The organism is Pseudomonas sp. AK-TSAG1-1, assembly GCF_056821665.1.
Map to the genome: position 1 here is coordinate 4,260,001 of NZ_CM165965.1, position 57,671 is coordinate 4,317,671.

Here is a 57,671-nt window from a genome sequence, read left to right on the forward strand (position 1 = left end):
TGAGACAGCGCTCCAGCCGCTCGCGATCCTGCTCACCTCTCCCACCCAGTCGCTCCAGGCTCTGACACAGTTCGCGTTCGACGATTGCCGTGAATAACGCGTCTTTCGATGAGAAGTGGCTATAGAAAGCCGCCCCACTCAGGCCGATGGCTTTCATCAATCCATCGACTCCGACAGTCGAAAATCCAGCGCGCTTTGCCGACAGCGCACTGCTGTTCAGCAGCTTTTCCCGGGTTTCCAGCTTATGACCGGCGGAATACCGCATGTGCTTACCCTCGTGATCGACCGCCTTGACGTTGTCCGAATCCTAGCATAACGTTCGTTCACTTAACGATCGTTTACTAAAGGGAAACACCGATGAATAACAACAAGGTCGTACTAGTGGTCGGTGCTGGCGATGCTACCGGCGGAGCCATCGCCAAGCGTTTTGCCAAAGAAGGTTTTGTCGCCTGCGTTACCCGACGCAGTGCTGACAAATTGCAGCCGCTGGTCGAGGCCATTCAGGCCGAGGGTGGAGAAGCACATGGCTTCGCCTGCGATGCACGCAAGGAAGAAGACGTCATTGCGCTGATTGAAGAGATTGAAACCCGCCTCGGCCCGATCGAAGCGTTTGTTTTCAACATCGGCGCCAACGTGCCTTGCAGCATTCTTGAAGAAACTGCGCGCAAATACTTCAAGATCTGGGAGATGGCCTGTTTCTCGGGTTTTCTTAATGCCCGCGAAGTGGCCAAGCGCATGGTCACCCGCAAGCGCGGCACCATTCTGTTTACCGGGGCCACCGCCGGGCTTCGCGGCGCCGCCGGTTTTGCCGCATTTGCCGGCGCCAAACACGGTATTCGTGCGCTGGCGCAAAGCATGGCGCGCGAGTTGGGGCCGATGAACATCCACGTCGCCCACGTGGTGGTTGATGGCGCCATCGATACCGACTTCATCCGAAACAGCTTTCCGGAGAAGTACGCGACCAAGGATGAGGACGGTATTCTCAATCCCGAGCACATCGCCGAAAACTACTGGTACCTGCACAGTCAGCCACGGGATGCCTGGACGTTCGAACTGGATCTGCGTCCATGGAACGAACGATGGTAATCCCCCTCCTCCATAACAATAAATAGAGAGCAGCGAATATGGCGAAAACCGTGGAGTTCTATTTCGACCTCGGCAGCCCTGCCACTTATCTGGCCTACACCCAGTTACCGAAAATCTGTGCCGACACCCATAGCGAATTGATCTACATCCCGATGCTGCTGGGCGGTGTATTCAAGGCGACCGGCAATGCCTCACCGGCGATGATCCCGGCCAAGGGCCGCTACATGTTTCAGGATCTGGACCGCTACGCCAAACGATATGGCGTGCCACTGAAGTTCAATCCGCATTTCCCGATCAACACACTGATGCTGATGCGCGCCGTCACCGGCATACAACTGCGCCAGCCGGAACGCTTTCAGGCGTTTATCGATTGCCTGTTCAAGGCACTGTGGGTGGAGGGACGTCCTCTCGATGAGCCGGCCACTGTCGCAGCGGTGTTGAGCGAACACGGCTTCGATCCCAATGAAGTCCTGGCCCTGACCAACGACGAGGCGGTCAAGGCAGCACTCAAGGACAACACCGAGACAGCCATTAAACGCGGGGTGTTTGGTGCGCCAAGCATGTTCATCGGCAATCAGTTGTTCTTCGGTCAGGACCGCCTCGACTTTGTCGAAGAAGCCCTGCGTCAGGCTTAGAAGGAGAACAGACCCGGGCGCCACACAGCCCCCGGGTTGATGCCATCAGATAGCCGCTGTCCGCGTGTTCAGCCACGCCAGTGCAGCGCCCTCCAGCAACGGACTCAAGCGCTCACGCACTTCGGCGTGATAGGCGTTGAACCACTGCTTCTCCTCCTGCGTCAGCAAAGACGGCTCCAGGCAGCGTGTGTCGATCGGGCACAGAGTCAAGGTTTCAAACTTGAGGAACTCGCCAAACTCGCTGCTGCCCGCCTCGCGATTCATGGCCAGGTTCTCGATTCGCACACCCCAACGGCCCGGACGGTAAGTGCCCGGCTCGATCGATGTGATCATCCCCGGCTGCATTGCCGTTTGCGGAGCCGCTGCGGCCTGATACGCGATCACCTGCGGGCCTTCGTGAACATTGAGGAAATAGCCGACCCCATGACCGGTGCCGTGGCCATAATCCACGCTCTCAGCCCAGATCGGCGCACGGGCGATGGCATCCAGCAGCGGCGACAGAATGCCTTTCGGGAACTGTGCCCGCGACAGTGCGATCACCCCTTTGAGCACGCGCGTGCAGTCACGCTTCTGCTCATCCGTTGGCGTACCGACCGGCACCATGCGCGTGATGTCGGTCGTGCCGCCCAGGTACTGGCCGCCCGAGTCGATCAGCAGCAAGCCATCACCCTCGATCACCGCGTGTTCTTCTTCGGTGGCGTGATAGTGCGGCATCGCGCCATTGGCGTTAAACGCGGCAATCGTGTTGAAGCTTAGTGACACGTAATCCGGACGGCGTTCGCGGGCGGCGGTGAGCTTCTCGTCGATGGTCAGTTCGGTAATGCGCTCGCGACCCCAGGCAGACTCCAGCCAGGCGAAAAATTCGCACAATGCCGCACCGTCCTGCTCCATGGCCTGGCGAATGTGCTGCGCATCGGCTTCGCTTTTCTGCGACTTGGCGAGGGTTGTCGGATTCAGGCCTTCGACCAGTTTCACTCCGCTTTCCAGGTTATCCAGCAAACCGCTGGTCACCCGCGCCGGATCCACCAACAGGGTTGCGCCGCCTGGCACAGCGCGCAAGGCGTCGGCCACTTCATGGTAATCACGCAGAGTCACTCCGTCCCGCTCCAGCACCGCACGCAATTCGGCATCGACCTTGCTCAGAGCCACAAACAGTGTCGCTTGCTGTTGATTGATCAACGCAAAAGAAACGAACACCGGGTTGAACGACACATCGCCGCCACGCAGATTGAACAGCCAGGCGATGTCATCAAGGGTGGCGATGAAGTGCCAATCGGCACCACGTTCCTGCAAGGTCTCACGCAGTCTGGCGAGTTTTTCGCCGCGACTGACCGTCGCTTGCGGCGGCAAATGCTGATAGATCGGTGCGTTCGGCAGGCCAGGACGATCGGCCCAGACTTCATTCAGCAAATCGATGTCAGTGCGCAGACGCGCACCACGGGCTTCAAGCTTGCTGCTCAAGGTACGCGCCGAGGCCACGGCCATCACCGCGCCATCAACCGCCACCACGCCACCTTCCGGAGTCTGCTCGGCCAGCCAGTCCAGTGGGCTCGGTTGCCCCGGTTGCAGCTTGACCAGTTCGATGCCGCTGCCTTTGAGTTCCTTGGTCGCCTGTTCCCAATAACGACTGTCGGCCCAGACTCCGGCGAAATCAGCGGTGACAATCAGCGTGCCAACCGAACCATGGAACCCCGACAGCCATTGCCGCCCTTGCCAGTATCCCGGCAGGTATTCCGACAGGTGCGGGTCGGCCGACGGCACCAGCAACGCATGAATGCCTTCACGGCGCATAAGTTCACGGGTGTGCGCCAGGCGCTGGGGAACCGTTCCTTCGGTCAAAGTCTGGGTACTCATCATGTCTCCTGCCAATCACTTCATCGTTATTGTTCGTAGCCGTGGAAGTCGGCTGGTTAAAGCCCTGTCGCCCAGAATGCCGGAGCACTGGCGCAGGCGCCTTTGATCAGTTCTACCGCCTGATCGATATCGTCGGTGGTGGTGAAGCGGCCGAGGCTCAGGCGAATGGTGCGAGCAGCCAGCCGGGCGTCATGCCCCAGTGCCAGCAGCACGTGGGAAGGCGCATTGCTCGCCGAGTTGCAGGCCGAAGTCGCGGAAAACGCGATCGAATGGCTCAAGGCTGCACTGTTGAACTCACCTTCGCTGAACGTCAGGCTCAAGGTGTGCGCAATACGCTGACTGGCGCTGCCGTTGAGGCGCACGCCCGGCAGGCTCAGCAACGGTTCGAGCAAGCGATCACGCAGCGCCACGATGGACTTTTTCTCCTCATCGAACATCGCAGTGGCCAAGGCGAATGCCGCGCCCATACCCGCAATCTGATGGGTCGCGAGAGTCCCGGAACGCAAGCCGCCTTCGTGCCCGCCACCATGAATCTGCGCCTGCAAACGCTGCTGCGCCCGCGGCCCGACATACAGCGCACCAATGCCTTTGGGGCCGTAGAGCTTGTGCGCCGAAAACGACATCAGGTCCACCGGCCATTGCTGCAGATCGATCGCCACTTTACCGGCGCCCTGCGCCGCATCGACATGGAACAGCGCTCCACGGCTGCGCACGACCTCACCGATGGCCGGGATGTCATTGAGCGTGCCGAGTTCATTGTTGACCAGCATCAGCGAGACCAGAAAGGTGTCGTCGCGCATCGCTTCGCTGACTGCCTGCGGGGTGATCAGGCCCTCGGCATCCGGCACCAGGTAGGTCACCGCAACGCCCGCGTCCTGCAGTTGCCGGGCGGTATCGAGGATGGCTTTGTGTTCGATCTGGCTGGTAATGATGTGGCCACCGGCAACGCCGCGTGCCTGGGCCACGCCTTTGAGGGCGAGGTTGTTGGATTCGGTGGCACCGGAGGTCCAGACGATCTGCGTGGCCTCGGCACCGACCAGTTCGGCGACTTGCCGGCGGGCGTGCTCGACTGTTTGCCGGGCCTGCTGACCGAATGCGTGAGAACTGGACGCCGGATTGCCGAAGTTGGCGTGAAAGCCCAGACAGTCGATCATCACCTGGATGACCCGATCGTCCACCGGAGTGGTGGCGGCATAATCGAAATACAACGGACGTTTATTCATAAAAGACTCGCAGAGCGTGTTCCGGGATCAGGAGGCTCGTGTCTGCAAACGGCACAGCGCAGCCTTGTGAGCTGCGCGTCGGTTCGAGAGCGTCATCAATACCTGATCGGATGCCGTTAAAGAAGAACAACTTCATTTAAAAGTGCGTAGGAACGCTCCTGAAGCCGAGCTTAACAGGCATCGGGCCGGCGGTTGAAGCAATGCGTCAGTGAAAGCTTTCGAGAAGTAACGGGTACAGCGAAATCACCAACAACGCGGCCATGCCCCAGTTGAATACGCGCAACCAGCGTGGGTCCTTCAGCACGTTGCGCAACAACGTGCCGCACGCCGCCCAGACGCCGACACTGGGCAGGTTGATGATGGCGAACACCGCAGCGATCACCACAACATTGGTGAAATACCCCTGCATTGGCGTGTAGGTGCTGATCGCGCCGATGGCCATGATCCAGGCCTTGGGATTGACCCACTGAAACGCGGCGGCGCCCAGATAACTGATCGGTTTGCCCTCGCCTTCAGCGCCTTCGCCCACCGGTCCCGAATGAGCGATCTTCCACGCCAGGTACAACAGATACGCGGCGCCTATATAGCGCAGCACCGTGTAGAGCAGTGGATATGTCTGGAACACCGCGCCCAGCCCAAAGCCCACCGCGACCACCAACACGAAGAAACCGCAGGTGATGCCGAGCATATGGGGAATGGTGCGGTTGAAACCGAAGTTCACCCCCGACGCCAGCAACATGGTGTTGTTCGGCCCCGGTGTAATCGAGGTGACAAGGGCAAACAGGGCAAAGCCCAGCAGCAGATCAAGCGAGAGGGTCATGTAGGCATTCCGTCGGGGGGCATTCAGGTGTTGACCCTATCGCACGGCAGCCCGCAAACCCACGGACAGTTGGCTAAAACTTCGAGCAGTACAGTTTGCGATCAGCTTGGACGACCGTGCAGCTGTATGGCACGTCCGGCACTCATTTCAGCTTTCTTGTCGAACGACGATTGACCCAGCAGCGCCGCTTTTTTCGCGTGGTATTCGTCGAAGGACAAGCCGCTGCGATTCAGCGCTTCCATCGCCAGTTCGCGGGTCTCTTCGGCGGTGTAGGGCCGTTGTTCGGGGGAAACGTGGGTGGCGCATCCGGCGAGCACGGAAACAGCGAGCAGCAGCGAAACAGTCAGTAAACGATTCATGGGGGCGTCCTGGCGAGCGGTGTTAGTCGATGGACAAAGGCTACGCCCGCGCTCGCCCGGGCAAAAATCAACGCGCTCAATAGTGGCTATCAGGATTTCAGCTTGATCGTCCTCATATCTCTTAAAGATCTATAAATATCGATTAACGTTCTTTTACGGAATAACAAGCAACCGCTATAAATCCCTCCATACGGCGAACAACTGTTGCTCCAGCAACTGTTGCCCAGGCAACAGCAGTTCAACAAACCCGCCTGATATCTGCACAACTCAATGGCGCCAGAACGCTATAGCCCCCGCGAACCGGGCTTCTCAGGAATTGGTACAGCGCTTGCTCAAGCCTTGGCACTTACTCACTGCTCGCTGAGCAACTGTTGATAAAAAGGAACTCATCATGTCGCGTCCCCTGAAAGTCGTTGCCCTGTCCGGCGGCACCTGGCGCCCGTCCCGCACCCTGGTGCTGACTCAGGCTTTATTGGCCGAACTGGGCGAGCACCTGCCGCTCGACAGTCACCTGATCGAACTCGGTGACATCGCCCGGCCACTCGGTGCTGCGCTGTCGCGTCAGGAACTGAGCGCAGAGGTCGAGGCCGAGCTGCAGGCCATCGAACAGGCCGACCTGCTGATCGTTGCAGCGCCGGTGTATCGAGGCTCCTACCCGGGCCTGCTCAAGCATCTGTTTGACCTGATCGACCTCAATGCACTGATCGACACCCCGGTGTTGCTGGCCGCCACCGGTGGCAGCGAGCGTCATGCGCTGGTGCTCGATCACCAGTTGCGTCCGCTGCTCAGTTTCTTCCAGGCCGTGACCCTGCCGATTGGCGTTTACGCCACCGAGGCCGATTTCGCCGACTACCAGATCACCAGCGAACAGCTGAAAGCGCGCATCCGCCTCGCCGCTGAACGCGCCGCGCCGCTGTTCGGCACGCAAATCAAACCGTTGCTGAAAATCGCTTAAGGAGCTGTTCATGGATGTTTTCTGGTTCCTGCCGACCCACGGCGACGGCCATTATCTGGGCACCACGCAAGGCGCGCGCCCGGTCACACTCAATTACCTCAAACAAGTGGCGCAAGCCGCCGACAGCCTTGGCTACCACGGCGTATTGATCCCCACCGGGCGCTCCTGCGAAGACTCGTGGGTGATCGCCTCGGCGCTGGTGCCGTTGACCGAACGCCTGCGTTATCTGGTGGCGATCCGTCCGGGGATCATCTCGCCGACCGTATCGGCGCGCATGGCGGCGACTCTGGATCGCCTGTCCAACGGTCGCCTGCTGATCAACGTGGTGACCGGCGGCGACCCCGACGAAAACCGTGGCGACGGCAGTTTCCTCAGCCACAGCGAGCGCTACCAAGTCACCGACGAATTCCTCAGGATCTGGCGGCGAGTGCTGCAAGGCGAGGCGGTGGACTTCGAGGGCAAACACCTCAAAGTGCAGAACGCCAAAGCTCTGTATCCACCGGTGCAGAAGCCGTATCCGCCGCTGTATTTCGGCGGTTCCTCCGACGCTGCCCATGACCTGGCCGCCGAGCAAGTAGACGTGTACCTGACCTGGGGCGAACCACCCGCCGCCGTCGCCGAAAAACTTGCCGATGTGCGCGAACGTGCGGCTCGGCACGGGCGCAAGGTGAAGTTCGGAATTCGCCTGCACGTGATCGTCCGCGAGACCGCCGAAGAAGCCTGGAAAGCTGCGGACAAACTGATCGAGCACATCAGCGACGAGACCATCGAGGCGGCGCAGAAATCCTTCTCGCGCTTCGACTCCGAAGGGCAGCGACGCATGGCGGCGTTGCACGATGGTCGACGCGACAACCTGGAAATCGCCCCCAACCTGTGGGCCGGTGTCGGCTTGGTACGCGGCGGCGCCGGAACCGCGCTGGTCGGCGATCCGCAGCAAGTGGCGGCGCGAATCAAGGAGTACGCCGACCTCGGTATCGAGAGCTTCATCTTTTCCGGTTATCCGCACCTTGAAGAAGCCTACCGCTTTGCCGAACTGGTGTTCCCGCTGCTGCCGGAACCCTACGCGAGCCTGGCCGGGCGCGGCGTGACCAATCTGACCGGGCCGTTTGGCGAAATGATTGCCAACGATGTGTTGCCCACAAAAGCCACTGCCTGAACCGAAACCCTTGTGGGAGCGAGCCTGCTCGCGAATGCAGTGGTCATCTACAGGAATGGTGACTGATACGACCCCTTCGCGAGCAGGCTCGCTCCCACAGGGGACTGCGTTGACTCTTTGAGGAACACCGTGTGACCGCCAAACCACAAAGTACCCTGCTCTCCTCGCTGCAGACCGCCCGCCAACTGGCCACCGAATTTGCCCTCACCGCCGTCGAGCGTGACGAGCGCGGCGGTACGCCGAAGGCCGAACGCGATGCCCTGCGTGACAGCGGCCTGCTGGCCCTGAGCATTCCCACGCGCTACGGCGGCCTCGGCGCGCGCTGGAGCGAAACCCTGCAGATCGTGCGCGAGTTCGCCAAGGTCGACAGCTCAATCGCCCACGTCTTCGGCTTTCATCACCTGATGCTCGCCACCGTGCGCCTGTTCTCGCGCCCGGAACAATGGCAGCCGTGGTTCGAACAGACCGCACGGCAGAACTGGTTCTGGGGCAACGCCCTCAACCCGCTCGACACCCGCACCGTGGTCAAGGACTGCGGCGGCTGGCGCGAATTCTCCGGCAAGAAAAGTTTCTGCTCCGGCGCCAGCGACTCGCAGATGCTGATCGCTTCGGCGGTGGACGAAAGCGCCGGCGGCAAATTGCTGATCGCGGCGATCCCCAGTGGGCGCAGCGGCATCACCCTGCACGATGACTGGAACAACATCGGCCAGCGCCAGACCGACAGCGGCAGCGCCACGTTCGAACGAGTGCGCGTCGAAGAGTCCGAACTGCTGCTCGATCCCGGGCCGTTGAGCACACCGTTTGCCTGCCTGCGTCCGCTGATCGCGCAACTGACGTTCACCCACCTGTTTCTTGGCATCGCCGAAGGCGCTTTTGCCGAAGCCCGCCAATACACGCTGAGCGAAACCCGGCTCTGGCACAAATCCGTGGCCCGTGATGTGCGCGAAGACCCGTACGTGCTCGCGCATTACGGCGAGTTCTGGGTGGCGCTGGAAGGCATTCGCCTGCTGGTCGAACGGGCCGCCTCGCTGCTCGACGACGCCTGGGCCAAAGGCCCGAATCTGACTGCCGAGGAGCGTGGGCATCTGGCCACCGCGATTGCCACGGCCAAGGTCGCCGCCAGTCGTCAGGGGCTGGAGATTTGCAGCCGCTTGTTCGAAGTCACCGGCGCGCGTTCGACCCACGCTTCGCTGCGCCTGGACCGGCACTGGCGCAACCTGCGCACCCAGACCCTGCACGACCCGCTCGACTACAAGCTCCATGAGCTGGGCGACTGGGCGCTGAATCAGGCGCTGCCGGTGCCGACGTTCTATTCCTGATCTTTCCTTTAATGGAGCGAGCCATGCAACTGCTGACCCTTCCGCCCTCACCCACCCTGGCGACATCGATCCGCGCCACCGCGCAAGTCTTCGAAGACCCGAAATCCCAGGCCCTGCTCGCGCATCTGCAGCAAGTTGCACCGAGCGAAGCCAGCGTGCTGATCATCGGCGAAACCGGCACCGGCAAGGAGCTGGTGGCGCGGCATATCCACAACCTGAGCAATCGCCGCCATCAGCCGTTTGTCGCGGTCAACTGCGGCGCGTTCTCCGAATCGCTGGTGGAAGCCGAACTGTTCGGCCATGAAAAAGGGGCCTTCACCGGCGCCCTCAGCGCCAAGGCCGGCTGGTTCGAGGAGGCGGACGGCGGCACCTTGTTCCTCGACGAAATCGGCGATTTGCCGATGGCGATTCAGGTCAAGTTGCTGCGGGTGTTACAAGAGCGCGAAGTGGTGCGCCTGGGCTCGCGCAAGAGCATTCCCATCGATGTGCGGGTGCTGGCCGCGACCAACGTGCAACTGGAAAAAGCCATCAATGCCGGCAACTTCCGCGAAGACCTGTTCTATCGCCTGAACGTGGTCAATCTGGAGCTCAGCCCACTGCGCGATCGGCCCGGTGACATCCTGCCGCTGACTCGGCACTTCATCGAAGCCTACAGCCAGCGCCTGGGTTACGGGCGGGTCAGCATCAGCCCCGGCGCCGAGCACAAACTGCGCGGCTACAGTTGGCCGGGCAACATCCGCGAACTGGAAAACGTCATCCATCACACCCTGTTGATCTGCCGCAACGGTGTGATCGAGCGCGATGATTTGCGCCTGTCGAACCTGCGCATCGAGCGCCCGGACGATCAGCAGTCGAGCGCCGACGACTCACCGCAAGCGCTGCTTGAGCGAGCCTTTCAAAAGCTCTTCGAACAACAGGCCGGCGCTCTCCACGAAAAGGTCGAAGACGCCCTGCTGCGCGCCGCGTATCGGTTCTGCCATTACAACCAGGTGCACACCGCTGCCCTGCTCGGCCTGAGCCGCAATGTCACTCGCACGCGGCTGATCAAGATCGGCGAACTGGCGGTTAACAAGCGGCGATTCACGGAGAACCTGCAAGGCGAACGCCTGATCCAGTTGTCGATCTAGCCCACCAGGTTGCAGTGCAGCGCATCGTCATGACTGCGGGCGATGCTGCTCAATACCTGGAACGAATTGAAGGTCACGGTTTTCGCCTGATGGGCACGGATCAGTTGCCAGAAATCCTGCTCGCCACTTTCAAAACGGCTGAACGCTGCTTCCCCGGCCTCGCGGGTCTGCCATTGCAGCAGGCTCAGCACCCGCCGACCGTCGTCACTGACCTGCACGCTGGCGCTGACAAAGCCTGCGTAGCACTGCGCCAGATGCTCGGTCTGCTGCGCCAGTGCCGACACCAGCGCCGGTTGCTGGCGCGGTTCGATCTCGAATTCGATCAATTGGGTAAAACTGCGATTTTTCGCTGACGTTTGCATGACAAGTCCCCATTCACCGTAAGACGAGCCTTGCGACTCGAAGGCCTGCAGGGTAAAACCTCTAGTTAAGTAAAGGTCAAGAGTCATTTTGCCAATGATCACCAAAGAAACCCTGCACAAGCAGCTCACCGTGGGCGAAGTCGCCGCGCGCAGCGGCGTGGCAGTCACCGCCCTGCACTTTTACGAAGCCAAGGGCCTGATCAAGAGCCAGCGCAATGCCGGCAATCAACGCCGCTATCCACGGGAAGTCTTGCGTCGAGTGGCGCTGATCAAGGTCGCGCAACGGCTGGGCATTCCGCTGGCGGAGATTGGCGAGGCGTTGAAGATGCTCCCGGACGATCGCGCGCCGACCGCGGCGGACTGGAAAGTCCTGTCCGAGCAGTGGCGACGCGAACTCGATGAGCGGATCAATCAATTGACCCTGTTGCGCGATCGGCTCACCGGTTGCATCGGCTGCGGCTGCCTGTCGATGGAGGCCTGCCCGTTGCGCAATCAGGGCGATGTGCTCGGTGAACAGGGGCCAGGCGCGCATTTCCTCGGCTGACTGCTCGTCGGGCAAAAATCCTCGTTGCGCAGACAGTTCTATAGTGAATCTTCCACAAATCCGGTGGAGCCCCACACCTCGCAAAACAAAGAACAGGGAGAACGTCATGAGCGTCAAACCCATTCCCGAGGGGTATCACAGCATTACCCCGTACCTCGGCATCCTCAAGGCCGCCGAAGCCATCGAATTCTATAAAAAAGCCTTCGGCGCCACGGTCGTCATGCGCCTCGACATGCCGGACGGCCGCATCGGCCACGCCGAACTGCGCATTGGCGACAGCGCAATCATGCTCGGCACGCCCTGCGACCAGGGGCCGTTGAGCGGTCCGGACAACGCCGTGTCGGTCGGTCTGCATTTGTATGTCACCGATGTCGACAAGTCCTTTCAACGGGCGCTGGATGCCGGGGCCAAGGCGGTGTCCGAGGTCAAGGATCAGTTTTATGGTGACCGCAGCGGGACGCTGAAGGATCCGTATGGGCACCTGTGGTTCCTGGCTACGCGCAAGGAGGACCTGACCGAAGAGCAGATCAAGCAGCGGGCGATCGAGATGTTCAGTCAGGGTTGAGACCTTCAGTGTCTTGACCGGCCTCTTCGCGAGCAAGCCCGCTCCCACAGGGATCTCTGGTGTGAACACTATCGTGGTCAAACAGCAGAACACTGTGGGAGCGGGCTTGCTCGCGAAGGGGCCAGTGCGGCCACATCACACTTCATGAACCACCACACCACGCTGCGCCTGTTGCTCCCGAACGCAAACACTTTCAGCATGCCGACAACGACTGAAAAAAGGATCAGCCCGATGTTTGCCGGATTTTGCAAAGACCAGCGCCACGTCAACGGCGTCGACATCGCCTACCGCCTCGGCGGCAGCGGCCCGGGCCTGTTGCTGTTGCACGGGCACCCGCAGACCCACGTGATCTGGCACAAGCTTGCCGAGCAACTGGCCGGGCACTTCACCGTGGTCGCCGCCGACCTGCGCGGTTATGGCGACAGCAGCCGGCCCGCCGCCGATGAGCAGCACCGCAACCACTCAAAACGTGAAATGGCCAGGGACAACGTCGAGCTGATGCATGCGCTGGGTTTCGCGCAGTTCTCGGTGCTGGCCCACGACCGTGGCGCCCGGGTCGCCCATCGCCTGGCCCTCGACCACCCAACTGCCGTGCAGCGGATGATGCTGCTCGACATCGCCCCGACTCTGTCGATGTACACGCAGACCAACGAAGCCTTCGCCCGTGCCTATTGGCACTGGTTCTTCCTGATCCGCCCGGCGCCATTGCCGGAAACCTTGATCGAGGCCGATCCCGAAGCCTATCTGCGCAGCGTCATGGGCAGCCGCAGCGCCGGGCTCACACCGTTCACCGAGCCCGCGTTCAGCGAATACCTGCGCTGCCTGCGACGTCCCGGCAGCGCCCGGGGCATTTGCGAAGACTACCGCGCCAGCGCCGCCATCGACCTTGAACATGACCGCGCCGACATCGCCGCCGGCCATCAGCTGCATCTGCCGCTGCGCGTGCTGTGGGGTGCCGAAGGCACGGTCGGACGTTGCTTCGAACCGCTGCGCGAATGGCAGCAAGTGGCAACCGATGTCAGCGGTAAAGCACTGCCCGCCGGGCATTATCTGGCCGAGGAAGTGCCTGATCTGCTGCTCGCCGAAGCCCTGGATTTCCTGCGCTGAATCGAGCCTTGCCTGCCGATGCTATGCTGGCGGCTTGTGCCGCCAGTGCTCGTGCCAACATGTCCCAGAACCAAGAACCCGTGCCCCTGCCCGAAGACCTGCGCGTGCTGTTGACGGTGATCCGCAAGAACGGTTTCGCGGCCGCCGCCGACGAGTTGGGCCTGTCCCCGGCCTACGTCAGCAAACGCATCCAGATTCTCGAATCGACCCTCGGCACCCGCCTGCTGCACCGCACCAGTCGCCGCGTGTCTTTGACCGAGGACGGTGAGCGGGTGCAGCGCTGGGCCTTGCGCATCCTCGATGACTTTCAGCAACTGCGCGATGACCTCGCCGACGCCCACGACAGCCCGCGCGGGCGCCTGCACATCTGCAGCAGTTTCGGCTTTGGCCGCAACCACGTGGCGCCCGCCGTTTCGCTGCTGGCCGAACGTCACCCGCAATTGCAGATTCGCCTCGACCTGTTCGACCGCGCGGTGGACATCGTCAACGAAGGCTTCGATCTGGAAATCCGCGTCGGCGATGACCTGCCCGGCCAGCACATCGGCCGACAACTGGTGAGCAACCGCCGGGTCCTGTGCGCAGCGCCCGAATACCTGCAACGCCACGGTACGCCGCAGACGCTGGACGACTTGCAACAGCATGACTGCCTGGTGATCAAGGAGCGCGACAACGCATTCGGCATCTGGCACCTGGATCGCGACGGCGCGCAGGAAAGCGTGCGGGTCAGCGGGCCGCTGTCGTCCAACAACGGTGAGATCGTCCTGCAATGGGCGCTCGACGGACGTGGCGTGTTGCTGCGCTCATTGTGGGATGTGAAGCCGTTGCTGGAACAAGGCCGATTGGTGCCGGTGCTGGCCGATTACAGTCAGAGCGCCAACGTCTGGGCGGTGTACCCGACGCGGCTGGCCAACTCCGGAAAGCTGCGGGCGTGTGTGGAGTTTTTGCAGGGGCATTTCAAGGATCTTTCACTGTAGCCCTTGTAGGCCTTCGCCTGCTCGCGATAGCGGTCGTTCAGCCAATGATGATGTTCACTGACACGACGCTATCGCGAGCAGGCGAAGGCCTACACAGGTTGGTACTGTGTCAGGCAAGCCATGGGTTGTTGGTCAGGTGTTCGCGCTCGAACGCCTTGATCTGTTCACGCCGCTGCAAGGTACTGCCAATCGCATCCAGCCCCAGCAACAGGGCGGTTTTGCGCAAGCCCTCCATCTGGAAATCCAGCACTTCGCCGTCCGCCAGACGGATCTGCTGCGCCTCCAGATCAATACTGAGCCGCGCACTTTCCGGCTGACTCACCCTCCGGCCAATGCGCTGCACCTGCGCCTCGTCGAGGGTAATCAGCAACACACCGTTGCGCTGGCAATTGTCGTAAAAGATCCCGGCGAAACGGCTGCCGATCAGCGCGCGAATCCCCAACTGCTGCAGCCCCCACACCGCGTGTTCACGGCTGGAGCCGCAGCCGAAATTCGGCCCGACCACCAGAAAGCTCGCACCCTGCCAGGCCGGCTGGTTCAACACGAACTCAGGGTTGGGCGTACCGTCGGCAAAAAAACGCAGATCGAAAAACACCCCGCGATCCAGTCCCTGACGATCAATGCCCTTGAGAAACTGCTTGGGCATGATCACGTCGGTGTCGACGTTGGCCGCCAGCAGCGGCGCGGCCTGGCCGCTGACCTGAGTGAAGGGTTGCAGGCTCATGGGCGTTCTCCAAAGTGACGAATGTCGGTGAGGTGGCCGCTGATCGCGGCGGCGGCGACCATCGCCGGACTCATCAGGTGAGTGCGCGCTCCGGCACCCTGCCGGCCTTCGAAATTGCGGTTGGTGCTGGAGGCGCAGCGGTCGCCGGGCGCGAGCACGTCATCGTTCATCGCCAGGCACATCGAGCAGCCGGACTGGCGCCATTCAAACCCGGCGTCGATGAAGATCTGCGCCAGACCTTCGACCTCGGCCTGAGCGCGGACTTCGCTGGAGCCGGGCACGATCATTGCCCGCACATGTTCGGCCACTCTCCGCCCGCGCACGACAGCGGCGGCGTCGCGCAAATCCTCGATCCGCGCGTTGGTGCAGGAACCAATGAACGCATGGCTGATGACGATATCGCGCAGCGCCATCCCCGGTTCCAGGCCCATGTAATGCAGGGCCCGGCGCATGTCCTGACGCAGGATCGGATCGTCGATGCTTTGCGGGTCCGGCACTTGCGCGCCGATGGCTACCGCCTGATCCGGGCTGGTGCCCCAGGTGACCATCGGTTCCAGCAGGCTCGCGTCGAGGTGTACTTCGCGGTCGAACACGGCGCCGGGATCGCTGCGCAGTTCACGCCACTTCTGCAACCCGCGTTCCCAGAGTTCACCCTGCGGTGCTCGGGGTTTGCCCTTGAGATAGGCAAACACTTTTTCGTCCGGCGCCATGAACGCACCGCGCGCACCGGCCTCGACCGCCATGTTGCAAATGGTCATGCGCGCTTCGACGCTCAGGGCATCGATGGTCGAACCGCTGAACTCGATGGCGTAGCCGCTGGCACCGGAGGCACCGATGCGGCCGATCAGCGCCATGATCACGTCCTTGGAGGTCAGGCCCGGCGCCAGCGCGCCATCGACGGTTACGCGCATGCTTTTCAGGCGTTTGTAGACCAGGGTCTGCGAGGCCAGCAGGTGTTCGATCTCCGAGGTGCCGATGCCGAAACCGAACGCCCCCAGCGCACCGTAGGTGGTGGTGTGGCTGTCGCCGGCGGCGATGACCATCCCCGGCAGAATGAAGCCTTGCTCTGGGGCGATCACATGCTCGATGCCTTGGCGCTTGTCGAGGATGTCCAGCAGTTCGATGCCGAAGTCCCGGCAGTTTTCCGCCAGATACGACACCTGCCGCGCACCGCCCGCATCAGGCATCGCCGCGACCCGCAACGGTGTGGTCGGGTTGACGTGATCAACCACCGCCAGCGCCGTGCCCGGCCGCCAGACCTGACGCCCGGCTGCACGCAAACCGCTGAAGGCCTGGGGGCTGGTGTATTCGTTGATCACCTGACGGTCGATATACAGCAGGACATGGCCCTGCTCATCGAGGCGGCACACGGCGTGCGAGTCGATGTGTTTGTCGTAGAGGGTTCTGGGGCTCATCAAGGCGCTCGCTCAGGGGAATCCGGTGATTTCCATCATAGGGAGCGGTTGGCGGCCATCAATTGGCAGGAAGTGAGAGCGGCGTTCATGAATCGTGTTCGATCCCCTGGCCACCGAACGCCCCCTGTAGGAGGGTTGGTGGTGTCTGGGGGAAGTGCGAAACATTTACTTTCATATAAGCCATCGGGATTTACCCGGCTCATCCGTCCTATAGAGATGCAGGCCGTTCGCGTAGGCAACAGCCACGACCGCGCCTTTCAGGGTCACCCTTGCTGCGAAGCCCGTAGCCGCGTGCCCTTTCATCGCAATCAAGACGCGCAATCATGTCAAAGAAATCCCGTTCCAAACTGTGGTTCCTGGTGCATAGCTGGCTCGCGCTGCCGATCTGGTTTTTTGTCCTGATCGTCTGTGTCACCGGCACACTGGCGGTGGTCAGCCAGGAGATCGTCTGGCTGGCCAACCCGCAGATGCGCGCCAGCCAACCGGCGGACGACGCTCCGCTGCTCAGTTACGATCAAGTGCTGGCCGCAATCAAGAAAGCCGAACCGCAAACACTGGTCGAAAGCATCAGCCGCCCCGACGAGTCGCATTTCGCCCTCGACGTCGAGGTCAGCTACCCCGACGGCCGCGCGCAGACGGTGTACGTCAACCCGTACACCGGCGCGATCCAGGGCCCGGCGCCGGACTTCAACTTCAAGGCATTCACCCGTGCCCTGCACGGCTGGTGGCTGGTGCCGTTCACCAACGGCTATAGCTGGGGCTGGTACCTGGTGTCGTTTCTCGGCCTGCCGATGCTCGCCTCGCTGGTCACCGGGCTGGTGGTCTACAAGCGTTTCTGGAAAGGCTTTTTCAAGCCTACGCTGCGTTTTCGCCACGGCGCCCGGATCTTCTGGGGGGACTTCCATCGACTGAGCGGCATCTGGTCGATCTGGTTCATCGCCGTGATTTCCATCACCGGCACCTGGTTTCTGATTCAGGCGTTTTTGTTCGATAACCAGGTGTCCATCACTACCGAGCCGATCATCCCGGCGATGGCCCGCGAAGACGTGCCGATGTCGGCCGACGCCGGGCCACCGCCACGGATCAGCCTGGATCGCGCGGTGCAGATCGCCGAACAGCAAATCCCCGGGCTGGAAGTCAGCTTCATCAGCCTGCCGGGCAACGCCTACAGCCATCTGAGTGTCGGCGGTCGCGGCTGGTATCCGCTGATGTTCCAGACCGCCACGCTCAACCCTTACAACGGCGACATGGCTGCCTCGCGGCTGATCTCCGACCGCTCCTCGCTGGAGTTCGTCACCGAGTCGATGCGACCGTTGCACACCGGTGATTTCGGCGGCCTGTGGATCAAGCTGATCTGGTTCTTCTTCGGCCTGTTGCTGAGCATGATGGTGCTCAGCGGCCTGTTGATCTGGACCAAACGCACCGCGCTGGCCACCGCCAACGCGCTCAAGCGCGAGAGTAAAAAAACCCGCAGCACCAGCGTCAGTCGTGAACCAGCGGAGGTCAGCCTGTGAGCCAGTCCAACCGCAATGTCCAGCCGTCCACACTGCGCCGCTTCTGGCACAAATGGCGCTTTCATCTGAATGCGCTGCTGCTGCTGATTCCGTTGGGTTTCATGCCCAAGTATTTCGCCGACGCTGCGCTGTTTCGCGGCGATGTCGGCCTCGGCGAGCACGAGATCGGTGACATCCAGGTCGGGCCCTGGAGCCTGCGCCTGGCCGAACTGCGAAACGAAGCGCCGCATCTCGACGGCCCCGCCGGTTACATGAAGGACTTCAATGCAGCCCTGTGCGACGCCTGCGTCGAACAGGTCAAGGCCACCTACCTGCGCATCGGCAAGCCCCGCAGCCTGCGCGCCGCCGGGGTGATTTTCTTCGGCACGCCGTACCGCATGGGCGCGCAGTTGCCGGTGGCGGAAAAGACCCAGGCCGACGCCGACCTGTGGATCACCATGGAAGGCTGGGACGGCAGCCTGCATCAAGCCTCGATTCCACTGCGCCAGGCCTCTCCCGCCACCATTGCCTGGCTGAACAAACAAGGAGCCAAACCATGAACCGCGTTCAACGCCCTTTGCGCCTGCGATTGCGCGCTGCCTTGCTGCTGTTGTGCAGCGGTTTCAGCGCCGGCGCCCTGGCCCACAACCCGATGTGTGAATGCAAAGCCGTCGATGCCGAGCAGATCAAATGCACCGGCGGCTTTTCCGATGGCAGCGGCGCGCCCGGGGTGACTCTGGACGTGATCGGTTACGACGAAACCATTCTGCTGCCGGGCAAGCTCGGCGCCGACTCGAGCCTGACCTTCAAGAAACCCGCCGCCGAGTTTTACGTGCTGTTCGACGCCGGCCCCGGTCACGTCGTGGAAATCGACCAAGCAGACATCGAGGCCCCATGAGTACGCCCACCACGCAAGTCGTCCGTCCGGCCGGCGCCGGCCATGAAACCCTCAACGTCCTGCTGCTGTGCCTGTTGATCCTCGCGGTTGCCGGTTCGGTGGTGGCGTGGCGCGGGGTGTCCCATGAACCGCAGCCGGTCGCCAGCCATCAGCTCGATGCCCGGCGCGACCTCAGCGCCGCCGAGCAAGGCATCTACGCCGACCTGCGGGTGACCCTGGACGAAATCCGCCTGTTGCGCGAAGAGCAGCAAACCCTGCCGACCCCGCACACCCTGGCAGAGGAAGGTTTTGCGCCATTCGCCCAGGACGCCAGTTCGGTCAGCCGTGGTGGACATGCCTGGCAGTTGCTGGCGGACACCGCCTATTTCGGCCATAGCCAGTCGCCGGCCGTGGCGGGATCGTTCGTGATGCTGCTGAGCGCCGATGCCCATGCGGCGCCGGACATCTGGCTCAACCGCGCCGCCGATCTGCAGACGCCCGCCGAACTGACCGACACCGCGCTGTCGGCCGCTGGCTGGAAGCAGATCGTCGCGCAATTCGATGCCGGCGTGACTCGCGAGCATCGCCACTGAACCTTCGCCTTCACCCCAGAGAAGACCGCTTGCCCATGTCTATTTCATCGCCTCGCCGTCCCTTCCTGCGCCTGCTGCTGGCAGGCCTTTGCGCCTGCCTGCTGAGCCCGCTTGCCAGCGCCGATCCGGGCAAGCGCCTGCGCATCGGCATCACGCTGCACCCGTATTACAGCTATGTGGCCAACATCGTCGGCGACAAGGCCGACGTGGTGCCGCTGATTCCTGCCGGTTTCAATCCGCACGCCTATGAGCCACGGGCCGAGGACATCAAACGCATCAGCGGGCTGGACGTGATCGTCCTCAACGGTGTCGGCCATGACGACTTCGCCGACCGCATGATCGCGGCCAGCGAAACGCCGAACATCAAGACCATCGAAGCCAACGAGAACGTGCCGCTGCTGGCCGCCACCGGTACCGCCGCGCGTGGTGCCGGCAAAGTGGTCAACCCGCACACTTTCCTGTCGATCAGCGCCTCGATTGCCCAGGTCAATAACATCGCCCGCGAGCTGGGCAAACTCGACCCGGACAACGCCAGGACCTACACCCAGAACGCCCGCGCCTACGGCAAACGCCTGCGGCAGATGCGCGCCGATGCGCTGGCGAAACTGACTCAGGCCCCCAACGCCGAGTTGCGGGTGGCGACGGTGCACGCGGCGTACGACTATCTGCTGCGCGAGTTCGGCCTGGAAGTCACTGCCGTGGTCGAGCCGGCCCACGGTATCGAACCCAGCCCGAGCCAGTTGAAAAAGACCATCGACCAACTGCGCGAACTCGACGTGAAGGTGATCTTCTCGGAAATGGACTTCCCGTCCACCTACGTTGAAACCATTCAGCGCGAATCCGGCGTGAAGCTGTACCCGCTGTCGCACATTTCCTACGGCGAATACACCGCTGACAAGTATGAAAAGGAAATGACCGGCAACCTCAACACCGTGGTGCGAGCGATTCAGGAGTCCGGGGCATGACGGTAAAAGAAACCCTCTCTGATACCCCCCAATCCCCTGTGAGAGCGAGCCTGCTCGCGAAAGCGCCCGGCCAGTCAACCACATCGTTGAATGACACACCGCCATCGCGAGCAGGCGAAGGCCTACAAAGGGTCAGCGGGCCGACGCTGGAGTTTGCGCAGATCAGCCTGACCCTGGGGCGTACCACAATTCTCGACAACGTCACCTTCCAGGTGCAGCCCGGCCACGTACACGCATTGGTCGGCCCCAACGGCGGCGGCAAAAGCTCGCTGATCAAGACCTTGCTCGGGCAGATGCCCCATCAAGGTCAGTTGAGCCTGCGCTGGCCGGGCGAACCCGGCACCATCGGTTATGTGCCGCAGGCGCTGGAATTCGATCGCGGCCTGCCAATGACCGTTGACGATTTCATGGCCGCCATGTGCCAGCGCCGTCCGGCGTTTCTTGGCCTGAGCAAGCACTACGCCAGGGCCATCGGCGAAGCGCTGGAACGGGTCGGCATGCAAGACAAACGCAAGCGACGCATGGGCGCGCTGTCCGGCGGTGAGCGGCAGCGCGTCCTGCTCGCCCAAGGGTTGATCCCGCCGCCACAACTGCTGGTGCTGGATGAACCGATGTCGGCGCTCGACGAAGCCGGAATTCAAGTGTTCGAGCGCTTGCTCGGCGACTGGCGCGCCGCTGGCATCACCGTGCTGTGGATCGAGCACGATCTGGAAGCGGTCAAGCGCCTGGCTAATCGGGTCACCGGCCTCAACCGGCGCGTACTGTTCGACGCCACGCCGCAACAGGCGCTGACCCCGGAACGGCTGCTGACGCTGTTCTCGACCCATCCTCGGAGCGCTGTCTGATGAGTTACGAAGCCTTTCGTTTGATGGTTCAAGGCTGGGCCACCTCCGGCTACCTGCCGGAAGCGCTCGCCTACGGTTTTGTGGTCAATGCGCTGCTCGCCGGCCTGCTGATCGGCCCGGTGCTCGGCGGCCTCGGCACGCTGGTGGTGGTCAAGCGCTTCGCGTTTTTCTCCGAAGCGGTCGGCCATGCGGCGCTGACCGGCGTGGCCATCGGCATTCTGCTCGGCGAACCCTACACCGGGCCGTACGGCAGCCTGTTCGGTTACTGCCTGCTGTTCGGCATCCTGCTCAACTACCTGCGCAACCGTACCGGCCTGGCGCCGGACACGCTGATCGGCGTGTTCCTCTCGGTGTCACTGGCGCTGGGGGCGAGCCTGCTGCTGATTCTGGCCGGCAAGATCAACGTGCACATTCTGGAGAACGTGCTGTTCGGTTCGGTGCTGACGGTCAACGGCAACGACCTGCTGGTGCTGGCGATCGTCGGTTCGCTGGTCATGGCCCTGGCGCTGCCGCTGTACAACCGGATCATGCTCGCCAGTTTCAACCCGCAACTGGCGGCGGTGCGCGGCGTGGCGGTGAAGACCCTGGATTACCTGTTCGTGATTCTGGTGACGCTGATCACCGTTGCAGCAGTGAAGGTCATCGGTGCAATCCTCGTCGGTGCGCTGCTGGTGATTCCGGCAGCGGCGGCGCGCTTGCTCAGCCAGTCGCTCAAGGGCTTCTTCTGGTGCTCAGTGCTGATTGCCACCGTCAGCACCTTGTGCGGGATTCTCGCGCCGATCGTCTTCGATCTGCCAATTCCGTCCGGCGCCGCGATCATTCTGGTCGCCGGCATCGCCTTCGCCCTCGCCGCCATTGCGCGCGGGGTTGTTCCGAGTCTGAAAGGGAACCTTGGATAAATGGCTTTCTCATTGCGCAAACTGACCCTGGCCATGGCCCTGTGCGGCGTGGTCTGCACGCCCCTGATCGCTGCCGAAAACGCCAAACCGTTGCGCGTGCTGGCCTCGTTGCCGATCACCTACGGGCTGGGCGAGGTGCTGCTCAAGGGCACCGATGTCAGCCTGGAACGCGCGGCCCCGGCGAATCTGCCGGGCAGCCGTCAGACCGCCTACTTCACCGGTCGCGGTGCGCCGGCACTGGGCAAACTGGCGAACGACGCCGACGCGGTGATCGGCGTACGTTCGCTGTGGGCCGATGACCCGCTGTACCCGATCGCCCGGCGCAGCAACATTCGCATCGTCGAGGTCGACGCGGCGCGCCCGGTCGATGGCGCCTTGCCCGGAATTGCCGTGCAACCGGGGCTCAAGGTCGATGGCTTGAACAGTCAGCCATGGCTGGCGAGCAACAACATGGGGCGCATGGCCGACGTGATGGCGGCGGACCTGGTGCGCCTGGCACCGTCCGCCAAGCCGAAGATCGAGGCCAATCTGGCGGCGTTGAAACAGCGCTTGCTCAAGCTCAGCGCCGACAGCGAAGCGCGTCTGGCCAAGACCGACAACCTCAGTGTGATGAGCCTCAGCGATCACTTCGGTTACCTGATCGGCAGCCTGAACCTGGAGCTGATCGGCCAGGATCCACGACCGGATGCCGAATGGACTGCGGAGGATCTGCAGAAACTCACGGCGACGCTCAAGGACAACGACGTGGCGCTGGTACTGCATCATCGTCAGCCATCGGAGGCGGTGAAAGCGGCGATTGCCGAGTCGGGGAGTCGGTTGCTGGTGTTGAGTACCGATGCCGAAGATCCGGTGGCGGAGCTGGAAGGGAATGTGGATTTGCTGCTCAAGGGTTTGAACGGGGCGTAGTTTCAGTTGCGCCGCGTTATCGTTCTTCGCGAGCAGGCTCGCTCCCACACGGGATCTGTGTCACTCACAAATCCCCTGTGGGAGCGAGCCTGCTCGCGAAGAGGCCCGCCAAAACACCACAAATGCCAGCCATGAAAAAACCCGCTGACTGTCACCAGTCCAGCGGGTTTCTTTTGTCTGTCAGCTTACTGAGCAGCCGCCTGCCCTTCCATCTTCTGGCGCAGGCTCAGCGGACGCATGTCGGTCCAGGTTTCCTCGATGTAGGCCAGGCATTCCTTTTTCAGGCCGCTCTTGCCCACGGTGCGCCAGCCTTGCGGCACGGCCTTGTAGTCCGGCCAGATCGAGTATTGCTCTTCGTGGTTGACCACGACCTGAAAGAGGATGTCCTCGCGGTCGAATACTGACGTCATGCTGGTTCTCCATCGTTGTAGGGGTGGGCTGCACACAAGGTGCAGCCGGGTATGTAGAAAGAACGTTGGGCGCTGTAAAAAATTTACCCGGCTGCGGTGGCAGCGGCCAAGGCACGCCCGAAGATTTCGGCGACGCGGTCGATTTCGGCAGCAGTGATCACCAGTGGGGGCAGGAAGCGCACCACCGCGCCATGGCGGCCGCCCAGCTCCAGAATCAGCCCGCGCTTGAGGCATTCGCGCTGCACCAGCGGCGCCAGACGGGCGAAGGCCGGCGGATGGCCGAGGGCGTCCGGCGTACCGTTCGGGTCCACCAGTTCGACGCCGAGCATCAAGCCGCGACCACGAATGTCGCCCAGTTGCGGGAAGTCGCGTTGCAGAATGCGCAGGTGTTCGCTCAGGCGCTCGCCCATGGCCGCGGCGTGTTCGCAGACCTTGTGCTCAACCAGATAACGCATCACCGCAGAACCTGCGGCCATCGCCATCTGATTGCCACGGAAGGTGCCGGCATGGGCGCCCGGTTGCCAGGTGTCGAGCCAGTCGCGATAGACCACCACCGCCAATGGCAGGCTGCCGCCGATGGCTTTGGACAACACCACCACGTCCGGGGTGATGCCGGCGTGCTCAAAGGCAAACATCTTGCCGGTGCGGGCGAAACCGCTCTGGATCTCGTCGACGATCAGCGCCACACCAGCCTTTTCGGTGATCCGACGCAAGCCGCGCAGCCACTCGATATCGGCCGGAATCACCCCGCCCTCGCCCTGCACCGCTTCGACAATCACCGCCGCCGGCAACTGCACGCCGGCCTCGGGATCGTTGAGCAGATTTTCCAGATAACTCAGGTTGGCTTTGACCCCGGCCGCGCCGCCGAGGCCGAACGGGCAGCGGTAGTCATACGGGAACGGCATGAACTGCACGCCGTTGCTGAGCAAGGCAGCCAATGGCTTCTTCGGCCCCAGACTGCCCATCAGGCTCAACGCGCCCTGGCTCATGCCGTGATAACCGCCGGAGAACGACAGCACAGTGCTGCGCCCGGTGGCGGTGCGCACCAGTTTCAACGCAGCTTCCACCGCGTCGGTGCCGGTCGGGCCGCAGAACTGGATCTTCGCCTCGGCCGCCAGTGCCGGCGGCAGCAGGCCGAACAGATCCTGCACAAACTGATCCTTGACCGGCGTGGTCAGGTCGAGGGTGTGCAGCGGCAACTCATCGGCGAGCACTTGCTGGATCGCCTCGATCACCACCGGATGGTTGTGTCCCAACGCCAGGGTGCCGGCACCGGCCAGGCAGTCGATGAAGGTGCGGCCTTCAACGTCTTCGACGTACAGCCCCTTGGCACGTTTGAGTGCCAGCGGAATACGTCGCGGGTAGCTGCGGGCGTTGGATTCCTGCTGACTCTGACGGGCCAGCAGTGGCGACTCGTTGAACTGATACAGGGTTTCGGCCGGCGCGGAGGCGATCCGGGCCGACGACTCTTCGATAAGGCTGGTGGCGACTGACATCTCTCGACCCCTCAATACGCTATGGATAGTGACCAAAACAGCACACCGCACAGGTGCGCGTTCCGGTCGCGGGGCGCACATGCAGGTTTTCCTGTTCTGGAAACGCTTAAGCGGGGCGAGGATTTAGACCCTTGATCGCGTTGTCAGTCGGGCAATGGCAACGGTTTGTGCAACACGACGCGCTGCAAGCCCTGATCGATGAAGGTTGGCGCCGACTCGCGGTAGCCCAGATACCGATAAAAAGCTGCACCGGAGCGTGTACTGACGATATTCACCTGAGGCACTGCGCGAATCCGCAACCAGCCTTCCAGGTCCGTCATCAGCGCCCGCCCCGCGCCACGGCGAAACCATTCCGGTTGCACATGACAAAAGCTGATGTCGCCGCTGACCATGGCCATGCCGACACCCACCGGTTTGCCCTGCAACAGCGCGATATTCAGGTAGCAATGCGGGTCGGCCAGCTGCGCGCTGATGAAATCAGCACAGTGCCGCGCAATCCAGCGGTTGAGCAGTTGAGGGTCGTTACGGTGTTCGAGCGCACAACCGAGACGGATCGAACGTTCGATGATGCGGCTGATAATGCCGGCGTCGGCAAGTTTCGCCGGGCAGATACAGATTGCTGCTTCCATGCTGCGGTCCCTCAATCCATTGAGTCAGAGCAGCCCCGACCATAACGCCGGGACTGGCGAATGACCAATGCGCAGACGTTACATTTGATGTGCCCGCAACACAGATCCCCTGCAGGAGTGAGCCTGGTCGCGAAGGCGGTGTGTCAGTCAACGCATCACTAACTGACACACCGCCTTCGCGAGCAAGCCCGCTCCCACAAGGGAATTGCGGTGGAATCAAACAGGTTGCAACGGCATCGTCAGCTCCACGCGCAGGCCATCCGCGCGGCTGTCGAAATGCAGGGTGCAGGCGCAACGCTGGACGATGGCTTGCACAATGGCCAGGCCGAGTCCGCAGCCAGTGCTCTGGCCGTTGCGCCAGAAGCGCTGGGTCAGATGCTGCAGATCATCCGCTGCAATCCCCGGGCCGTGGTCGCGTACCACAAAGCGTGCGCGCTGGCCGACGGTTTCCAGGCTCAGTTCCACGGCAGCGTCCGCCGGGGTATGGCGCAGGGCGTTGTCGAGCAGATTGCGCAGCGCGGCAATCGACAGCACCGCCGGCATCTGCACCGGCGCGCTGGACAGCGGCGTCGGCAATTGCAGTTTGATGCGCTGGCGCTCGCCGCCGGCCGCATCCTGCATCGCCAGTTTCGCCACCTGCTCGGCACTGCACTGCACGCCATCGTCGAACGACAGACTGCCCTCGACCCGCGCCAGCAACAGCAATTGCTCCAGCGTGCGGTGCATGCGGTCGGCGCCCTCCTCGGCCCGGGCCAGCGACTGATCGCGGGCGCTGCCCTCGGTCATGCGCGCCACTTGCAGGTGAGTCTTGATCGCTGTCAGCGGGCTGCGCAGCTCATGGGCGGCGTCACCGGTCAGGCGGCGTTCACGTTCGATGGTCTTGCCGATGCGCTGGAACAGCTGGTTCTGGGTGTCGAGCAGCGGTTTCAGTTCGCTGGGAAACGACTGCAGTTGCAACGGTTCGAGCGAGTCGGCGTTACGCCGCATCAAGGCTTCGCGCAGGCGATTGAGCGGCGCCAGGCCCTGACCGATGCCCAGCCACAACAGGCACAGGCAACCGAGCAGCGCTACGCCGACCGGCACCGAGGCCGCCAGCAGAATCGACATGTTCAGCGCTTCGCGCTCAATCTGCCGATCGGCCGTGGTGATCCGCACGTCACCTCGCGCAAGGGTGAAACTGCGCCACGGCGCGCCATCGATCATCTGGTCGTGAAAGCCCATTTTCTCGGCTTCCAGGGTTTGCTCTGGGCTGCTGTGGCTGCGGGCAAGAATCTCCCCGCGCAACGAACTGACCTGACAGGCCATGCCGCCGGGAATGTTCAATTGTTCGGCGCTGAAATGGGTGCCCTCGCCCTTGCTCGGCAACGCCGGCAGTTGCTCCAGCAACCCGGCGACCATGCGCGCCGAAGCCACCAGCCGCTGGTCGAGGGAAAACATCATCTGATTGCGCAAGTCGCTGAGCATCCAGGCCGCGGCCAGGGCCCAGATCAGGGCGAACGCGGCGCCGAGGGTCAGACTCAGGCGCAGACGCAGACTCATCACTTCTGTTGCTCTCCACCATCGGCCGGCCCGAGGCGATAACCCAGACCGCGAACGGTTTCGACGATGCCCTTGCCGAGCTTGCTGCGCAGGTGATGGATATGCACGTTCAGGGCGTTGCTCTCCAGTTCGTCATTGAAGCCGTAGACGCTGTCTTTCAATTGCTCGGTGGACAGCACCCGGCCACGATTGTGCAACAGCGCCTGCAACAGCGATTGCTCGCGTCGCGACAAGTCCACCGGTTGCCCGGCCAAGGTGGTTTCACGGCTGCTTGGATCGTAGGTCAGCGCGCCATGTTCGATCAGGTTGACACTGCGCCCGGCGACCCGGCGCAACAAGGTTTGCAAACGGGCGAACAACTCACGCAGATCGAATGGTTTGAGCAGGTAATCGTCAGCCCCGGCCTGCAAACCATCGACGCGGTCGGTCACCGAGTCCCGCGCGGTCAGAATCAGCACCGGAATTTCCAGGCCCTGTTGCCGCAACTGTTGCAGCAATTTGAGGCCATCTTCGTCGGGCAGGCCGAGGTCGAGCACCATCACGTCGAATTCGGCGACCTTGAGCATCGCCCGCGCCTTGGAAGCCGTATTGACATGCTCCACGGTGAGGCCTTGGGCTGTGAGCCCGGCAACGATACCGCTGGCGATCAATTCATCGTCTTCGCAAACCAGTACGTGCATGGCGATTCCCTGAGAAAAGAGGTGAGTCAAACAGAGCAGGATTAAGCCGCCATTATGGCAGAGCCACAACGCAGGCGGCAGGCCCTGCCCTGTTTGATCGAAACTTAAATAGCCACGACAACTAATAGTTAACAACCAGTCAAACAATACTACCAACTAACGAAACAACTAATAACACCCTTTTACTGTACAAGTAAGAACCCAAAAACTAATCTTGCCTGGCAACACACAAACAACAAACCACACACATTCAATACCTCAAAAGAGTCTTAAACATGGCCACTGGCAAGAATTTCATTACTATTGACTGGCGCACTGGTGCCGATCGCATTTATTTCTTTTTCAAAGAAAAGAACACCTATTCCCGCTTCGATTTCGAGGACAATAAAGTTCTCGCCGGCTACCCCAAATCCGTTAACGGTGCATGGGAAGGCCTGGACAAGCCTGCTGCCGATCTACGTTTCGGTTTCACCACGACGATCAGCAGCTATAACGGTGGCATCGACACCCTCTGGGTGTTCTACGACGAGGGCAATACCCCCAGCGTCTGTGAGTTCAACCAGAAGTCGGACAAAGCCGCGTCTAAAACTCCCGTGGCAAAATCCACGTGGGCAAAGTTACTGCCTTACTATTATCAAATCATAGGCGTGATGTGGGCCGAGAGTTCGGCCGCCAAGGAAACGTATTGGTTCCTGTTGAATAACGGCAACTACCTTATCTACGACCTCTACTCAAACAGTCTGGAAGTGCTGCCACTCAAAGGCTCGCTGTGGGCGCCGCTGGAAGAATATAAAGATCGCATGATGACGGCCGTCACCAATGACTACCCGACATTCGACACTTACTTTTATGTTTTCCTGAACGACAACCAGTACCTGCGTTATGAACAGGGCGCGAAAAAAGTATTTGGCCCGTATACAATCTCCGACTCAACCTGGCCCGGGCTGCTGAAGGACTGAGGCCACTCGCAGGCATCAGTGAATCGGCGTCGGGTCGCCCATCCGGCATCGTGCGGGGCGGTTAATCATCGGTTAATCGCCACCCGCCACTGTGCACCAGACTTGCACAGGGACAAGGCTCCTCCATGCGTCGTTTTTTTCTTTTGTTTGCACTGCTGATCTCCGGCCTGGCCCAGGCGGGAAATAATCCATTCGAGAGCAAACCGGAATTTCTGCCGGTCGACAAAGCGTTCGTGCTCACCTCCGAACGCCTGGAATCCGGGGAAACCCAACTGTTCTGGCAGATCACCGACGGCTACTACCTGTATCAGAAGCGTCTGAAATTCGACGGTCTCAAAGCCGAGCAACAGCCGGTTCTGCCCGAGGGCGAGTCCCACAGCGACGAATTTTTCGGTGAACAGCCGGTGTATCGCCAGGGCCTGGAGGTGAAAGTCCCGGCCTCGGCCAGCGGTCAGATCAAAGTCAGTTACCAGGGCTGCGCCGATGCTGGCCTGTGTTACCCACCGCAAACCCGGGTCATCGATCTGGGTGGCAAAGCCGCGCCGTCGACCAGCGCTGAAGCACCGGATCAAGCCTTGGCCAGCGGCCTTGAGCAACGCGCGTTGGGCTGGAGCCTGCTGGTGTTCTTCGGCCTTGGGCTGTTGCTGGCATTTACCCCGTGCTCGTTGCCGATGTTGCCGATCCTGGCGGGGATGATCGTCGGCAGTGGTGCCACGCCTCGTCGTGGTTTTGCGCTGGCCAGCAGCTATGTGATCTGCATGGCGCTGGTGTATGCGGCGATGGGCGTGGTTGCTTCTCTGCTCGGCGCCAACCTGCAGGCATGGCTGCAAAATCCATGGCTGCTCGGTGCGTTTGCCGCAGTGTTCGTGGTGCTCGCACTGCCGATGTTCGGTTTCTTCGAATTGCAATTGCCGGTGGCATTGCGTGACCGCCTCGAACACGCCTCGCGCAGCCGCAACGGCGGCAGCCTGATCGGCGCCGGGGTGCTCGGGGCCTTGTCCGGTCTGCTGGTCGGCCCGTGTATGACCGCGCCGCTGGCCGGCGCCCTGTTGTACATCGCCCAGAGCGGCAACGCGCTGCACGGTGGGCTGATTCTGTTCGCGCTGGGCATCGGCATTGGTGTGCCGCTGTTGCTGCTGGTGACCGTCGGCAACCGCTTCCTGCCAAAACCCGGGGCGTGGATGAACCTGCTCAAGGGCATCTTCGGTTTCCTGTTTCTGGCGACTGCGCTGCTGATGTTGCGCCCGGTGCTGGACTCGTCCCTATGGCTGGGCCTGTGCGGCGCGCTGCTGTTGATCGCCGCGTTCTGCGCCTGGAAGCAATCGGAAGGTTTCGGACGGGTCGCCCAGGTGTTCGGCGCCAGTTCGTTGCTGCTCGGTCTTTGGGGCAGCCTGTTGATGATCGGTGCCGCTGGGGGCAGTGACGACCCGTATCAGCCGCTGCAGGTGTACAGCGCCGGCCGTGTTGCCAGCGCCACGCCGAGCGGGCACGACGCGTTCACCACGATCAAGGATCCGGCAGCGCTGCAACGTGAGCTGGATGCCGCCAAGGCCCAGGGCCAATGGGTGTTGCTCGATTACTACGCCGACTGGTGCGTGTCGTGCAAAGTCATGGAGAAACAAGTGTTCGGCAAGGACAAGGTCATGCAGGCGCTCAGCGACGTGCGTCTGCTGCGGCTGGACGTCACCGCCGACAATGCCGCCAGCCGCGAGCTGCTCGGTCGCTACAAAGTCCCGGGGCCACCGAGTTTTGTCTGGATCGGCGCCGACGGCGAAGAACGGCGTAACCAGCGCATCACCGGTGAGGTCGATGCCGATACGTTCCTGCAACGCTGGACCACCACCCGAGACGCCAATTAATGCTGACGTTCACCCTCGGCACCTTTGCCATCGCGCTTAACCACCTGCTGCTGATCAGTGCCTTGGCACTGGCGACCTTTGTCGGCTGGCGGGTGGCCAAGCGTGGCGGCGATAACCCCGAGTCGGCGCTGTTCAGTCTGTTTCTGCTCGGCATGCTCGCCGCGCGCGTGGCGTTTGTCGCGCTGTATTGGGGCCACTATCGCAACGATCCGTGGCAGATCATCGACCTGCGCGATGGCGGTTTTCTCGCCTGGCCGGGTGTGATCGTACTGTTGCTTGCGGCGTTGTATCGCGGCTGGCGCCGCCCGGGCCTGCGTCGGCCGCTGGGTTTTGGCGTGGCCAGCGGTGTGCTGTTCTGGCTGTTGGCGACCCTGTCGTTGAACATCTACGAACAAGGCACCCGCCTGCCGGAGATCACCCTGCGCAACGCCGCCGGGGAGACCATCCAGCTCAGCGATTATCAAGGCGGTCCGCTGGTGATCAACCTGTGGGCGACCTGGTGCCCACCGTGTCGGCGCGAAATGCCAGTGCTGGAAAGCGCCCAGCAACAACGCCCGGACCTGACCTTTCTGTTCGTCAATCAGGCCGAAAGCATGCAAAGCGTTGCTACCTTTCTCGAAACCCAGGGTCTGAGTCTGAACAATGTGCTGTTCGACCGCAGCGGCCGACTCGGTCAGGCCGTGGGTTCCATGGCGCTGCCGACTACGCTGTTCTATAGCCCGGATGGACGACTGTTGACCAGCCATCTGGGCGAGTTGTCGAACGCCAGCCTCGCCCGCGCCCTGGAAAACTTCGACATTGCGAACCCATCCGCCGCACCGGCCACCTCTGCAAGGAAACTGCCATGCCCCGCCTCCGCCACCTGCTGACGCTGACTCTGGGCACTGCCCTGCTGCACCTGCCGTCGGTACAGGCCGCCGAAGAATTGCCCGCCGCGATCAAGCAGATCGAAGCCAAGGGCGCAAAAATCGTCGGCCAGTTCGACGCCCCGGACGGTTTGCGCGGTTATGCGGCGCAGTATCAGAACCGAGGCATGGCGTTGTACCTGACGCCGGACGGCCAACATGTGTTGCTGGGCAATCTGTACGACGCCGACGGCAAGGACTTGAGCAGCGAGCCGTTGCAGAAACTGGTCTACGCGCCGATGGCCAAGGAAATCTGGGGCAAGTTCGAAGCCAGCAACTGGATTCAGGACGGCAACAAGGATGCACCGCGCACCGTGTACCTGTTCAGCGATCCGAATTGCCCGTACTGCAACATGTTCTGGGAACAGGCCCGTCCATGGGTCAAGGCCGGCAAGGTGCAGTTGCGGCACATCATGGTCGGGATCATCCGCGAAGACAGTCCGGCGAAATCCGCCGCATTGCTGGCGGCGAAGGATCCGGCCAAGGCCCTGGAAGAACACGAGAAGGCGGGCAAGGAAAGTTCGCTAAAGCCATTGAAGAACATTCCACCTGCGGTGCAGACCAAACTGGCGGCCAACATGCAGTTGATGGAAGACCTGGAGTTGCAGGCGACTCCGGCGATTTTCTACATGGATGACAAGGGTGAGCTGCAACAGCAGCAAGGCGCGCCGTCGCCGGATAAGTTGGCGAAGATTCTTGGGCCTAAGTAACGTCGGATTCTTTATTGCCTGAAGCGGCCTTTTCGCGAGCAGGCTCGCTGCCACACTTGGTTCTGTACACGCAGAACCATTGTGGCAGCGAGCTTGTTTGCGGGGCGACGTTCCGACGAAGAACGATTACTCGGTGCGCCGGTTGCGCTCGCTGAGGAAGGTAAACAACACCTCGTTCACAAACTCCGGGTTCTCCAGACTGGAGATATGCCCCGCCTCCGGCACCAGCGCCCTTGGGCAACCAATCAACTCGGCCATTTCCTGCGCCTCCGACGGCGGGCGTGGTTTGTCCTGATCGCCGCACAGCACCAGCGTGGTCGCGGCATTCAATTCGCCCAGACGCGGCAACAGATCATCACGACTGAACGTGATACGCCCCATCGGCACAATGCTTTCGCGCAGGCGATCAGTGGTGTAAGCCGCCAGTTTGGCGCGGAAGCCCTGATACAGCGCCGACTGTGGATCGATGCCTGGGCGGAAGAAAATCGGTACGACAATGTCGAGCAACTGCTCGGAAATTTCGCCGCTTTCTTCGATCTGCTTGAACAGCGAGAAGTAGTACTGACGCGTTGGCTCAGGCTCCACACCGACGTAAGTGTCCATCAGCACCAAGCCTTTGAGCCGCTGCGGTGCAGACAACGCCAGGCGCACGCCCCACATGCCGCCGACCGACAGCCCGACCAGAGTGACCTGATCGATATCCAGATGATCGAGCAAGGCCTGCGCCTGACGGGCGATGTCATCCAGTGATGCCGTGCCTTCAGGTAACCGTCCCGACTCACCATGGCCCCAAAGGTCCAGTGCGATCACCCGATAGTGCGGCGCCAGCGCTGCGATCTGCGGTGCCCACATGGCGCTGTCCCACAGATAACTGCCTGCCAGCATGACGGCCGGGCCGGTGCCTTGATCAATGTAGTGCAGCGCTTGTCCGTCAACCGTGAAAAAAGGCATCGACCATCTCCGCGACAAAAAAGAGAACCGGCAGACTGAGCTGCCGGTTCTGGATCGTCAACCCTGGATGTGTACGTGAATATGCCGGTTTATAGGTGTTGAATTCACTGACGCCTTCGCGAGCAAGCCCGTTCCCACAAGGGATCTGTGATCGACACAAACCCCCTGCGGGAGCGAGCCTGCTCGCGAAGCGGCCGCGGCAGACGCTGGAGATTAAAAGCCTTCCAGTTCCGCCATCAGATCATTCAACCGATCCACTTTGTCCTCGGTGATGTCGCTTGCCGCCAAGCCCTCAATGTACTCGGCCAGTTCCTGCACCGTGCTGCACTCGAACATCGCTCGCAGCGGCACGTCGCGTTGCAGGGTTTTCTGTACCCGCGAGGCGATCTGCGTGGCGAGCAGCGAGTGACCGCCCAACTCGAAGAAGTTGTCGCGTACACCGACCTTGGCGACCTTGAGCACCTCGGCCCAGATATCGGCCAGGGTCTGTTCCAGCTCATTGCGCGGGGCCAGGTAATCCTGGCTCTGCAGCTGGCCAATCTCCAGCGCCGGCAGGGCCTTGCGGTCGAGTTTGCCATTGGCGTTGTGCGGCAGTTGATCCAGCCACAACCAATGCAGCGGCACCATGTACTCCGGCAGCTCGCTGCGCAGGCGCTGCTTGATTCGCTCCAGGCGTTCGCTCGGATTCAGCGCAGTGTCGGCGGCGACCAGATAACCGACCAGATGCTTGCCATTGACCCCTTCCTGCACACCGACCGCCGCATCGCGGACTTCCGGTTGTTCGTGCAGACGCGCCTCGATCTCGCCCAGTTCGATGCGGTAGCCGCGAATCTTCACCTGATGGTCGACCCGGCCGACGTACTCCAGCACACCGTCACTGCGACGGCGTGCCAGATCACCGGTGCGATACAGACGTTCGCCCGGCGCGCCGAACGGGTTCGGCACGAACACCGGCGCGGTGCGCAGCGGATCGCCGACGTAACCGCGACCGACGCCGGTACCGGCCACGCACAACTCACCCACCGCTCCCAACGGCACCAGTTCCAGCGCGCCATCGACCAGGTACAGCAAGTTGTTGTCGGTCGGCGTACCGATCGGCAAGTAACTGCCGCGAGTCGAAGCCATATCGACACGGAAGAACGCCACGTCATCGGAACATTCCGCCGGACCGTAGGCGTTGACCAGACCGATCTGCGGATAACGCAACAGCCACTGATGCGCCAGCTCCGGCGGCATCGCTTCGCCGGTCGGCAGCATCCAGCGCAGGCCGTCGAGGCTCAGGCGCTCAGCGGCGAGCATGCCCTGAATCAGCGACGGCACGCTCTCCAGCACGGTAATGCCCTGGGCCTGTACATGCACCAGCAAACCTTGCGGATCGTGGGCGATGGTATTCGGCACGATGTCCACTCGTGCGCCAAACAACGGCGCGGCGAGGAACTGCCAGACCGAGATGTCGAAGCTTTGCGAAGCGGTCTGCGCGATCACATCGGCGTCCGTCAACTTCAGGTACGGCACCTTGCTCAACTGGTTGTTGAGCATGCCGCGCTGCTCGACCATCACGCCTTTCGGCAAGCCGGTTGAACCCGAGGTGTAGATCACATATGCAAGGTTGTCCGGGCCACTGTAGATGCCCGGGTTTTGCAGCGCCGTCGCCAGCGCTTGCACCTCCTCCCAGACCAACAGCCGTGGGCGGTTGGCGCAGCTGAATTCATCGAGCAAGGTCTGCGCCTGTTCGCGACAGGCTTGCGTGCACACCAGCAGCGGCGTACGGCTCAGCTCGATGATGCGTTGCAGACGCTGGCTCGGCAGGCCCGGATCCAGCGGCAGATAACCGGCGCCGGCCTTGAAGCTGCCGATGATCATGCCCAGCAGGTCGAGGTTACGCTCCGCCAGCAACGCCACCGGTTGATCCATTTGCACCCCGGCCGCGACCAGTGCATGGCCGAGGCGGTTGGCGTTGTGGTTCAGCTCGGCATAGCTCAGTTGCTGATCGAGGCAAGTGGCGGCAATGCGCTGCGGATGCGCCGCGACCTGCGCTTCGAACAGCGCAACGTAGCTCTGCTCCAGCGGATAATCGTGCGCGCTCTGGTTGCAACCGTGCAGCAGGAATTGCTGTTCATCAGAGCCCAGCAGCGGCAGATCGGCCATGTCGCCATGGAAGCCATCGACCAGTGCCAGCAACAGACGCTTGAACTCGCCGAGCATGCGCTCGATGGTCGAGTCGTCGAAATAACGCTGGTCGTACGACAGGTGCAGACCGAGGTCATCGCCCGGGTAGCACACCGCCGTCAGCGGGAAGTTGGTGTGGGTGCGACCGGAATCCGAGGTCGCGTTCAAGCTCTGCGCGCGGTCGAGTACCGAGACTTCCACTGGCGCGTTTTCAAACACGAACAGGCTGTCGAACAGCGGCTGGCCTTTGGGCAGTTCGCTCTGCTCCTGGATGTTCACCAGCGGCAGGTATTCGTACTCGCGCAGTTGCATGTTGCTGTCGAGCAAACCGCTGAGCCACTGACGCACGCTGCTGCGCTGATCGTCCTCAGGCATTTTCACTCGCAGGGCGATGCTGTTGATGAACAGGCCGACCGTGCGCTGCATTTCCGGCATGTCCACCGGACGCCCGGCCACGGTGACGCCGAACAGCACGTCGCGATCACCACTCAGGCGCCGCAGGACCAAGGCCCACGCCGCTTGGGCGAAGGTGTTGATGGTCAATTGATGGGCCTGGGCCAATTCACGCAGGCGGGCGCCATCTTCGACATCAAGGCGAGTGTAGCGGTCGCCAACGATCATCCCGCCGCTTTCGCCAGCGTGCTCACGCAGGAACGGCCGGTCGCTCGGGATCGGCGTGGTGCGTTCGAAACCTTGCAGGTTCTGCTGCCACCACTGGCGCGCCTCGGCCAGGCTCTGGCGTTGCAGCCAGCCGATGTAGTCGCGGTAACGCGGCGGCAGCGACAACTGCGCTTCGCGACCTTCACCCAGGGCGGTGTAAATCTCGAAGAAGTCGTTCATCAGCAACGAGCGGCACCAGGCATCGATCAGGATGTGGTGGTTGCTCATCATGAACCAGTAGCGCGCCGCGCCGACCTTGATCAGGCGCAGGTGGAACGGTGCCTGGTTGAGCAGATCGAAACCGGCCTCGCGCTCGCTTTTGAGCAGCGCTTGCAGTTGCGGTTCCTGTTCGTCCTCGGCAACGGCGTTCCAGTCCAGGTACTCGATCGGCGTGCTCCCCGGAGTGTGGATCACTTGCAGCATGTCTTCGCCAACGTTCCAGCAGAACGATGCACGCAACGCTTCGTGACGGGCGACCACCGCTTGCCAGGCCTGGGCGAAACGCTGGGGATCGAGCTCGCTGTTGATGCGGTAGCGATCCTGCATGTAGTACAGGCCAGTGCCCGGTTCGAGCAAGGTGTGCAGCAACATGCCCTCCTGCATCGGCGTCAGCGGATAGACGTCTTCGATATGCGCCGCCGGCACCGGCAACGCGTCGAGTTGCGCCTGGGTCAGTTTCGCCAGCGGGAAGTCCGATGGCGTGAGGCCGCCGGCGGCGTCTTGCAGACAATGGGCGATCAGGCTTTGCAGTTCGCCGAGGTAGGCGTCGGCCAGCTCATTGATAGTCTGCGCGTCATAACGCTCCGCACTGAAAGTCCAGCGCAGCAGCAGTTCCCCGCCGTACACCTGACTGTCGATGCTCAACTCGTTGGGCAGCGGCGCCTGCGGATCGTGGGCCGCACCGACCGCCTCGTCCAGCGGACGGAACAGCGCATCGCTGCCGAAACTCTGGTCGAACTGGCCGAGGTAGTTGAAGGTGACCGGTGCGATCGGCAACGCCGCCATACTGCGCTGGCTGAGTTCATCAGCCAGATAACGCAGCACGCCATAGCCCAGGCCTTTGTGCGGCACACCGCGCAGTTGTTCCTTGATCGCCTTGATCGAAGCGCCCTGCCCGGCGGCTTCTTCGATGTTGTGCGGGGTGAGGCGTAGTGGGTAAGCGCTGGTGAACCAGCCGACAGTGCGGGTCAGGTCAATCTCGTCGAACAGGGTTTCGCGGCCGTGGCCTTCCAGCTGAATCAGCGCTGACGGCTGACCGCTCCAGCGGCACAACACACGGGCCAATGCGGTCAGCAGCAGGTCGTTGACCTGAGTGCGATAGGCGCGCGGCGCCTGTTGCAGCAGCTGTTGAGTGCGCTCGGCATCGAGGCGCACGCTGACGGTTTGCGCATGGCGGTTCTGCCGCCCACCCTGCGGGTTTTCGCACGGCAGTTCAGCGCTCGGCCCGGCCAGTTGCGTCTGCCACCAGCGCAATTCTTCACGCAACGATTCGCTGCCGGCATAGGCTTGCAAGCGTGCCGCCCAGTCCTTGAAGGCGCTGGTTTTCGCTGGCAGTTTCACCGACTGTTCGGCGTCGAGTTGGCGATACACGGTTTGCAGATCGTCGAGCAATACGCGCCACGACACACCGTCGACCACCAAGTGATGGATCGCGATGAACAGACGTTGCTGACCTTCGGGGCCGTCTACCAGCAAGGCGCGAACCAGCGGGCCATTTTCCAGATCAAGGCTGCGCTGGGCATCGGCAAACAGGGCTTCGCACTGGTCCATCGAGGTGACGCGCACTTGCCACAACACGGCCGCATCGGACACCGGTTGGTGCGTCGCGTGCCACTCGCGGTTGGCCTCGGTGAAGCGCAGACGCAAAGCGTCATGCTGTTCGATCACCACCAGCAGTGCCTGCTCCAGGCGATGCGCTTGCAGTGTCACGCTCGGCTCCAGCAGCAACGCCTGGTTCCAGTGCTGACGCTCAGGGATTTCAGTGTCGAAGAACCAGTGCTGAATGGGCGTCAGTGCCGACTCACCGCTGACCAGACCTTGCTCGGCCGTCACCTGTTCGCTGCGGCTGGCGACGCCGGCGAGGGTCTGCACGGTCTGATGCTGGAACAGATCGCGCGGGCTGAAGTGAATGCCCTGCTGCCGCGCCCGGCTGACCACTTGAATCGACAGAATCGAGTCGCCGCCAAGCTCGAAGAAGTTGTCGTTGAGACCGACCTGCTCGACGTTGAGCACTTCGCACCAGATCTGCGCCAGGGTCTGCTCCAACTCATTGCTCGGGGCGACGTAGTCCTGGCGATTCAACTCAGGGTCCGGCGCCGGCAAGGCACGGCGGTCGAGTTTGCCGTTGGCGGTCAGCGGCATGCTGGCCAGCAGCATCAGGTGCGTCGGCACCATGTAGTCCGGCAACTGGAGCTTGAGGTGCGACTTCAGCGCTTCGCGCAGTTCGGCCTGTTGTACTGCGCCTTGCTCGGCGATATCGGTAACCAGGTAGGCAACCAGTTGTTTACCGCTCGGCGTATCCAGCGCCAGCACCACTGCTTCACGGATTGAAGCGTGATCGAGCAGACGGGTTTCAATTTCGCCCAACTCGATCCGAAAACCGCGAATCTTCACCTGATGGTCGATCCGCCCCAGGTATTCCACCAGCCCGTCGGCACGCTGGCGCACCAGGTCGCCGGTGCGGTACATGCGCCCGCCATTGGCGGCAAACGGGTCGGCGACAAAACGCTCGGCGCTGATGCCCGGACGGTCGTGATACCCCTGCGCCAGACCCGCGCCACCGACGCACAATTCACCGGTGGCGCCTTGCGGCACCAGCGCCAGATCGGCGTCGAGAATGTACGCCACGCGGTCGCCGATCACGCTGCCGATCGGCACACTGCCGGCGCCCTCTTCCAGCACTTGCGGCGCCAGACTGGCGAGCGGCATGACCACGGTTTCAGTCGGGCCGTAAGCGTTGAAGAACAGGCTCGGTTTGAACGCCGCGCGAATCCGCTGCAGGTGTTCGCCGGTCAGCGCTTCGCCGCCGGTGATGATCATCCGCACCGGCAGGATCTCGTGTTGCGTGGCGAGGAACTGTGCCAACTGGCTGCCGTAACTCGGGGTGAAACCGAGAATATTGATGCGATGTTCGCGAATCAAGCCGCAGATTTCTTCCGCGTCCCACTGCCCTTGCGCCCGCAACACCACTTGCGCACCGCTGAGCAACGGCACCAGCAGACGCTCGGTGGCGGCGTCGAAGTTGATCGAATAGAAATGCAGTTCGCAGTCGTCCGGGCGCATGCCGAAACGTGCAATCACCGCCTGGCAATGCATGGCGATTTCACCGTGGGACACCACCACGCCTTTCGGCTTGCCGGTGGAACCCGAGGTGTAGATCAGGTACGCCTGATGCTGCGGCAGGCTGATAAATGGCAACTCGCTGGCCGGGTAATCGGCCAGCGCCGCGCTGTCCTCTTCCAGGCACCAGCGCGCCACGCTCGGCGGCAGATCACCGAGGGCGTTGAACATCGCCCGATCGCTGAGCAGCAGACCGATGCGGCTGTCTTCGATCATGTAGTGCAAACGGTCGAGCGGGTATTCCGGGTCGAGCGGCACGTAGGCGCCACCGGCCTTGAGAATCGCCAGCAGGCCGACAACCATTTCCAACGAGCGCTCCAGCGCCAGACCGACTCGCACTTGCGGGCCGACGCCGCGCTCACGCAGGGCCCAGGCCAGGCGATTGGCACGAGCGTCGAGTTCGGCGTAGCTCAGGGTCTGCCCGGCGAAGGTCAGGGCCGGCGCGTCTTTGCGCGCCAGCGCCTGCTCGGCGAACAGGTGATGGAGGCACTGGTCAAGGCGATGTTCGCCCGGCTCGACACCGAGGCTGTCGAGCAACTGCTGTTGCTCCGGCGCAGCCAGCAGCGGCAATTGACTCAGGCGCTGCTGCGGATCGGCGATCAACGCTTCCAGCAGATTGCGCCAATGCTGGGCCATGCGTGCGATGGTCGGCTCGTCGAACAGGTCGGTGCTGTACGTCAGGCAGCAGCCAAGGCGATGGTCGAGATCGGTGACTTCCAGGTTGAGGTCGAACTTGGTCGCCCGCGCATCGTTGGCCAGGTACTCGACGGTCATCCCGGCGAGCATGCGGCTCTGCTGGAATTCCCAGCGCTGCACGTTGCACATCACCTGGAACAGCGGGTTGTACGCGGCGCTGCGCGGAGGTTGCAGGGCTTCAACCAGATGATCGAACGGCAGGTCCTGATGCGACTGGCCTTCGATCACGGTGTGACGCACCTGCTCGAACAACTCGCCGACCGACATCTGGCCGTCGAGCTGGCAACGCAGCACCTGGGTGTTGAGGAACGCACCGATCAGCCCTTCGCTTTCCGGGCGGATACGGTTGGCTACCGGCGCACCAATGCGCAGATCGGTCTGGCCGCTGTAGCGGTAGAGCAACGTGGCGAGCGCGGCGGTCATGGTCATGAACAGAGTCAGACCGTTTTGCGCGTTGAACGCACGGACACGGGCAGCGAGGTCATCACTGAGGTCAAAACGGAACAGTTCGCCCTGATGACTTTGTACCGGCGGACGCGGACGGTCGCCGGGCAGCTCCAGCAGTGGATGCTCGCGACCCAATTGCGCGGTCCAGTAGTCGAGTTGACGCTGACGCTCACCGGACTCCAACCAGTTGCGCTGCCACACGCTGTAGTCCAGGTACTGCACCGGCAGCGGCTCCAGCGGCGAGTCGCGGTCATCGACGAACGCTTCGTACAGCGCGCTGAGTTCGCGGGCAAAGATATCCATCGCCCAGCCTTCGGTGACGATGTGGTGCAGGGTCAGGACGAAGTAATGCTCGTGCTCGGCGGTCTTCACCAGACAGGCGCGCAGCAGCGGGCCGGTCTCCAGATCGAACGGCAGATGCGCTTCTTCGTCGGCCAGTTGCTGAACCTTTTGCTCACGCTGCTCAGCCGCCAGTTTCGAGAAATCCTTCCAGCCCATGCGCACGCCCGTCTCGGCATGCACTTGCTGACGCGCCACGCCGTCGACGCTTGGGAAGGTGGTGCGCAGGGTTTCGTGGCGCAGGATCAACGCCTGCAGGGCGGCCTCGAAACGCTCGACATGCAACACGCCACGCAGGCGCGCCATGCCGCCGACGTTGTACGCCGGGCTGTCCGGCTCCATCTGCCAGAGGAACCACATGCGTTGTTGTGAATAGGACAGAGGCACAGGTTTGCTGCGATCAACCTTGTCGATCGGCGGCTGTTTGTTGGTGCGGCCGCTGGCCTGAATCCGGCGGATTTGCTCGGCGAAATCCGCCAGTTCGCTGTGCTCGAACAAGGCGCGCAACGGCAGTTCGACGTCGCAGGCCTGACGGGTACGCGAAATGATTTGCGTGGCCAGCAAGGAGTGACCACCGAGGGCGAAGAAGTCGTCGCGCAGACCGACTTGCGCCAGGCCCAGCACTTCACGCCAGATCGCAGCGATCTGTTGTTCGAGTTCAGTGACAGGTTCGACATGCTCGCGCACTTGCCAGTGCGGCTCGGGCAACGCGCGACGATCGAGTTTGCCGCTCGGATTCAGGGGCATTTGCGCCAGACGCATCAGTTGCGCCGGCACCATGTATTCCGGCAGCTCGGCGGCCAATGCAGTTTTCAGGCGGGCGATCTGCGCGTCCTGATCTTCGCTGACATCAAGCGCGGTGAAATAGCCGATCAGTTGTGCGCCGGCCGCTGTTTCACGTACCAGCACCACGGCTTGGGCGATGCCGTCCTGGGCCAGCAGGCGTGCTTCGATTTCTTCCGGTTCAACGCGAAAGCCACGCAGTTTGACCTGCTGATCGAGACGCCCGAGGTATTCGATCACGCCGTCCGAGGTCCAGCGTGCACGGTCACCGGTGCGGTACAAACGTGCGCCCTGCTCGCCCAGCGGATCGACCACGAAACGTTCAGCCGTCAGCGCCGGGCGACCGAGGTAACCGCGAGCCAGTCCGATGCCGCTGATGCACAGTTCACCCGGCACACCGGCCGGCACGGGATTGAGATCGGCGTCGAGTACGCGGCAGACCACGTTGCCCAGCGGACGGCCAATCGGCGAACGTTCGCCGTCGGCGCTTGTGCAGTGCCAGTGGGTGACGTTAATCGCGGTTTCGGTCGGGCCATAACGGTTGTGCAATTGCACCGCCGGCAGTTGCGCCAACACTCTGTTACGCAGTTCCGCCGGCAGCGCTTCACCGCCGGAGAATACCCGGCGCAGGCGGGTGCACTCAGCGCTCAGCGGTTCATCGATGAACAGCGAGAGCAACGGCGGCACGAAGTGCAGCGTGGTCACGCCGTACTCTTGAACCAGTTGGGCGATGCGATGCGGATCACGGTGCTCGCCCGGTGCGGCAATCAGCAATCGTGCGCCGGTGATCAGCGGCCAGAAGCACTCCCACACCGACACGTCGAAACTGATCGGCGCCTTTTGCATCAGCACGTCGCTGTCGTTCAGGCGATAAGTGTTCTGCATCCATTGCAGTCGTTCGGCCAATGCCGCGTGAGTGTTGCCGACGCCTTTCGGCTGGCCGGTGGAGCCCGAGGTGTAAATCACATAGGCGAGGTTGTCGCCGTGCAGGTGCAGGCCCGGTGCCTGACTCGGCCAGTTCTCCAGGTGCAGGGTGTCCATGGCGACCACGCTGACGCCTTCACTGGCCGGCAAGCGATCGAGCAACGCAGTCTGGGTCAGCAGCAGCTCGACACCGCTGTCGCTGAGCATGTAGGCCAGGCGCTCGGCCGGGTAATCCGGGTCCAGCGGCACGTAGGCGCCGCCAGCCTTGATGATTGCCAGCAGGCCGATCAGCAGTTGCGGCGAACGCTCGGCGGCAATCGCCACGCACACATCCGGGCCGACACCTTTGTCGCGCAGGTAGTGCGCAAGACGGTTGGCCTGGGCGTGCAGTTCCGCGAAATCGAGGCTGCCACCGTCCCACACCAGCGCAGTGCGTTCCGGGGTCTGGCGTGCCTGCTCGTTGAGCAGTTCCGGCAGCCATTGTTGCGCTGGGGTGCACGGTGCGACGCTCCATGCCTGCTGCTGTTCGTGCTCGCACGGAGTGAGCATTTGCAGGTCACCGATCGCTTGTAGCGGTTGCTCGCAGACAGCGCGCAGCAGGTTGCTGAAGTGTTCGGCCAGCCGCTCGATGGTCGCCGCCTCGAACAACTCATCGGCGTAGTCGAAGGATAGGGTCAGGCGCCCATTGCGATCCTCTTCGCTGTGCAGTTGCAGGTCGAACTTGGCTTCGCGGCTGTGCCACGGCAGTTCTTCGGCGAGCAGCCCCGGCAAGCGCTTGAGCGCACTCAAGTCGCGTTGCTGGTGGTTGAACATGACCTGGAACAGACCCTGCTCCCGGGCCTGCGGGAAGGCTTCGAGCAGTTGTTCGAAAGGCAGGTCCTGATTCGCCTGAGCGCCGAGCGATGCCTGGCGGGTTTGCGCCAGCAACTCGACAAACGACAAGCGCGAATCAACCTCCGCGCGCAGTACCTGGGTGTTGATGAAGAAGCCGATCAGGCCCTGGGTTTCCAGGCGCGGTCGGTTGGCATTGGGCACGCCGATGCGAATGTCGCGCTGGCCGCTGTAGCGGTGCAACAGGCTCTGGAATGCCGCGAGCAACAGCATGAACGGCGTCGATTGATGTGCCTGGGCGGTCTGCCTGATCGCATCGCTGAGGCTGACGCCAAGACGCACGCTGTGGCGGGCGGCGCTGTGCAGCTGTCTGGCCGAGCGCGGGTGGTCGGTCGCCAGTTCCAGCACTGGATGTTCGTCGCCCAGTTGGGCTTTCCAGTAGCTCAGCTGGCGCTCGCCCTCGCCTTGCGCCAGCCACTGGCGCTGCCAGCTGCCGTAGTCGGCGTATTGGGTCGGCAACGGCGCGAGGTCGGCGCGCTGGCCTTGGGAGGCGGCCGCGTACAGCCGCGAGAATTCATCGATCAGCACGTTCAGCGACCAGCCGTCGGCGATGATGTGGTGCAGTGTCACCAGCAACTGGTGATCTTCGTCGTCAAGACGTACCAGCGTCACCCACAGCAGCGGGCCTTTTTCCAGATCGAACTGAGTGCGCGCTTCGTCTTCGCGGATCTGTTGCGCGCGGGCTTCACGCTCGTGCGCCGGCAGGTCACTGATATCGATCAGTTGCAAGTTGAATTCATTCGCCGCGTCGACGTGTTGCAGCGCCACGCCGTCACGTTCGAAGAAGCGCGTGCGCAGGGATTCGTGGCGTTCGAGCAGTTGCTGGAAGCTGGCGCGCAACGCCTCCTCGTCCAGTTCACCACGCAGACGCAAAGCGCCGGGGATGTTGTAGGCGCTGCTTTGCGGGTCGAGCTGCCAGGTGATCCACAAACGGTTTTGCGCCAGCGATTGCGGCATCGCTTCAGTGCGCGCCAAGGCGGTGATTTCGCCTTGGGCGCTGCCACCGTTGTGTTGCTGTTGCGCCACGGCAGCGGCGAACGCGGCCAGGGTCGGTGCTTCGAACAGCAGGCGCAGGTTAAGCTCCAGGCCGAGTTCTTCGCGCACTTTGGCGATCACCTGAGTTGCCGCAATCGAGTTGCCGCCGAGGAGAAAGAAATGGTCGTCGGCGTTGACCTGTTTGACGCCCAGTTGCTCGGCCCAGATCTTGCCGATCAGGGCTTCCAGCCCGGACACCGAGGCGCCTGGGTTTTCAGTGGCTTCGCTGGCGGACGGGAACACCGCATAGCTGTCGAGGCTGCCATCGGCCAGACGATTGCGACAGGCGGAACGCTGCAGCTTGCCGCTGGAGGTTTTCGGCAACGCGCCCGGATTGAGCAGTACCACCACGCTCGGTGCTTCCTGATACGCCTCGGCCACCGCTTGGCGAATGGCTTTGATCAGTGCTTCGGGCGGGAGGATTTTCTGCACGCTGCGGCTGATTTCTGCGGCGATGCCGATGCCTTCCTCACCGTCCTGACTGACCGCGAATGCCGCAACCCGGCCCTTGCGCACCACTTCCACTTCGCGCTCGACGGTTTGCTCGATGTCCTGCGGGTAGAGGTTGTGACCGCGCACGATCAGCATATCTTTCAGGCGCCCGGTGATGAACAGTTCACCGTCGCGAATGAAGCCCAGGTCACCGGTACGCAGCCAGGTCTGGCCGGCGTGCTGGACGAAGGTCTTGGCGCTGGCTTCGGGATTGCGCCAGTAGCCATGGGCAATGCTCGGCCCCGCGGCCCAGACTTCGCCGACGAGGTTGTCAGGCTGTTCTTTCAGCGTGACCGGGTCAGCAATCAACACGGCGTGATCGGGTTGGCTGACGCCACAACTCATGATCGGGCTGCCGTCGCCCGGCTCGGCGCGGTTTTGCGCCAGCGCCTGATCGTCCACGCGCAGTGCAGGAATGCCGGTGCCACGCGGTGTGCCGGCAACGAATAGCGTCGCTTCGGCCAGGCCGTAAGAGGCCATGAAGCTGTCTTCGCTGAAACCGCACGCGGTGAACTTCTCGGCGAAGCGTTCAAGGGTGTCGAGACGAATCGGTTCCGAGCCGGAATAGGCCACGCGCCAGCGGCTCAGATCGAGACGCTCCAGCGCCGATTCACTGACGCGCTCGCTGCACAGACGGTAGGCGAAATCCGGGCCGCCGCTGATGGTGCCGCCGTATTCGCTGATCGCTTCGAGCCAGCGCAACGGCCGACCGAGGAAGTACGCCGGCGACATCAGAATGCACGGCACGCCGCTGAAGATCGGCTGCAACAGACCGCCGATCAGGCCCATGTCGTGGTACAGCGGCAGCCAGCTGACGATCACGTCGTCGGGGTTCACATCGATGCCGAAACCGTGGCGGATCAGCAGTTCGTTGGCCACGAGATTGCCATGGCTGACCTGCACGCCTTTGGGCAGCGCGGTAGAACCGGAGGTGTATTGCAGGAAGGCGATGTGATCTTGCGGCAGGTTCGGCTCAACCCAGTGCTCGGCCAGTGCGCTGTCGAGAGTATCGACGCACAGCAATGGCGGTGCCCCTTCGATCTGCTGCAAGGCATCGCGCAGGTCGGCGCTGGTCAGCAGCAGACGCGGTTCGGCATCGGCAATGATCGACAGCAGGCGCTCCTGATGATGACGGCGGGCGGACTCCGGCGGGTAGGCCGGTACCGCGATCACGCCGGCGTACAGGCAACCGAAGAACGCCGCGACGTAGTCCGGGCCGCTGGGAAACAGCAGCACCGCGCGATCGCCGAATTCGGCTTCAGCCTGCAACGCGGCCGCGATGCGGCGGGCGCGCTGATCGAGTTCGCGATAGCTGAGCACCACAGCCTGCTCTGCGTTTTCGGCAAGAAAACGCAAGGCCAGTTGATCCGGTGTCCGGGCCGCGCGGCGCTGGAGGGCTTGGACCAGGGTGCTGGGGAGTTCGAACGCGTCGGTCATGAGGTTTCCTGCCTGAATTCGGCTTGCTAATGGAATCGGGTTGCTGCGTCACGCCCCTCGAAGGGCATGCAGGGCGCGGTCTGTGCCGACCGCGCAAGGCTTCGGAATGCTGTCTGGCCGGGGTTGTGTACCCGGAACCATTCACCAATGAGAACGGATGGCGTCTTGAAATAATTAGTCGGCAGGCTGGATCGCCAATGGGAGCGGGAGTGTGGCGGTGTGTCGCAGTGCTCGCTTCGCACTTTTATGGAGCATTACTTCTCTTTCTCAATTGACAATCATTATCATTCAACATAATTTGTCGCTCGATGTGTAGGACGGCCCCGTCCCCCAGGCGTCCCACTAACCTATTGGCAGCAAGGTGATTTCCATGACGGAACAAGTATCCACAAGCAGGTGCGATTCACCGCTACTTCAGGCCTTCGTCGACAATCGACTGATTCTGGTGAAGATTGCAGCGCGCATTACCGGCTGCCGTTCGCGCGCCGAAGACGTGGTGCAGGATGCGTTCTTCCGGTTGCAGTCGGCGCCGCAAATCACCTCGTCGATCAAGGCGCAATTGAGTTACCTGTTCCAGATCGTGCGCAACCTTGCCATCGATCATTACCGCAAACAGGCGCTGGAGCAGAAATACGCAGGACCCGAAGAGGAAGGATTGAATGTGGTCATCCAGGGCGCTTCGCCGGAAACCTCGCACATCAATTTCTCGACGCTGGAACATATTGCCGACGCGCTGACCGAACTGCCGAGCCGCACCCGCTACGCTTTCGAGATGTACCGCCTGCATGGCGTGCCGCAGAAGGACATCGCCAAGGAGCTCGGCGTCTCGCCGACCCTGGTCAACTTCATGATTCGCGACGCACTGGTGCACTGCCGCAAGGTGTCGGGCAGTCGTGGGGATGCGGCATCGATGGGTCGTCGTTAATCAGCGAAATCGTGGCGCCCTCATTCGCGAGCAGGCTCGCTCCCACACTGGTTCTGCGTACACAGGACAAATGTGGGAGCGAGCCTGCTTGCGAAGGCGACCTCAGGATCATTGAAATCCCGAGGCCTGAGCATCAAGCCAACTTGCACCGATCAAAAAACCGCTCACGCCCCAGAATCATCAACGCCGCGCGCTTGTGCGGGAAGTCGAATTCCTTTTCGCAGTGGAAGCACTGGTTGTGCATGTGGCCGATCATCTTCGCGTTGTCGGCACGCGGTTCGGCGACCACTCGCTGAGTGCGCGGATCGTCCAGAAACAGGTAGTGCACCAGCGCCGACAACCAGCTCGCCACCTTGTGCGGGCCACGGTGATCTTCCTCCCCGACCAGCATGTGAATGCCGCGATCGTAATTATCGGCGTCGTAGAACGGCGCGATACGATCTTCCTTGGCCCAGTAGGCTTCGAAGTAAGCGAAGGGCTGATCGTCGAAACAGCCGATCAGGGTCAGCGTGTGCGGGTCGGCGTCGAGCTTGCTCAGGTACTCGCGATGCTGCTCAAGACTGCCCTCTTCCTGCCAGAAACTGGCGACCCGCGGGCTGTTCTGCCAGCGATTGAAACGCGGCAGATCCTGCTCGATCTCCACCGTGCGCAGGGAAATCCAGGCGCCGAGACGCGCATCGAAACGCCGATAGACCTCACCGCGCGGTTTCACCGGGCGCAGCGGGTGACGCTTGCCATGGCTGATCACCATGTGTTGCGGATAGCTGCCGCTCAGAGACGCGCCGAGCCATGGCTGCGGCAGTTGCCAGAACAGCGCGCGTTCGCAGCGATATTCACCGGCCACCTCGGTGCTGACCAGCAGACCGCTGAGCAAGGCTTCGGTAGGCGGTTGATCGAGTTGCCAGGTCAATTGCTGGCGCGCCGGCTCGCGGGCAAACAACCAATAGCAGGCCGCCCATAGCGCCAGGCCTGGCGGCAGGGCAAAACGCTCATCGAGCTGGATCGGGCCGTTGCCTTCACGATCCAGGCGCAGGCGAATCAGCGGTTGCCCGTCCAGACTCAGGCTCAGACGGCTTTCAGTTGCATCGGCTACCAGTTGGCTGCCCGAAGGCAAGGCCAGGGCAGTCAGGTCATTCAGATTGGACATGGGTCGGGCTCACGATAATCGTCGACAGTTCAACGATGGGACGTGAGCCGAGAGCGGAAATTTAGCCGCGCGGGTGAAAAACGGTCAGGGATGGGGCACCGGCACCACGGCAATTTTGTAAGGATCGAATATCTTCAGCATCTGGCCGTTGTCGCGCAAACCCTGCAGCAACTTGCCGAATGCCTCGCCGGTAATCGGAGCGGTCGGGCGCAGAATGGCGTAGTGGTGATAAATCTGATCGATGCGCTGCGACACCAGCAGATCGTCTTTCACCTTTTCGTTGCGCTTCAGATAATCGAACAGGTAGGAGCGAGTCACCAAGGCAATGTCGGCCCGCCCGCGCAGCACCATCAGCAGGTTGCTGTCGTGGGAATAGGTCAGCGTGGCGTTGAACGTATCAGCAAGGTATTTGGGATCGGCATTGAAGTTGGCGAACTCATAGTGATAACCGCTGTACAGCGCCAGGCGCTTGCCCTTGAGGTCGGCGAAATAGTTCTGCTGACGACCGTCTTCGCGCTGCGCCACGAAAATCTCGGCATCTTCCAGGCCCATATCGACATCCGTGTGCGGGATATCCTTCCAGCCCCAGTCGGGATTCTCGAAGATCGCCATGTCGATCCGGCCCTGCTTGAAATCACCGAAGCGACGGGGAATCGAGGTCGGCACAAGGACAAACTGATAATCCGTCTGCAACGCATTGAGCGCCTCGACCAACTCCGGCAGCAGCCCGGTATCGGCACCGCTTTCCGGGCGGATCGTGTAAGGCGGGAAGTGCGCGGCGCCCACTCGAACCAGTTGCGCCGCCTGCGCAGGCAACCCTGAAAATGCCGTCAGCGCGACGAGTACCAGCCCCGTGGCCGTCCGAATTGGCGAAAACTTCAAAACACCCCACTCCCCGAAAAAAATACCGATCAATGCATTCAAGCTAGGCGGTTTCGCCCAGTTAGCCAGTTTCCCGACCCGTTAGAAAGTGGATCAGCGCTCTTCGAGCACCAGAATCAGCGCTTCATCGGCCAGTTGATCGAGGCTCAGACTGCCGCCGGCACGGAACCAGGTGGTGGTCCAGGACAACGCGCCAGTGAGAAAACGTCGGGTTATGAACACATCGCCACGGATAAATCCGGCCGCCTTGGCTTCGCCCAGCACCTGCAGCCAGATGTCTTCGTAGACATCGCGCAGGGCCAGCACTTTGGCCTGACCGTCTTCGGACAGCGAACGCCATTCGTAGACCAGCACCGCCATCGCTTCGCCGCTGCCGCCCATGATCGATTGCAATTCGCAGCGGATCAGCGCCAGCACCCGCTCGCGCACATTTGTCGCGTCGGCCAGTGCGGCGCGCATCAGCGCGGTGTTGTAGCGGATGGTCTCTTCCATCACCGCACGGAGGATTTCGTCCTTGCTTTTGAAGTGATGAAAAATGCTCCCGGACTGAATCCCCACCGCCCCGGCCAGGTCACGCACGGTGGTGCGCTCATAGCCCTTGTTGCGAAACAGGTGAGCGGCCACTTGCAGCAGTTTGCCGCGGGCGCTGTCAGGGTCGGTCAACTGGCCCTGGTCGACCAGTTCGCGCATGACCCTCAGGGCTTTTTGCTCGTCCACCCGTTCTCTCCTACAGTCGATCAGTCTGTTGCCCCCCTGAACACGCAGGGTTGCGCGCAATTTAAGCCGCGGGCTGCGACCAAGCAAGCGCTTGGGCAGAAGATATTTCTACTGTTTACAAACCAAGCGCTTGCTTGGTAGCCTCCAAGCACTTCTGTCGCAGGTTCCTGAGTCGGAGATAACAATGCCAACCACCGTTCGCATCGGATGCGCCAGCGCATTCTGGGGTGACACCAGTACCGCCGCCGCGCAGCTTGTGGCAGGCGGGCGCCTGGATTATCTGGTGTTCGACTACCTCGCCGAGATCACCCTGTCGATCATGGCCGGCGCCCGCCTGAAAGAGCCTCAGGCCGGGTTCGCCGGGGACTTCATCGAGGTGCTCGCCCCGCTGCTGCCACAACTGGCCGAACAGAATATCCGCGTCATCAGCAACGCTGGCGGTATCAATCCACAGGCCTGCGCCGCCGCCCTGCAAGCGGCCTGCGACAAGGCCGGCGTGGCGCTGAAAATCGCCGTGCTGCTGGGTGATGACCTGCAACCGCAATTCAAGCAACTCGCCTCTCAGGGCATCCATGAGATGTTCAACGGCACGCCGCTGCCGCCAATGTGCGTGTCGACCAACGCCTACCTTGGCGCGCCGGGCATCGTCGAGGCTCTGCGCCTGGGCGCCGACATCGTCATCACCGGGCGCGTGGTCGACAGCGCGGTGGTCAGTGCCGCACTGGTGCATGAATTCGGCTGGGCGTGGCACGACTACGACAAGCTCGCCCAGGCCGCACTGGCCGGGCACATCATCGAATGCGGCGCGCAGTGCACCGGCGGCAATTTCACCGACTGGCGCGACGTGCCGGATTACGAACACATCGGTTTTCCCATCGTTGAAGTCCGCGCCGACGGCCAGTTCATCGTCAGCAAACCCGAAGGCTCCGGCGGCCTGGTGACGCCACTGACCGTCGGCGAGCAGTTGCTCTACGAAATCGGCGACCCGCAGGCGTACCTGTTGCCGGACGTGGTCTGCGATTTCACCCAGGTCAAATTGCAGCAACAAGGCAAAAACACCGTGCATGTGCACGGCGCCAAAGGCTTGCCGCCCAGCGACAAATACAAGGTCAGCGCCACCTGGCCGGACGGTTTTCGTTGCACCGCCAGTTGCCTGATCGCCGGCATCGATGCGGTGGACAAGGCGCGACGCGTCAGCCAGGCGATCATCGACAAGACATCCGAGATGTTCAGCCAACGCGGCTGGCCAGGCTACAGCGAAGTCGACATCGAACTGCTCGGCAGCGAAGCCACCTACGGCCCGCACGGCCAGCGCCGAGACAGTCGCGAGGTGGTGATCAAACTCGCCGTGCGCCATCCACAGAAACAGGCGCTGGTGCTGTTCTCCCGGGAAATCGCTCAGGCCGCCACCGGCATGGCGCCTGGGCTGACCGGCATCGTCGGCGGACGGCCAACGGTGTACCCGCTGATTCGCCTGTTCTCGTTCCTGATCGATAAAACCGCCTGCACCCTGCAAATCGACATGGCCGGTGCGCGACATCCCTGCGCCCTGCCCGCGCAGACCCCGCTCGACAGCCACGACCTGCCCACCCCCGACCAGCCGTCCAAACCCCAAGGCCGCGCCGACGCCAGTGTGCCATTGGTCAAACTGGCGGTGGCGCGCTCCGGTGACAAGGGCAATCACAGCAACATCGGCGTATTGCCGCGCCGGCCCGAATACCTGCCGTGGATCGCCGAAGCGCTGACCCCGGCGGTGCTCGTCGACTGGATGCGCCACGTGCTCGACCCGATCCACGGCCGGGTTGAACGCTGGTATCTGCCCGGCACCCACAGCCTGAACTTTCTGCTGGAAAACGCTCTCGGTGGCGGCGGTGTCGCAAGTCTGCGCATCGACCCACAGGGCAAAGCCTTCGCCCAGCAACTGCTGGAAATCCAGATCCCGGTGCCGCAGAGCATCGCCGAACAACTCGACTAGAGGTTGGGCTTCATGGCTTACGAATCGATTTTCAAAGCCGATCTGTTCAGCGGCCAGACCATCATCGTTACCGGTGGCGGCAGCGGCATCGGGCGCTGCACTGCGCATGAACTGGCGGCGCTCGGGGCCACGGTGCTGCTGGTCGGGCGCAAGCCGGAGAAGCTGCAAAAGGTCGCCGCCGAAATCACCGAAGACGGCGGCCGCGCCCACTGGCAAGCCTGCGACATCCGTGACGAAGAAGCAGTCAAGCAATTGGTCGGCGAGTTGATCGCCGAACACGGGCCGATCCACGGTCTGGTCAACAATGCCGGCGGCCAGTACCCGTCGCCGTTGGCCTCGATCAACCAGAAAGGCTTTGAAACCGTGTTGCGGACCAATCTGGTCGGCGGTTTCCTGATGGCCCGGGAAGTGTTCAACCAGTCGATGAGCAAGCACGGCGGCAATATCGTCAACATGCTCGCCGACATGTGGGGCGGCATGCCCGGCATGGGGCACTCGGGCGCGGCACGCTCGGGCATGGACAATTTCACCAAGACTGCCGCCTTCGAATGGGGTTACGCCGGAGTGCGGGTCAATGCAGTGGCCCCGGGCTGGATCGCCTCCAGCGGCATGGACACCTACGAAGGCGCGTTCAAGGCGGTGATTCCGACGTTGCGCGAACACGTGCCGCTCAAGCGCATCGGTACTGAATCGGAAGTCAGCGCGGCGATCGTTTTCCTGCTCAGCCCGGCGGCGGCGTTCATCAGTGGCAGCACCTTGAAAATCGATGGCGCGGCCAGCCTCGGCAGCCGCGCGTGGCCGCTGCACAAGGCGAGCCACAGCCAGTCGTTCAACGGTTTCCATCGGGCGTACTTGCCCGACGTCCTCAAGGACAAGGAGTAAGCCATGCCGCAGATCCAGTCCCAACTCGATCCGCACAGCGAAGCGTTCGCCCGCAATCGCGCGGCGATGCTCTCGGCCATCGAGCAAGTCCAGCAACTGGAGCAGAACCTGCTGAACAAGGCCGCTGAAGCCAAGGCCAAATTCGACAAACGCGGGCAACTGCTGCCCCGCGAACGTCTGAACCTGTTGCTCGACCCCGGCGCACCGTTCCTCGAACTGGCGAGCCTGGCCGGTTACAAACTGCACGACGACAAGGACGGCAGTGCCGCTGGCGGGGGCTTGATCGCCGGCATCGGTTACGTGTCCGGCGTGCGCGCACTGGTGGTGGCCAACAACAGCGCGATCAAGGGCGGCACCATTTCGCCAAGCGGCCTGAAAAAGTCCCTGCGCCTGCAACAGATCGCCCAGGAAAACAAACTGCCGGTGATCACCCTCGCCGAAAGCGGTGGCGCCAACCTCAACTACGCCGCCGAGATCTTCGTCGAAGGCGCACGCAGCTTTGCCAATCAGGCGCGCATGTCGGCCATGGGCCTGCCGCAGATCACCGTGGTGCACGGCTCGGCCACCGCCGGTGGCGCCTATCAGCCGGGGCTGTCGGATTACGTGGTGGTGGTGCGGGGCAAGGCCAAGCTGTTTCTTGCCGGGCCACCCCTGCTCAAGGCCGCGACCGGCGAAGTCGCCACCGATGAAGAACTGGGCGGCGCCGAGATGCATGCGCAGGTTGCCGGCACCGCCGAATACCTGGCCGAGAACGATGCCGATGGCGTACGGCTGGTGCGCGAGATCCTGCGCATGCTGCCATGGAACGAGCAACTGCCGTGGCTGCCGGAGCCGCAATACAAGGCACCGCTCTACCCGATCGACGAACTGCTTGGGCTGATTCCCGACGACCCGAAAAAACCCTACGACGTGCGCGAAATCATTGCGCGAATCGCCGACGAATCGGAGTTTCTCGAATTCAAGGGCGAGTTCGATCAACAGACCGTGTGCGGCCAACTGAAAATCCACGGCCGCGCCTGCGGCCTGATCGGCAACAACGGCCCGATCACACCGGCCGGTGCGAGCAAGGCAGCCCAATTCATCCAGCTGTGCGACCAGAGCCAGACACCGTTGCTGTTTTTCCACAACACCACCGGGTTCATGGTCGGCACCGAATCCGAGCAGCAAGGCGTGATCAAACACGGCTCGAAACTGATTCAAGCGGTGGCCAATGCGCGCGTGCCTAAACTGACCATCGTCGTCGGTGGCTCCTACGGCGCCGGCAACTATGCGATGTGCGGGCGTGGTCTCGATCCGCGGTTCATCTTCGCCTGGCCCAACAGCCGCACGGCGGTGATGGGCGGCGCGCAAGCCGGCAAGGTGCTGCGTATCGTCACCGAGGCCAAGCAGCTCAAGGAGGGACTGGTGCCGGACCCGAAGATGCTCGACATGCTCGAACAGGTCACTGCGCAGAAACTCGACAGCCAGTCCACCGCGCTCTACGGCAGCGCCAACCTGTGGGATGACGGCCTGATCGACCCGCGTGACACCCGCACCCTGCTCGGCTACTTGCTGGATATCTGCCACGAGGCCGACATCCGCACGCTGCAACCCAACAGCTTCGGCGTCAGCCGTTTCTGACGGCCACGGATCCCAAGGAGAACAATAAAAATGATCTTCACCCCGGAACACGAAGCACTGCGCCGCACCGTCCGCCAATTCGTCGAACACGAGATCAATCCGCACGTCGATGAGTGGGAAAAGGCCGGGCGTTTTCCGATCCACGAGATTTTTCGCAAGGCCGGCGACCTCGGTCTGCTGGGGATTTCCAAACCGGAAAAGTTCGGCGGCATGGGCCTCGACTACAGCTACTCGATTGTCGCCGCCGAAGAGTTCGGCACCATCCATTGCGGCGGCATTCCGATGTCCATCGGCGTACAGACCGACATGTGCACCCCGGCGCTGGCCCGCTTCGGTTCCGATGAGTTGCGCGAAGAGTTTCTGCGCCCGGCCATCAGCGGTGAGCAAGTTGGCTGCATCGGGGTCTCGGAAGTCGGTGCCGGTTCCGACGTCGCCGGGCTCAAGACCACTGCGCGCAAAGACGGCGATGATTACCTGATCAACGGCAGCAAGATGTGGATCACCAACTCGCCGAGCGCCGACTTCATCTGCCTGCTGGCCAACACCTCGGATGACAAGCCGCACATCAACAAGTCGCTGATCATGGTGCCGATGAACACCCCGGGGATCAGCCTCAGTTCGCACCTGGACAAGCTTGGCATGCGCAGCTCGGAAACCGCCCAGGTGTTTTTCGACAACGTGCGTGTGCCTCAGCGCAACCGCATCGGCCACGAAGGCGCCGGTTTCATGATGCAGATGCTGCAGTTCCAGGAGGAACGCCTGTTCGGCGCCGCGAACATGATCAAGGGCCTGGAATACTGCGTCGACAGCACCATCGAGTACTGCAAGGAACGCAAGACCTTCGGCAATGCGCTGATCGACAATCAAGTGATCCACTTTCGCCTGGCGGAGCTGCAAACCGAAATCGAATGCCTGCGCGCGCTGGTCTATCAGGCCACCGAGCAGTACGTGAAAGGCCAGGACGTCACACGACTGGCATCGATGGCCAAGCTCAAGGCCGGGCGTCTCGGCCGAGAAGTCAGCGACAGCTGCCTGCAATATTGGGGCGGCATGGGCTTCATGTGGGATAACCCGGTGGCGCGTGCCTATCGCGATGTGCGGCTGGTGTCGATTGGCGGCGGTGCCGACGAAATCATGCTCGGCATCATCTGCAAACTGATGGGCATCCTGCCGGGGAAAAAGAAATGAGCACCCTGCCCGATTGCCAGACGCTGTTGCTGGAACTGCATGGCGGCGTGCTGCACATCACCCTCAATCGCCCGGACAGCCGCAACGCGATGAGTCTGCAGATGGTCAGCGAACTGCGTGCAGTGTTGGCCGCAGTAAGAGATGACCGCCGTGTCCGGGCCTTGGTGCTCAGTGGCGCCGGCGGGCATTTCTGTGCCGGCGGCGATATCAAGGACATGGCCAACGCCCGCGCCCAGGGCGCCGATGCTTACCGTGATTTGAATCGCGCTTTCGGCGCGCTGCTGGAAGAGGCGCAGCACGCGCCGCAAGTGCTGATCAGCGTGTTGCAAGGTGCGGTGCTGGGCGGCGGGTTCGGACTGGCGTGTGTCAGCGACATCGCCATGGCCGACCATCAGGCGCAGTTCGGTCTGCCGGAAACCAGCCTCGGCCTCCTGCCGGCGCAGATCGCCCCGTTCGTGGTGCAACGCATCGGCCTGACCGAGACCCGCCGACTGGCACTGACCGCTGCGCGCTTTGATGGGCATCAGGCGCGGCGTCTGGGACTGGTGCACTTTGTCGAGCAGGATCCGCAAGCGCTGGCCGAGCGCCTCGATGAGGTTCTGCAGCATGTGTTGTGTTGCGCGCCGGAGGCGAATGCCATGACCAAGAAGTTACTGCTGGCCAGCGCCGGACAACCGTCGAGTGAATTGCTGGACGAGGCGGCGCAGTGGTTCAGCGAGGCGGTGACCGGGGCCGAGGGGGTCGAGGGCACCATGGCTTTTGTGCAAAAGCGTAAACCCGGGTGGGCCACCTGAAAAGCTTCGCGAGCAGGCTCGCTCCCACAGGGGCAGCAACGCATTCCAGATGTGGGAGCGAGCCTGCTCGCGAAGAGGCCAGCATAAGCACCGCACATTCCGAGGAAACAGCCATGCCCACCCTCCACAAAATCCTGATCGCCAACCGCGGTGAAATCGCCTGCCGCATCCAGCGCACCGCCCAGGCCCTGGGCTATCGCACCGTCGCGGTGTTCAGCGACGCCGACGCCCAGGCTTTGCATGTGCAGATGGCTGATCAAGCGGTGAACATCGGCCCGGCACCGGTGCAACAGTCCTACCTGAACATCCCGGCGATCCTCGACGCCGCGCGCCGCAGCGGTGCCGACGCAATTCATCCCGGTTACGGTTTCCTCTCGGAAAATGCCGGATTCGCCCGCGCCTGCGAAGAAGCCGGCCTGATTTTTATCGGCCCCAGTGCCGACGCCATCGAGCTGATGGGCAGCAAGCGCCTGTCGAAAATCGCCATGCTCGACGCCGGTGTACCGTGCATCGCTGGCTATCAAGGCGCCGCGCAGGACGACGCGACCTTGCTGCGTGAAGCCGAACGCATTGGCTATCCGCTGATGATCAAAGCCAGCGCCGGGGGCGGCGGACGCGGCATGCGTCTGGTGCACAGCCGCGATGAGTTGCCGGCGCAATTGCGTACGGCGCGCTCCGAGGCATTGAACGGCTTCGGCAGTGACGAACTGATCCTCGAACAGGCGCTGATCGAACCGCGACACGTCGAGGTGCAATTGTTCGGCGATAGCCACGGCAATCTGGTCTATCTGGGCGAACGCGATTGCTCGGTGCAGCGGCGCCACCAGAAAGTCATCGAGGAAGCCCCCTGCCCGGTCATGACTCAAGCGTTGCGTCAGGCCATGGGCGAAGCGGCGCTCAAGGCTGGCCGTGCAGTGAATTATGTAGGTGCCGGCACCGTCGAATTTCTGCTCGACGCCCGTGGGCAATTCTACTTTCTGGAAATGAACACCCGTCTGCAGGTCGAGCATCCCGTCACCGAACTGATCACCGGGCTGGACCTGGTCGCCTGGCAACTCGCAGTCGCCGAGGGGCAGCCGCTGCCATTGACCCAGGATCAGGTCACGCTCAGCGGCCACGCCATGGAAGTACGCCTGTATGCCGAAGACCCGACGCAGGATTTCCTGCCGCAGACCGGGCGCATTCAGGCCTGGGAACCGGTCTTGACGTCGGGCGCACGGATCGATCATGGCCTGCTCGAAGGTCAGTCGATCAGCCCGTTCTACGACCCGATGCTCAGCAAGCTGATCGCCCACGGCGCCACCCGCGAGGAGGCGCGGCGCAAGCTGCTGCGCGCGGTGCAAGACAGCGTGCTGCTCGGCGTACAAAGCAATCAGCGCTTGCTGGGC

General features: G+C 62.3%; 47 protein-coding genes (2 of these 47 only partly in view). 29 read left to right on the forward strand and 18 right to left on the reverse strand.

What is annotated here, in order from left to right:
- Window positions 1-265 carry the 5' portion of a TetR/AcrR family transcriptional regulator gene (locus AC1UK9_RS19145; RefSeq protein ID WP_025113227.1) on the reverse strand. Its footprint begins 314 nt before the window's first position, so the window shows 265 of its 579 coding nt (coding positions 1-265); the start codon lies at window positions 263-265; its stop codon lies off the left edge, out of view.
- Window positions 266-357: 92 nt separating this feature from the next.
- On the opposite strand from AC1UK9_RS19145, the gene AC1UK9_RS19150 reads away from it, so the two are divergent.
- Window positions 358-1,086 (forward strand): SDR family oxidoreductase, encoded by a 729-nt coding sequence (locus tag AC1UK9_RS19150; RefSeq protein ID WP_025113226.1) that lies wholly within the window; start codon window positions 358-360, stop codon window positions 1,084-1,086.
- A gap of 38 nt (window positions 1,087-1,124) precedes the next feature.
- Window positions 1,125-1,721 (forward strand): 2-hydroxychromene-2-carboxylate isomerase, encoded by a 597-nt coding sequence (locus AC1UK9_RS19155; protein ID WP_482578297.1) that lies wholly within the window; start codon window positions 1,125-1,127, stop codon window positions 1,719-1,721.
- Between the two features lie 45 nt (window positions 1,722-1,766).
- Here AC1UK9_RS19155 and AC1UK9_RS19160 read toward each other — a convergent pair whose 3' ends face one another.
- From AC1UK9_RS19160 to AC1UK9_RS19175, 4 genes are all read right to left on the reverse strand, one after another.
- Window positions 1,767-3,575 (reverse strand): aminopeptidase P family protein, encoded by a 1,809-nt coding sequence (locus AC1UK9_RS19160; RefSeq protein ID WP_025113224.1) that lies wholly within the window; start codon window positions 3,573-3,575, stop codon window positions 1,767-1,769.
- A 56-nt stretch (window positions 3,576-3,631) separates the two neighbouring features.
- A complete protein-coding gene (locus AC1UK9_RS19165) occupies window positions 3,632-4,798 on the reverse strand; it encodes an aminotransferase class V-fold PLP-dependent enzyme (protein ID WP_025113223.1) in 1,167 nt (388 codons plus the stop codon).
- 205 nt (window positions 4,799-5,003) lie between these two features.
- Complete coding sequence (locus AC1UK9_RS19170; RefSeq protein ID WP_473013127.1) at window positions 5,004-5,618, reverse strand: LysE family translocator; 615 nt, start codon at window positions 5,616-5,618, stop codon at window positions 5,004-5,006.
- 101 nt (window positions 5,619-5,719) lie between these two features.
- Window positions 5,720-5,977, reverse strand: a complete 258-nt coding sequence (locus AC1UK9_RS19175) for a hypothetical protein (RefSeq protein ID WP_025113221.1) — start codon at window positions 5,975-5,977, stop codon at window positions 5,720-5,722.
- A 391-nt stretch (window positions 5,978-6,368) separates the two neighbouring features.
- Between AC1UK9_RS19175 and msuE the strand changes: the two genes are divergently transcribed.
- The 4 genes from msuE to AC1UK9_RS19195 all read left to right on the forward strand — a co-directional run bounded on the left by msuE (window position 6,369) and on the right by AC1UK9_RS19195 (window position 10,534).
- A complete protein-coding gene (gene msuE / locus AC1UK9_RS19180) occupies window positions 6,369-6,932 on the forward strand; it encodes an FMN reductase (protein WP_473013128.1) in 564 nt (187 codons plus the stop codon).
- A 10-nt stretch (window positions 6,933-6,942) separates the two neighbouring features.
- A complete protein-coding gene (gene ssuD / locus AC1UK9_RS19185; RefSeq protein ID WP_482578298.1) occupies window positions 6,943-8,088 on the forward strand; it encodes an FMNH2-dependent alkanesulfonate monooxygenase in 1,146 nt (381 codons plus the stop codon).
- Between the two features lie 131 nt (window positions 8,089-8,219).
- Window positions 8,220-9,407 (forward strand): acyl-CoA dehydrogenase family protein, encoded by a 1,188-nt coding sequence (locus AC1UK9_RS19190; RefSeq protein WP_482578299.1) that lies wholly within the window; start codon window positions 8,220-8,222, stop codon window positions 9,405-9,407.
- A 23-nt stretch (window positions 9,408-9,430) separates the two neighbouring features.
- A complete protein-coding gene (locus AC1UK9_RS19195) occupies window positions 9,431-10,534 on the forward strand; it encodes a sigma-54 interaction domain-containing protein (protein ID WP_482578300.1) in 1,104 nt (367 codons plus the stop codon).
- Here the strand turns inward: AC1UK9_RS19195 and AC1UK9_RS19200 are convergent.
- Window positions 10,531-10,896: an antibiotic biosynthesis monooxygenase gene (locus tag AC1UK9_RS19200; RefSeq protein WP_482578301.1), complete on the reverse strand. Its 366-nt coding sequence runs from the start codon at window positions 10,894-10,896 to the stop codon at window positions 10,531-10,533. The genes AC1UK9_RS19195 and AC1UK9_RS19200 overlap by 4 nt on opposite strands.
- Window positions 10,897-10,990: 94 nt before the next feature.
- Here AC1UK9_RS19200 and soxR point away from each other — a divergent pair, with 94 nt between their 5' ends.
- From soxR to AC1UK9_RS19220, 4 genes are all read left to right on the forward strand, one after another.
- A complete protein-coding gene (soxR, locus tag AC1UK9_RS19205; protein WP_473013132.1) occupies window positions 10,991-11,440 on the forward strand; it encodes a redox-sensitive transcriptional activator SoxR in 450 nt (149 codons plus the stop codon).
- Window positions 11,441-11,546: 106 nt separating this feature from the next.
- Window positions 11,547-12,005 carry a VOC family protein gene (locus AC1UK9_RS19210; protein WP_025113214.1) on the forward strand — a complete coding sequence of 153 codons (459 nt, stop codon included), beginning with the start codon at window positions 11,547-11,549 and terminating at the stop codon, window positions 12,003-12,005.
- Window positions 12,006-12,236: 231 nt separating this feature from the next.
- A complete protein-coding gene (locus AC1UK9_RS19215; protein WP_482578302.1) occupies window positions 12,237-13,112 on the forward strand; it encodes an alpha/beta fold hydrolase in 876 nt (291 codons plus the stop codon).
- Window positions 13,113-13,135: 23 nt separating this feature from the next.
- Window positions 13,136-14,086 carry a LysR substrate-binding domain-containing protein gene (locus tag AC1UK9_RS19220; RefSeq protein ID WP_025113212.1) on the forward strand — a complete coding sequence of 317 codons (951 nt, stop codon included), beginning with the start codon at window positions 13,136-13,138 and terminating at the stop codon, window positions 14,084-14,086.
- A gap of 109 nt (window positions 14,087-14,195) precedes the next feature.
- Here AC1UK9_RS19220 and leuD read toward each other — a convergent pair whose 3' ends face one another.
- On the reverse strand, window positions 14,196-14,810 hold the full coding sequence (gene leuD / locus AC1UK9_RS19225) for a 3-isopropylmalate dehydratase small subunit (RefSeq protein WP_025113211.1): 615 nt from the start codon (window positions 14,808-14,810) through the stop codon (window positions 14,196-14,198).
- A complete protein-coding gene (gene leuC, locus AC1UK9_RS19230) occupies window positions 14,807-16,225 on the reverse strand; it encodes a 3-isopropylmalate dehydratase large subunit (RefSeq protein WP_025113210.1) in 1,419 nt (472 codons plus the stop codon). Before leuC ends, leuD begins: the two co-directional genes overlap by 4 nt.
- A 323-nt stretch (window positions 16,226-16,548) precedes the next feature.
- Between leuC and AC1UK9_RS19235 the strand changes: the two genes are divergently transcribed.
- The 8 genes from AC1UK9_RS19235 to AC1UK9_RS19270 are packed head-to-tail and all read left to right on the forward strand — an operon-like array spanning window position 16,549 to window position 22,803.
- The gene (locus tag AC1UK9_RS19235; RefSeq protein WP_473013136.1) at window positions 16,549-17,739 is read left to right on the forward strand and encodes a PepSY-associated TM helix domain-containing protein; all 1,191 of its coding nucleotides are present in this window, start codon (window positions 16,549-16,551) and stop codon (window positions 17,737-17,739) included.
- Entirely contained in the window at window positions 17,736-18,278 is a 543-nt protein-coding gene (locus AC1UK9_RS19240) for a thiamine pyrophosphate-binding protein (RefSeq protein ID WP_473013137.1), read from the forward strand. The genes AC1UK9_RS19235 and AC1UK9_RS19240 overlap by 4 nt, the downstream gene beginning before the upstream one ends.
- A complete protein-coding gene (locus tag AC1UK9_RS19245; RefSeq protein ID WP_473013138.1) occupies window positions 18,275-18,616 on the forward strand; it encodes a hypothetical protein in 342 nt (113 codons plus the stop codon). The genes AC1UK9_RS19240 and AC1UK9_RS19245 overlap by 4 nt, the downstream gene beginning before the upstream one ends.
- Window positions 18,613-19,188, forward strand: coding sequence for a DUF6162 family protein (locus AC1UK9_RS19250; protein ID WP_025113206.1), 576 nt, complete (start codon window positions 18,613-18,615; stop codon window positions 19,186-19,188). Before AC1UK9_RS19245 ends, AC1UK9_RS19250 begins: the two co-directional genes overlap by 4 nt.
- A gap of 35 nt (window positions 19,189-19,223) precedes the next feature.
- Window positions 19,224-20,153 (forward strand): metal ABC transporter substrate-binding protein, encoded by a 930-nt coding sequence (locus AC1UK9_RS19255; RefSeq protein ID WP_025113205.1) that lies wholly within the window; start codon window positions 19,224-19,226, stop codon window positions 20,151-20,153.
- Window positions 20,150-20,998, forward strand: coding sequence for a metal ABC transporter ATP-binding protein (locus AC1UK9_RS19260; protein ID WP_482578303.1), 849 nt, complete (start codon window positions 20,150-20,152; stop codon window positions 20,996-20,998). The genes AC1UK9_RS19255 and AC1UK9_RS19260 overlap by 4 nt, the downstream gene beginning before the upstream one ends.
- Window positions 20,998-21,897 carry a metal ABC transporter permease gene (locus AC1UK9_RS19265; RefSeq protein WP_025113203.1) on the forward strand — a complete coding sequence of 300 codons (900 nt, stop codon included), beginning with the start codon at window positions 20,998-21,000 and terminating at the stop codon, window positions 21,895-21,897. The genes AC1UK9_RS19260 and AC1UK9_RS19265 overlap by 1 nt, the downstream gene beginning before the upstream one ends.
- Complete coding sequence (locus AC1UK9_RS19270; protein WP_482578304.1) at window positions 21,898-22,803, forward strand: metal ABC transporter substrate-binding protein; 906 nt, start codon at window positions 21,898-21,900, stop codon at window positions 22,801-22,803. It begins immediately after the preceding gene.
- 185 nt (window positions 22,804-22,988) lie between these two features.
- On the opposite strand, the gene AC1UK9_RS19275 is transcribed toward AC1UK9_RS19270, so the two are convergent.
- From AC1UK9_RS19275 to AC1UK9_RS19295, 5 genes are all read right to left on the reverse strand, one after another.
- Window positions 22,989-23,213 (reverse strand): MbtH family protein, encoded by a 225-nt coding sequence (locus AC1UK9_RS19275; protein ID WP_025113201.1) that lies wholly within the window; start codon window positions 23,211-23,213, stop codon window positions 22,989-22,991.
- Window positions 23,214-23,296: 83 nt separating this feature from the next.
- Window positions 23,297-24,709: an aspartate aminotransferase family protein gene (locus AC1UK9_RS19280; protein ID WP_473013143.1), complete on the reverse strand. Its 1,413-nt coding sequence runs from the start codon at window positions 24,707-24,709 to the stop codon at window positions 23,297-23,299.
- Window positions 24,710-24,852: 143 nt separating this feature from the next.
- Window positions 24,853-25,338 (reverse strand): GNAT family N-acetyltransferase, encoded by a 486-nt coding sequence (locus AC1UK9_RS19285; RefSeq protein WP_482578305.1) that lies wholly within the window; start codon window positions 25,336-25,338, stop codon window positions 24,853-24,855.
- 216 nt (window positions 25,339-25,554) lie between these two features.
- Window positions 25,555-26,877 (reverse strand): ATP-binding protein, encoded by a 1,323-nt coding sequence (locus AC1UK9_RS19290; protein ID WP_482578306.1) that lies wholly within the window; start codon window positions 26,875-26,877, stop codon window positions 25,555-25,557.
- A complete protein-coding gene (locus AC1UK9_RS19295; RefSeq protein WP_007969056.1) occupies window positions 26,877-27,557 on the reverse strand; it encodes a response regulator in 681 nt (226 codons plus the stop codon). The genes AC1UK9_RS19290 and AC1UK9_RS19295 overlap by 1 nt, the downstream gene beginning before the upstream one ends.
- 275 nt (window positions 27,558-27,832) lie before the next feature.
- Here AC1UK9_RS19295 and AC1UK9_RS19300 point away from each other — a divergent pair, with 275 nt between their 5' ends.
- From AC1UK9_RS19300 to dsbG, 4 genes are all read left to right on the forward strand, one after another.
- Complete coding sequence (locus AC1UK9_RS19300) at window positions 27,833-28,516, forward strand: hypothetical protein (protein ID WP_482578307.1); 684 nt, start codon at window positions 27,833-27,835, stop codon at window positions 28,514-28,516.
- Between the two features lie 125 nt (window positions 28,517-28,641).
- Complete coding sequence (dsbD, locus tag AC1UK9_RS19305) at window positions 28,642-30,375, forward strand: protein-disulfide reductase DsbD (RefSeq protein WP_482578308.1); 1,734 nt, start codon at window positions 28,642-28,644, stop codon at window positions 30,373-30,375.
- Window positions 30,375-31,244, forward strand: coding sequence for a TlpA disulfide reductase family protein (locus AC1UK9_RS19310; RefSeq protein WP_025113196.1), 870 nt, complete (start codon window positions 30,375-30,377; stop codon window positions 31,242-31,244). Before dsbD ends, AC1UK9_RS19310 begins: the two co-directional genes overlap by 1 nt.
- Window positions 31,220-31,990 (forward strand): thiol:disulfide interchange protein DsbG, encoded by a 771-nt coding sequence (gene dsbG, locus AC1UK9_RS19315; RefSeq protein ID WP_473013147.1) that lies wholly within the window; start codon window positions 31,220-31,222, stop codon window positions 31,988-31,990. Before AC1UK9_RS19310 ends, dsbG begins: the two co-directional genes overlap by 25 nt.
- A gap of 126 nt (window positions 31,991-32,116) precedes the next feature.
- Here the strand turns inward: dsbG and AC1UK9_RS19320 are convergent, their stop codons facing one another.
- Window positions 32,117-32,941, reverse strand: a complete 825-nt coding sequence (locus AC1UK9_RS19320; RefSeq protein ID WP_482578309.1) for an alpha/beta fold hydrolase — start codon at window positions 32,939-32,941, stop codon at window positions 32,117-32,119.
- Between the two features lie 213 nt (window positions 32,942-33,154).
- Entirely contained in the window at window positions 33,155-46,153 is a 12,999-nt protein-coding gene (locus AC1UK9_RS19325) for a non-ribosomal peptide synthetase (protein WP_482578310.1), read from the reverse strand.
- A 370-nt stretch (window positions 46,154-46,523) separates the two neighbouring features.
- Here AC1UK9_RS19325 and AC1UK9_RS19330 point away from each other — a divergent pair, with 370 nt between their 5' ends.
- A complete protein-coding gene (locus AC1UK9_RS19330; protein WP_025113192.1) occupies window positions 46,524-47,078 on the forward strand; it encodes an RNA polymerase factor sigma-70 in 555 nt (184 codons plus the stop codon).
- 133 nt (window positions 47,079-47,211) lie between these two features.
- Here the strand turns inward: AC1UK9_RS19330 and AC1UK9_RS19335 are convergent, their stop codons facing one another.
- The 3 genes from AC1UK9_RS19335 to AC1UK9_RS19345 form a co-directional block, all read right to left on the reverse strand.
- Complete coding sequence (locus AC1UK9_RS19335; RefSeq protein WP_482578311.1) at window positions 47,212-48,225, reverse strand: GNAT family N-acetyltransferase; 1,014 nt, start codon at window positions 48,223-48,225, stop codon at window positions 47,212-47,214.
- A gap of 84 nt (window positions 48,226-48,309) precedes the next feature.
- Entirely contained in the window at window positions 48,310-49,107 is a 798-nt protein-coding gene (locus tag AC1UK9_RS19340; RefSeq protein ID WP_482578312.1) for a substrate-binding periplasmic protein, read from the reverse strand.
- 93 nt (window positions 49,108-49,200) lie between these two features.
- Window positions 49,201-49,824, reverse strand: coding sequence for a TetR/AcrR family transcriptional regulator (locus AC1UK9_RS19345; protein ID WP_473013152.1), 624 nt, complete (start codon window positions 49,822-49,824; stop codon window positions 49,201-49,203).
- 184 nt (window positions 49,825-50,008) lie between these two features.
- Between AC1UK9_RS19345 and AC1UK9_RS19350 the strand changes: the two genes are divergently transcribed.
- The 6 genes from AC1UK9_RS19350 to AC1UK9_RS19375 all read left to right on the forward strand — a co-directional run.
- Window positions 50,009-51,799 carry an acyclic terpene utilization AtuA family protein gene (locus tag AC1UK9_RS19350; protein WP_473013153.1) on the forward strand — a complete coding sequence of 597 codons (1,791 nt, stop codon included), beginning with the start codon at window positions 50,009-50,011 and terminating at the stop codon, window positions 51,797-51,799.
- A 12-nt stretch (window positions 51,800-51,811) separates the two neighbouring features.
- Entirely contained in the window at window positions 51,812-52,681 is an 870-nt protein-coding gene (locus AC1UK9_RS19355) for an SDR family oxidoreductase (RefSeq protein ID WP_482578313.1), read from the forward strand.
- 3 nt (window positions 52,682-52,684) lie between these two features.
- On the forward strand, window positions 52,685-54,301 hold the full coding sequence (gene atuC, locus AC1UK9_RS19360; RefSeq protein WP_482578314.1) for a geranyl-CoA carboxylase subunit beta: 1,617 nt from the start codon (window positions 52,685-52,687) through the stop codon (window positions 54,299-54,301).
- 30 nt (window positions 54,302-54,331) lie between these two features.
- Window positions 54,332-55,489 carry a citronellyl-CoA dehydrogenase gene (gene atuD / locus AC1UK9_RS19365; RefSeq protein WP_473013156.1) on the forward strand — a complete coding sequence of 386 codons (1,158 nt, stop codon included), beginning with the start codon at window positions 54,332-54,334 and terminating at the stop codon, window positions 55,487-55,489.
- On the forward strand, window positions 55,486-56,283 hold the full coding sequence (locus tag AC1UK9_RS19370) for an enoyl-CoA hydratase/isomerase family protein (RefSeq protein WP_025113184.1): 798 nt from the start codon (window positions 55,486-55,488) through the stop codon (window positions 56,281-56,283). The genes atuD and AC1UK9_RS19370 overlap by 4 nt, the downstream gene beginning before the upstream one ends.
- 113 nt (window positions 56,284-56,396) lie before the next feature.
- Window positions 56,397-57,671: the 5' portion of an acetyl/propionyl/methylcrotonyl-CoA carboxylase subunit alpha gene (locus tag AC1UK9_RS19375; RefSeq protein ID WP_473013158.1), read on the forward strand. It continues 687 nt past the right edge of the window; 1,275 of the gene's 1,962 nt are visible here — the first part of the coding sequence; its start codon is at window positions 56,397-56,399; its stop codon lies off the right edge, out of view.

Excerpts from the sequence above, each read along its gene's own strand:
- soxR (WP_473013132.1), top strand. The coding sequence starts at position 10,991 with ATGATCACCAAAGAAACCCTGCACAAGCAGCTCACCGTGGGCGAAGTC.
- AC1UK9_RS19260 (WP_482578303.1), top strand. The coding sequence starts at position 20,150 with ATGACGGTAAAAGAAACCCTCTCTGATACCCCCCAATCCCCTGTGAGA.
- AC1UK9_RS19295 (WP_007969056.1), bottom strand. The coding sequence starts at position 27,557 with ATGCACGTACTGGTTTGCGAAGACGATGAATTGATCGCCAGCGGTATC.
- AC1UK9_RS19275 (WP_025113201.1), bottom strand. The coding sequence starts at position 23,213 with ATGACGTCAGTATTCGACCGCGAGGACATCCTCTTTCAGGTCGTGGTC.
- AC1UK9_RS19355 (WP_482578313.1), top strand. The coding sequence starts at position 51,812 with ATGGCTTACGAATCGATTTTCAAAGCCGATCTGTTCAGCGGCCAGACC.
- AC1UK9_RS19350 (WP_473013153.1), top strand. The coding sequence starts at position 50,009 with ATGCCAACCACCGTTCGCATCGGATGCGCCAGCGCATTCTGGGGTGAC.
- AC1UK9_RS19175 (WP_025113221.1), bottom strand. The coding sequence starts at position 5,977 with ATGAATCGTTTACTGACTGTTTCGCTGCTGCTCGCTGTTTCCGTGCTC.
- AC1UK9_RS19335 (WP_482578311.1), bottom strand. The coding sequence starts at position 48,225 with ATGTCCAATCTGAATGACCTGACTGCCCTGGCCTTGCCTTCGGGCAGC.
- AC1UK9_RS19215 (WP_482578302.1), top strand. The coding sequence starts at position 12,237 with ATGTTTGCCGGATTTTGCAAAGACCAGCGCCACGTCAACGGCGTCGAC.
- AC1UK9_RS19250 (WP_025113206.1), top strand. The coding sequence starts at position 18,613 with ATGAGTACGCCCACCACGCAAGTCGTCCGTCCGGCCGGCGCCGGCCAT.
- AC1UK9_RS19285 (WP_482578305.1), bottom strand. The coding sequence starts at position 25,338 with ATGGAAGCAGCAATCTGTATCTGCCCGGCGAAACTTGCCGACGCCGGC.
- AC1UK9_RS19325 (WP_482578310.1), bottom strand. The coding sequence starts at position 46,153 with ATGACCGACGCGTTCGAACTCCCCAGCACCCTGGTCCAAGCCCTCCAG.
- leuD (WP_025113211.1), bottom strand. The coding sequence starts at position 14,810 with ATGAGCCTGCAACCCTTCACTCAGGTCAGCGGCCAGGCCGCGCCGCTG.
- atuC (WP_482578314.1), top strand. The coding sequence starts at position 52,685 with ATGCCGCAGATCCAGTCCCAACTCGATCCGCACAGCGAAGCGTTCGCC.
- AC1UK9_RS19255 (WP_025113205.1), top strand. The coding sequence starts at position 19,224 with ATGTCTATTTCATCGCCTCGCCGTCCCTTCCTGCGCCTGCTGCTGGCA.
- AC1UK9_RS19150 (WP_025113226.1), top strand. The coding sequence starts at position 358 with ATGAATAACAACAAGGTCGTACTAGTGGTCGGTGCTGGCGATGCTACC.
- AC1UK9_RS19270 (WP_482578304.1), top strand. The coding sequence starts at position 21,898 with ATGGCTTTCTCATTGCGCAAACTGACCCTGGCCATGGCCCTGTGCGGC.
- AC1UK9_RS19330 (WP_025113192.1), top strand. The coding sequence starts at position 46,524 with ATGACGGAACAAGTATCCACAAGCAGGTGCGATTCACCGCTACTTCAG.
- AC1UK9_RS19235 (WP_473013136.1), top strand. The coding sequence starts at position 16,549 with ATGTCAAAGAAATCCCGTTCCAAACTGTGGTTCCTGGTGCATAGCTGG.
- AC1UK9_RS19165 (WP_025113223.1), bottom strand. The coding sequence starts at position 4,798 with ATGAATAAACGTCCGTTGTATTTCGATTATGCCGCCACCACTCCGGTG.
- atuD (WP_473013156.1), top strand. The coding sequence starts at position 54,332 with ATGATCTTCACCCCGGAACACGAAGCACTGCGCCGCACCGTCCGCCAA.
- dsbD (WP_482578308.1), top strand. The coding sequence starts at position 28,642 with ATGCGTCGTTTTTTTCTTTTGTTTGCACTGCTGATCTCCGGCCTGGCC.
- AC1UK9_RS19300 (WP_482578307.1), top strand. The coding sequence starts at position 27,833 with ATGGCCACTGGCAAGAATTTCATTACTATTGACTGGCGCACTGGTGCC.
- AC1UK9_RS19160 (WP_025113224.1), bottom strand. The coding sequence starts at position 3,575 with ATGAGTACCCAGACTTTGACCGAAGGAACGGTTCCCCAGCGCCTGGCG.
- AC1UK9_RS19220 (WP_025113212.1), top strand. The coding sequence starts at position 13,136 with ATGCTGGCGGCTTGTGCCGCCAGTGCTCGTGCCAACATGTCCCAGAAC.
- AC1UK9_RS19290 (WP_482578306.1), bottom strand. The coding sequence starts at position 26,877 with ATGAGTCTGCGTCTGCGCCTGAGTCTGACCCTCGGCGCCGCGTTCGCC.
- AC1UK9_RS19170 (WP_473013127.1), bottom strand. The coding sequence starts at position 5,618 with ATGACCCTCTCGCTTGATCTGCTGCTGGGCTTTGCCCTGTTTGCCCTT.
- AC1UK9_RS19210 (WP_025113214.1), top strand. The coding sequence starts at position 11,547 with ATGAGCGTCAAACCCATTCCCGAGGGGTATCACAGCATTACCCCGTAC.
- AC1UK9_RS19370 (WP_025113184.1), top strand. The coding sequence starts at position 55,486 with ATGAGCACCCTGCCCGATTGCCAGACGCTGTTGCTGGAACTGCATGGC.
- AC1UK9_RS19265 (WP_025113203.1), top strand. The coding sequence starts at position 20,998 with ATGAGTTACGAAGCCTTTCGTTTGATGGTTCAAGGCTGGGCCACCTCC.
- ssuD (WP_482578298.1), top strand. The coding sequence starts at position 6,943 with ATGGATGTTTTCTGGTTCCTGCCGACCCACGGCGACGGCCATTATCTG.
- msuE (WP_473013128.1), top strand. The coding sequence starts at position 6,369 with ATGTCGCGTCCCCTGAAAGTCGTTGCCCTGTCCGGCGGCACCTGGCGC.
- AC1UK9_RS19200 (WP_482578301.1), bottom strand. The coding sequence starts at position 10,896 with ATGCAAACGTCAGCGAAAAATCGCAGTTTTACCCAATTGATCGAATTC.
- AC1UK9_RS19320 (WP_482578309.1), bottom strand. The coding sequence starts at position 32,941 with ATGCCTTTTTTCACGGTTGACGGACAAGCGCTGCACTACATTGATCAA.
- AC1UK9_RS19280 (WP_473013143.1), bottom strand. The coding sequence starts at position 24,709 with ATGTCAGTCGCCACCAGCCTTATCGAAGAGTCGTCGGCCCGGATCGCC.
- AC1UK9_RS19195 (WP_482578300.1), top strand. The coding sequence starts at position 9,431 with ATGCAACTGCTGACCCTTCCGCCCTCACCCACCCTGGCGACATCGATC.
- leuC (WP_025113210.1), bottom strand. The coding sequence starts at position 16,225 with ATGAGCCCCAGAACCCTCTACGACAAACACATCGACTCGCACGCCGTG.
- AC1UK9_RS19155 (WP_482578297.1), top strand. The coding sequence starts at position 1,125 with ATGGCGAAAACCGTGGAGTTCTATTTCGACCTCGGCAGCCCTGCCACT.
- dsbG (WP_473013147.1), top strand. The coding sequence starts at position 31,220 with ATGCCCCGCCTCCGCCACCTGCTGACGCTGACTCTGGGCACTGCCCTG.
- AC1UK9_RS19310 (WP_025113196.1), top strand. The coding sequence starts at position 30,375 with ATGCTGACGTTCACCCTCGGCACCTTTGCCATCGCGCTTAACCACCTG.
- AC1UK9_RS19245 (WP_473013138.1), top strand. The coding sequence starts at position 18,275 with ATGAACCGCGTTCAACGCCCTTTGCGCCTGCGATTGCGCGCTGCCTTG.